At 71.7% G+C, this 57,671-nt stretch carries 48 protein-coding genes and 1 pseudogene (2 of these 49 running past the window's edge); 45 read left to right on the top strand and 4 right to left on the bottom strand.

The annotated features are described in order from the left end of the window. From atpE to DEJ18_RS08480, 18 genes and pseudogenes are all read left to right on the top strand, one after another. Nucleotides 1-216 carry the 3' portion of an ATP synthase F0 subunit C gene (atpE, locus tag DEJ18_RS08560; RefSeq protein ID WP_027465781.1) on the top strand. The gene continues 21 nt to the left of window position 1, outside the view, so 216 of the gene's 237 nt are visible here — the last part of the coding sequence; its start codon lies beyond the left edge, outside the window; it ends in the stop codon at nucleotides 214-216. Nucleotides 217-225: 9 nt separating this feature from the next. Then, on the top strand, nucleotides 226-789 hold the full coding sequence (locus DEJ18_RS08555) for a F0F1 ATP synthase subunit B (RefSeq protein WP_111210762.1): 564 nt from the start codon (nucleotides 226-228) through the stop codon (nucleotides 787-789). 2 nt (nucleotides 790-791) lie between these two features. Continuing rightward, on the top strand, nucleotides 792-1,586 hold the full coding sequence (locus tag DEJ18_RS08550; RefSeq protein ID WP_111081657.1) for a F0F1 ATP synthase subunit delta: 795 nt from the start codon (nucleotides 792-794) through the stop codon (nucleotides 1,584-1,586). 107 nt (nucleotides 1,587-1,693) lie between these two features. Then, nucleotides 1,694-3,322 carry a F0F1 ATP synthase subunit alpha gene (gene atpA, locus DEJ18_RS08545; protein WP_111081658.1) on the top strand — a complete coding sequence of 543 codons (1,629 nt, stop codon included), beginning with the start codon at nucleotides 1,694-1,696 and terminating at the stop codon, nucleotides 3,320-3,322. Next, nucleotides 3,323-4,225 (top strand): F0F1 ATP synthase subunit gamma, encoded by a 903-nt coding sequence (locus DEJ18_RS08540; RefSeq protein ID WP_110825110.1) that lies wholly within the window; start codon nucleotides 3,323-3,325, stop codon nucleotides 4,223-4,225. It abuts the gene before it with no gap. Nucleotides 4,226-4,274: 49 nt separating this feature from the next. Further along, nucleotides 4,275-5,729 carry a F0F1 ATP synthase subunit beta gene (atpD, locus tag DEJ18_RS08535; RefSeq protein WP_111081659.1) on the top strand — a complete coding sequence of 485 codons (1,455 nt, stop codon included), beginning with the start codon at nucleotides 4,275-4,277 and terminating at the stop codon, nucleotides 5,727-5,729. A 1-nt stretch (nucleotide 5,730) separates the two neighbouring features. Further along, on the top strand, nucleotides 5,731-5,994 hold the full coding sequence (locus DEJ18_RS08530; RefSeq protein ID WP_110825108.1) for a F0F1 ATP synthase subunit epsilon: 264 nt from the start codon (nucleotides 5,731-5,733) through the stop codon (nucleotides 5,992-5,994). Next, complete coding sequence (locus DEJ18_RS08525; protein WP_349775060.1) at nucleotides 5,991-6,761, top strand: YaaA family protein; 771 nt, start codon at nucleotides 5,991-5,993, stop codon at nucleotides 6,759-6,761. The genes DEJ18_RS08530 and DEJ18_RS08525 overlap by 4 nt, the downstream gene beginning before the upstream one ends. A 99-nt stretch (nucleotides 6,762-6,860) precedes the next feature. After that, entirely contained in the window at nucleotides 6,861-7,406 is a 546-nt protein-coding gene (locus tag DEJ18_RS08520; RefSeq protein ID WP_111210760.1) for a hypothetical protein, read from the top strand. A 53-nt stretch (nucleotides 7,407-7,459) separates the two neighbouring features. Further along, entirely contained in the window at nucleotides 7,460-8,221 is a 762-nt protein-coding gene (locus DEJ18_RS08515) for a hypothetical protein (RefSeq protein ID WP_111081662.1), read from the top strand. Between the two features lie 3 nt (nucleotides 8,222-8,224). Beyond that, nucleotides 8,225-9,052 (top strand): PP2C family protein-serine/threonine phosphatase, encoded by an 828-nt coding sequence (locus tag DEJ18_RS08510; RefSeq protein ID WP_111081663.1) that lies wholly within the window; start codon nucleotides 8,225-8,227, stop codon nucleotides 9,050-9,052. A gap of 138 nt (nucleotides 9,053-9,190) precedes the next feature. Continuing rightward, nucleotides 9,191-10,603, top strand: a complete 1,413-nt coding sequence (locus DEJ18_RS08505) for a serine/threonine-protein kinase (RefSeq protein ID WP_111210759.1) — start codon at nucleotides 9,191-9,193, stop codon at nucleotides 10,601-10,603. A 35-nt stretch (nucleotides 10,604-10,638) separates the two neighbouring features. Continuing rightward, nucleotides 10,639-16,497 (top strand): Ig-like domain-containing protein, encoded by a 5,859-nt coding sequence (locus DEJ18_RS08500; protein ID WP_146241584.1) that lies wholly within the window; start codon nucleotides 10,639-10,641, stop codon nucleotides 16,495-16,497. A 67-nt stretch (nucleotides 16,498-16,564) separates the two neighbouring features. Next, entirely contained in the window at nucleotides 16,565-17,536 is a 972-nt protein-coding gene (locus DEJ18_RS08495; protein ID WP_111081666.1) for an AAA family ATPase, read from the top strand. Next, a complete protein-coding gene (locus DEJ18_RS08490; RefSeq protein WP_111210757.1) occupies nucleotides 17,533-18,942 on the top strand; it encodes a DUF58 domain-containing protein in 1,410 nt (469 codons plus the stop codon). The genes DEJ18_RS08495 and DEJ18_RS08490 overlap by 4 nt, the downstream gene beginning before the upstream one ends. Continuing rightward, on the top strand, nucleotides 18,939-21,353 hold the full coding sequence (locus tag DEJ18_RS08485; protein ID WP_111210756.1) for a transglutaminase TgpA family protein: 2,415 nt from the start codon (nucleotides 18,939-18,941) through the stop codon (nucleotides 21,351-21,353). Before DEJ18_RS08490 ends, DEJ18_RS08485 begins: the two co-directional genes overlap by 4 nt. Nucleotides 21,354-21,413: 60 nt before the next feature. Next, nucleotides 21,414-21,482: pseudogene (locus tag DEJ18_RS16000) on the top strand (zinc-ribbon domain-containing protein); the annotation flags it as partial. A gap of 69 nt (nucleotides 21,483-21,551) precedes the next feature. Next, nucleotides 21,552-23,426, top strand: a complete 1,875-nt coding sequence (locus tag DEJ18_RS08480; RefSeq protein ID WP_220034332.1) for an FHA domain-containing protein — start codon at nucleotides 21,552-21,554, stop codon at nucleotides 23,424-23,426. 1,103 nt (nucleotides 23,427-24,529) lie between these two features. On the opposite strand, the gene DEJ18_RS08475 is transcribed toward DEJ18_RS08480, so the two are convergent. Next, nucleotides 24,530-25,516: an asparaginase gene (locus tag DEJ18_RS08475; RefSeq protein ID WP_111210754.1), complete on the bottom strand. Its 987-nt coding sequence runs from the start codon at nucleotides 25,514-25,516 to the stop codon at nucleotides 24,530-24,532. A 41-nt stretch (nucleotides 25,517-25,557) separates the two neighbouring features. Here DEJ18_RS08475 and DEJ18_RS08470 point away from each other — a divergent pair, with 41 nt between their 5' ends. The 12 genes from DEJ18_RS08470 (at nucleotide 25,558) to rbfA (ending at nucleotide 39,833) form a co-directional block, all read left to right on the top strand. After that, nucleotides 25,558-26,055 carry an OsmC family protein gene (locus DEJ18_RS08470; protein ID WP_111210753.1) on the top strand — a complete coding sequence of 166 codons (498 nt, stop codon included), beginning with the start codon at nucleotides 25,558-25,560 and terminating at the stop codon, nucleotides 26,053-26,055. Nucleotides 26,056-26,060: 5 nt separating this feature from the next. After that, entirely contained in the window at nucleotides 26,061-27,029 is a 969-nt protein-coding gene (locus DEJ18_RS08465; protein WP_111081673.1) for an FKBP-type peptidyl-prolyl cis-trans isomerase, read from the top strand. A gap of 5 nt (nucleotides 27,030-27,034) precedes the next feature. Then, the gene (dxr, locus tag DEJ18_RS08460) at nucleotides 27,035-28,120 is read left to right on the top strand and encodes a 1-deoxy-D-xylulose-5-phosphate reductoisomerase (RefSeq protein WP_111210752.1); all 1,086 of its coding nucleotides are present in this window, start codon (nucleotides 27,035-27,037) and stop codon (nucleotides 28,118-28,120) included. A gap of 103 nt (nucleotides 28,121-28,223) precedes the next feature. After that, a complete protein-coding gene (locus tag DEJ18_RS08455) occupies nucleotides 28,224-29,552 on the top strand; it encodes a M50 family metallopeptidase (RefSeq protein ID WP_181434213.1) in 1,329 nt (442 codons plus the stop codon). Between the two features lie 39 nt (nucleotides 29,553-29,591). Further along, on the top strand, nucleotides 29,592-31,130 hold the full coding sequence (locus DEJ18_RS08450) for a purine-cytosine permease family protein (protein WP_111210750.1): 1,539 nt from the start codon (nucleotides 29,592-29,594) through the stop codon (nucleotides 31,128-31,130). Further along, a complete protein-coding gene (locus DEJ18_RS08445; RefSeq protein WP_258376942.1) occupies nucleotides 31,127-31,696 on the top strand; it encodes a cysteine hydrolase family protein in 570 nt (189 codons plus the stop codon). Before DEJ18_RS08450 ends, DEJ18_RS08445 begins: the two co-directional genes overlap by 4 nt. 66 nt (nucleotides 31,697-31,762) lie before the next feature. Further along, the gene (ispG, locus tag DEJ18_RS08440; protein ID WP_111210749.1) at nucleotides 31,763-32,893 is read left to right on the top strand and encodes a flavodoxin-dependent (E)-4-hydroxy-3-methylbut-2-enyl-diphosphate synthase; all 1,131 of its coding nucleotides are present in this window, start codon (nucleotides 31,763-31,765) and stop codon (nucleotides 32,891-32,893) included. 150 nt (nucleotides 32,894-33,043) lie between these two features. Beyond that, on the top strand, nucleotides 33,044-34,795 hold the full coding sequence (locus DEJ18_RS08435) for a proline--tRNA ligase (RefSeq protein WP_111081678.1): 1,752 nt from the start codon (nucleotides 33,044-33,046) through the stop codon (nucleotides 34,793-34,795). A 151-nt stretch (nucleotides 34,796-34,946) separates the two neighbouring features. Further along, complete coding sequence (gene nusA, locus DEJ18_RS08430) at nucleotides 34,947-35,942, top strand: transcription termination factor NusA (RefSeq protein WP_111210748.1); 996 nt, start codon at nucleotides 34,947-34,949, stop codon at nucleotides 35,940-35,942. A 27-nt stretch (nucleotides 35,943-35,969) separates the two neighbouring features. Then, nucleotides 35,970-36,344: a YlxR family protein gene (locus DEJ18_RS08425; protein WP_349775046.1), complete on the top strand. Its 375-nt coding sequence runs from the start codon at nucleotides 35,970-35,972 to the stop codon at nucleotides 36,342-36,344. Nucleotides 36,345-36,418: 74 nt separating this feature from the next. Continuing rightward, nucleotides 36,419-39,280, top strand: a complete 2,862-nt coding sequence (gene infB, locus DEJ18_RS08420) for a translation initiation factor IF-2 (protein ID WP_111210746.1) — start codon at nucleotides 36,419-36,421, stop codon at nucleotides 39,278-39,280. Between the two features lie 76 nt (nucleotides 39,281-39,356). Next, nucleotides 39,357-39,833, top strand: coding sequence for a 30S ribosome-binding factor RbfA (gene rbfA, locus DEJ18_RS08415; RefSeq protein WP_111210745.1), 477 nt, complete (start codon nucleotides 39,357-39,359; stop codon nucleotides 39,831-39,833). A gap of 75 nt (nucleotides 39,834-39,908) precedes the next feature. On the opposite strand, the gene DEJ18_RS08410 is transcribed toward rbfA, so the two are convergent. Next, the gene (locus DEJ18_RS08410; RefSeq protein WP_502866238.1) at nucleotides 39,909-40,808 is read right to left on the bottom strand and encodes an iron-sulfur binding domain-containing protein; all 900 of its coding nucleotides are present in this window, start codon (nucleotides 40,806-40,808) and stop codon (nucleotides 39,909-39,911) included. 52 nt (nucleotides 40,809-40,860) lie between these two features. On the opposite strand from DEJ18_RS08410, the gene DEJ18_RS08405 reads away from it, so the two are divergent. The 5 genes from DEJ18_RS08405 to DEJ18_RS08385 all read left to right on the top strand — a co-directional run bounded on the left by DEJ18_RS08405 (nucleotide 40,861) and on the right by DEJ18_RS08385 (nucleotide 44,236). Continuing rightward, nucleotides 40,861-41,307 carry a hypothetical protein gene (locus DEJ18_RS08405; RefSeq protein WP_111081682.1) on the top strand — a complete coding sequence of 149 codons (447 nt, stop codon included), beginning with the start codon at nucleotides 40,861-40,863 and terminating at the stop codon, nucleotides 41,305-41,307. Between the two features lie 52 nt (nucleotides 41,308-41,359). Then, a complete protein-coding gene (gene truB, locus DEJ18_RS08400) occupies nucleotides 41,360-42,301 on the top strand; it encodes a tRNA pseudouridine(55) synthase TruB (protein ID WP_111210744.1) in 942 nt (313 codons plus the stop codon). After that, the gene (locus tag DEJ18_RS08395) at nucleotides 42,298-42,663 is read left to right on the top strand and encodes a hypothetical protein (protein WP_111081684.1); all 366 of its coding nucleotides are present in this window, start codon (nucleotides 42,298-42,300) and stop codon (nucleotides 42,661-42,663) included. Before truB ends, DEJ18_RS08395 begins: the two co-directional genes overlap by 4 nt. A gap of 140 nt (nucleotides 42,664-42,803) precedes the next feature. Beyond that, on the top strand, nucleotides 42,804-43,256 hold the full coding sequence (locus DEJ18_RS08390) for a hypothetical protein (RefSeq protein WP_111210850.1): 453 nt from the start codon (nucleotides 42,804-42,806) through the stop codon (nucleotides 43,254-43,256). 17 nt (nucleotides 43,257-43,273) lie between these two features. Next, on the top strand, nucleotides 43,274-44,236 hold the full coding sequence (locus tag DEJ18_RS08385) for a bifunctional riboflavin kinase/FAD synthetase (protein WP_111210849.1): 963 nt from the start codon (nucleotides 43,274-43,276) through the stop codon (nucleotides 44,234-44,236). A 225-nt stretch (nucleotides 44,237-44,461) separates the two neighbouring features. Here DEJ18_RS08385 and DEJ18_RS08380 read toward each other — a convergent pair whose 3' ends face one another. Further along, nucleotides 44,462-45,694, bottom strand: a complete 1,233-nt coding sequence (locus tag DEJ18_RS08380) for a DUF349 domain-containing protein (RefSeq protein ID WP_111081685.1) — start codon at nucleotides 45,692-45,694, stop codon at nucleotides 44,462-44,464. 113 nt (nucleotides 45,695-45,807) lie between these two features. Then, nucleotides 45,808-46,617 (bottom strand): peptidylprolyl isomerase, encoded by an 810-nt coding sequence (locus DEJ18_RS08375; protein ID WP_111210743.1) that lies wholly within the window; start codon nucleotides 46,615-46,617, stop codon nucleotides 45,808-45,810. A 117-nt stretch (nucleotides 46,618-46,734) separates the two neighbouring features. Here DEJ18_RS08375 and DEJ18_RS08370 point away from each other — a divergent pair, with 117 nt between their 5' ends. The 10 genes from DEJ18_RS08370 to DEJ18_RS08325 all read left to right on the top strand — a co-directional run. Further along, complete coding sequence (locus DEJ18_RS08370; RefSeq protein ID WP_502866237.1) at nucleotides 46,735-48,117, top strand: replication-associated recombination protein A; 1,383 nt, start codon at nucleotides 46,735-46,737, stop codon at nucleotides 48,115-48,117. Between the two features lie 279 nt (nucleotides 48,118-48,396). Then, a complete protein-coding gene (rpsD, locus tag DEJ18_RS08365; RefSeq protein ID WP_110825077.1) occupies nucleotides 48,397-49,026 on the top strand; it encodes a 30S ribosomal protein S4 in 630 nt (209 codons plus the stop codon). Between the two features lie 189 nt (nucleotides 49,027-49,215). Continuing rightward, nucleotides 49,216-49,413, top strand: coding sequence for a hypothetical protein (locus tag DEJ18_RS08360; RefSeq protein WP_111081688.1), 198 nt, complete (start codon nucleotides 49,216-49,218; stop codon nucleotides 49,411-49,413). Between the two features lie 108 nt (nucleotides 49,414-49,521). Continuing rightward, complete coding sequence (alaS, locus tag DEJ18_RS08355; RefSeq protein WP_111210741.1) at nucleotides 49,522-52,179, top strand: alanine--tRNA ligase; 2,658 nt, start codon at nucleotides 49,522-49,524, stop codon at nucleotides 52,177-52,179. After that, nucleotides 52,179-52,631 (top strand): Holliday junction resolvase RuvX, encoded by a 453-nt coding sequence (gene ruvX, locus DEJ18_RS08350; RefSeq protein WP_111080709.1) that lies wholly within the window; start codon nucleotides 52,179-52,181, stop codon nucleotides 52,629-52,631. Before alaS ends, ruvX begins: the two co-directional genes overlap by 1 nt. 72 nt (nucleotides 52,632-52,703) lie before the next feature. After that, the gene (gene mltG, locus DEJ18_RS08345; RefSeq protein ID WP_111210740.1) at nucleotides 52,704-54,392 is read left to right on the top strand and encodes an endolytic transglycosylase MltG; all 1,689 of its coding nucleotides are present in this window, start codon (nucleotides 52,704-52,706) and stop codon (nucleotides 54,390-54,392) included. 97 nt (nucleotides 54,393-54,489) lie between these two features. Further along, complete coding sequence (gene aroC / locus DEJ18_RS08340; protein WP_111210848.1) at nucleotides 54,490-55,710, top strand: chorismate synthase; 1,221 nt, start codon at nucleotides 54,490-54,492, stop codon at nucleotides 55,708-55,710. 38 nt (nucleotides 55,711-55,748) lie between these two features. Then, on the top strand, nucleotides 55,749-56,270 hold the full coding sequence (locus tag DEJ18_RS08335) for a shikimate kinase (protein WP_111080869.1): 522 nt from the start codon (nucleotides 55,749-55,751) through the stop codon (nucleotides 56,268-56,270). Further along, nucleotides 56,267-57,364 (top strand): 3-dehydroquinate synthase, encoded by a 1,098-nt coding sequence (gene aroB, locus DEJ18_RS08330; RefSeq protein ID WP_502866236.1) that lies wholly within the window; start codon nucleotides 56,267-56,269, stop codon nucleotides 57,362-57,364. The genes DEJ18_RS08335 and aroB overlap by 4 nt, the downstream gene beginning before the upstream one ends. A gap of 60 nt (nucleotides 57,365-57,424) precedes the next feature. Next, on the top strand, nucleotides 57,425-57,671 hold the start of the coding sequence (locus DEJ18_RS08325) for an ABC1 kinase family protein (protein WP_111210739.1). Its footprint extends 1,454 nt past the window's final position; only the first 247 of its 1,701 coding nucleotides appear in the window; it begins with the start codon at nucleotides 57,425-57,427; the stop codon falls past the right edge of the window.

Below are 57,671 nucleotides of genomic sequence, written 5' to 3'. Positions count from 1 at the left end.
GCGGAGATCAACGGCAACATCGCGACGGTTGGCTACGGCCTCGCTGCGATCGGCCCGGCCATCGGCGTCGGCATCGTCGTCGGCAAGACGATCGAGTCCGTCGCTCGCCAGCCCGAGCTCCAGGGCCGCCTGACGACCCTCATGTACATCGGTATCGCCTTCACGGAGGCCCTGGCCTTCATCGGCATCGCCACGTACTTCATCTTCACCAACTAAGGTCCCTCGATGCAGAACGCACTCATCATCGCGGCGGAGGAGACCCACAATCCGCTGATCCCACCGGTGTACGACATCGTGTGGTCCGCGGTCGCCTTCGTCATCATCTTCATCGTGATGTGGCGTGTCGTCACGCCGCGGATCACGAAGATGCTCGATGAGCGCACCGAGGCCATCGAGGGCGGCATCAAGAAGGCCGAAGCCGCCCAGCAACAGGCCGCTGCTGCGCTCGACGAGTACAACAAGCAGCTGGCTGATGCGCGTGCCGAGGCGTCGCGCATCCGTGAGCAGGCCCGTGCCGACGCGACCGCGATCGGCAACGAGGTCCGTGAGCAGGCCGCAGCCGACGCCGCACGCATCACCGGGAACGCCCAGGCGCAGATCGAGGCCGAGCGCCAGAGCGCGCTCCAGTCGCTCCGCACCGAGGTCGGAACGCTCGCACTCGACCTCGCGTCGGGTGTCATCGGCGAGTCCCTCCAGGACGACGCCAAGGCGACCGCCGTCGTCGACCGCTTCCTCGCCGACCTGGAGTCGTCGAAGGGCGCCCAGACGGCTGCCGGAACGGAGCACTGAGCATGCGTAGCGCCACCCGCGAAGCGATGTCGTCCACCCGGGCGGCCGTCGCAGACCTCGGCGGCGCCGTCGACCTCGCGGTCGGGACGGAGATCTTCGCCGCAGGGCGTGCGATCGCCCGTGCGCCGCAGTTGCTCAACCTGCTCGCCGACCCGACCGCCGACACCGCCGGCAAGAAGGTCCTCATCGACCGTGTCTTCGCCGGTCAGAGCGACGCCTCGCGCGCCGTCCTGAGCGCGGTGGCCGGTTCGCGCTGGTCCTCCCAGGGGGACCTGCTCGCCGGCATCGAGGACGCGGCCGTCCGGGCCGTGGCAGCGACGGCGGACCAGTCGACCTCGATCGAGGCCGAGCTGTTCGCCTTCGAGACCGCGGTCCGCTCGGATGCCGCACTCGAGCTCGCGCTCGGGACCAAGCTCGGCAGCCCCGACCAGAAGGGCTCGCTCGCCGAGCGTCTCCTGGGCGGCAAGGTCTCGGTGCAGACGATCACGATCGTGTCGAACCTCGTGCAGCAGCCCCGCGGCCGCCGCATCGGTGAGATCGTCCGTGACGCCTCGCGGATCGTCGCCGACCAGGCGGACAAGCTCGTCGCCACGGTCATCACGGCGGCCCCGCTGTCCGACGAGCAGGCGGCTCGCGTCGCCCGCGGCATCGGCGAGCGGTACGGCCGGGACATCAGCGTCAACCAGGTCGTCGACCCCACCGTCCTCGGCGGGGTCCGGGTGCAGGTCGGCGGCGACGTCATCGACGGCACCGTCTCGTCCCGGCTCGCCGACCTCCGTCTCCAGCTCGCGCGCTGAGCGTACGGTCGAAGACGCCCCACCCAAGTCCACAACGGGAACTGTCGCTCGCGGCAGCATCACCCTCTCGGAGCCGAAGGGCCCCGGAAAACCACAAGGAAAATCCCATGGCAGACATCACCATCAGCCCCGATGAGATCCGTGATGCCCTGAAGGACTTCGTCTCGAACTACGAGCCGACGAAGGCCTCCACGGCCGAGGTCGGGCACGTCACCGACGCCGGTGACGGAATCGCCCACGTCGAAGGCCTCCCCGGCGTCATGGCCAACGAGCTCATCCGCTTCGCGGACGGCACGCTCGGCCTGGCGCAGAACCTGGACGAGGACGAGATCGGCGCCATCGTGCTCGGCGAGTTCGGCGGCGTCGAGGAGGGCATGGAGGTCACCCGCACCGGCGAGGTCCTCTCGGCTCCGGTCGGCGACGCCTTCCTCGGTCGCGTGGTCGACCCGCTCGGCGCCCCGATCGACGGTCTCGGCGAGATCGCCGCGGAAGGCCGTCGCGCCCTCGAACTGCAGGCTCCCGGCGTCATGTCCCGCAAGTCGGTGCACGAGCCGCTCCAGACCGGCATCAAGGCCATCGACGCGATGATCCCCGTCGGCCGCGGTCAGCGTCAGCTGATCATCGGCGACCGCCAGACCGGCAAGACGGCCATCGCGATCGACACGATCATCAACCAGAAGGCCAACTGGGAGTCGGGCGACGTCGACAAGCAGGTCCGCTGCATCTACGTCGCGATCGGCCAGAAGGGCTCGACGATCGCGTCCGTCAAGGGTGCGCTCGAGGACGCCGGCGCGATGGAGTACACGACCATCGTCGCCGCGCCGGCCTCCGACCCGGCCGGCTTCAAGTACCTCGCCCCGTACACCGGTTCGGCCATCGGCCAGCACTGGATGTACCAGGGCAAGCACGTCCTCATCATCTTCGATGACCTGTCCAAGCAGGCCGAGGCGTACCGAGCCGTGTCCCTCCTCCTCCGCCGTCCGCCGGGACGCGAGGCCTACCCGGGTGACGTCTTCTACCTGCACTCCCGTCTGCTGGAGCGTTGCGCGAAGCTGTCCGACGAGCTCGGCGCCGGTTCGATGACGGGCCTCCCGATCATCGAGACGAAGGCGAACGACGTCTCGGCGTACATCCCGACCAACGTCATCTCGATCACCGACGGCCAGATCTTCCTGCAGTCGGACCTGTTCAACGCGAACCAGCGTCCGGCCGTCGACGTGGGCATCTCGGTGTCCCGCGTCGGTGGTGACGCCCAGGTGAAGTCGATCAAGAAGGTGTCCGGCACGCTGAAGCTCGAGCTGGCGCAGTACCGCTCGCTCGAGGCGTTCGCGATGTTCGCGTCCGACCTCGACCAGGCGTCGCGTCGTCAGCTCGACCGCGGTGCGCGCCTGACCGAGCTGCTCAAGCAGCCGCAGTACTCGCCGTACCCGGTGGAGGAGCAGGTCGTGTCGATCTGGGCCGGGACCAACGGCAAGCTCGACGAGGTTCCCGTCTCCGACGTGCTGCGCTTCGAGGGCGAGCTGCTCGAGCACCTGCGCCGCAACTCGGACGTGCTCACCACCCTGCGTGAGACGAACCAGCTCAGCGACGAGACCGTCGCCGCCATGGAGCGCGAGATCGACGCCTTCACCAAGGGCTTCCAGACCAGCGACGGCAAGACCCTGGGCTCCGAGCAGGTCGAGTCCGCTTCGGCCGACGACGTCGACCAGGAGCAGATCGTCAAGGGTCGTCGCTAGATGGCGGCACAGGTCCGGGTCTACCGACAGCGAATCAAGTCGGCGAAGACCACCAAGAAGGTCACCCGCGCGATGGAGTTGATCTCGGCGTCGCGGATCCAGAAGGCACAGGCCCGCATGGCCGCGTCCGGCCCGTACTCACGGGCCGTGACGCGGGCGGTGTCGGCCGTGGCGACGTTCTCGAACGTCGACCACGTCCTGACCACCGAGCCGGCGACCTCGACCCGCGCAGCCGTGGTGCTGTTCACGTCGGACCGGGGCCTGAACGGCGCGTTCAGCACGAACGTCCTCAAGCAGGGCGAGGAGCTCGCCTCCCTGCTCCGCAGTGAGGGCAAGGACGTCGTCTTCTACCTGGTCGGGCGTAAGTCCGTCGGGTACTTCGCGTTCCGTGAGCGTCCGTCCGAGCGCCAGTGGGTCGGGAACACCGACCAGCCGGAGTTCTCGACGGCCAAGGAGATCGGCGACGCGGTCGTGTCGAAGTTCCTCCAGGACACGGCCGAGGGCGGCGTGGACGAGATCCACATCGTGTTCAACCGCTTCCTCAGCCTCGCCACGCAGGAGCCGCAGGTCGTCCGGTTGCTCCCGCTGGAGGTCGTCGACGGGGTCGAGGCCCCGTCGAACGACGAGCCCCTCCCGCTGTACGAGTTCGAGCCGGACGCCGACGCAGTCCTCGACGCCCTGCTCCCGGTCTACATCGAGAGCCGCATCTTCAACGCCATGCTGCAGTCGGCTGCCTCCGAGCACGCCGCCCGCCAGAAGGCGATGAAGTCGGCGAGCGACAACGCCGATTCGCTGATCCGCGACTTCACCCGACTCGCCAACAACGCGCGTCAGGCCGAGATCACGCAGCAGATCTCCGAGATCGTCGGCGGCGCCGACGCACTCTCGTCGAAGAAGAAGTAGTGGTCCGCGCAGCTCGCGGACAGAACCCACCCTCAGGAAGGCACCAGCCATGACCGACACCGCCACCACCGCGGTCGAGACGTCGTCGGCGCCCGGTGTCGGCCGGATCGCCCGTGTCACGGGTCCCGTCGTCGACATCGAGTTCCCGCACGACGCCATCCCCGAGATGTACAACCTCCTGTTCACGACGATCACCATCGGTGACTCGTCGCAGGAGATCGGTCTCGAGGTCGCGCAGCACCTCGGCGACGACCTCGTCCGTGCGATCTCGCTGAAGCCGACCGACGGTCTCGTCCGCGGCCAGGAAGTCCGCGACTCCGGCGCCCCGATCTCGGTGCCCGTCGGTGACGTCACCAAGGGCAAGGTCTTCGACGTCCTCGGCAACGTGCTCAACACGGACGAGAAGCTCGAGATCACCGAGCGCTGGCCGATCCACCGCAACGCCCCGGCCTTCGACCAGCTCGAGTCCAAGACCACGATGTTCGAGACCGGCATCAAGTCGATCGACCTCCTCACCCCCTACGTGCAGGGTGGCAAGATCGGCCTCTTCGGTGGTGCGGGCGTCGGCAAGACCGTCCTCATCCAGGAGATGATCCAGCGCGTGGCGCAGGACCACGGTGGTGTCTCGGTGTTCGCCGGCGTCGGTGAGCGCACCCGTGAGGGCAACGACCTCATCGGTGAGATGGAAGAGGCGGGGGTCTTCGACAAGACGGCCCTCGTGTTCGGCCAGATGGACGAGCCGCCGGGAACGCGCCTCCGCGTGGCCCTGTCGGCGCTGACGATGGCGGAGTACTTCCGCGACGTGCAGAAGCAGGACGTCCTGCTCTTCATCGACAACATCTTCCGCTTCACGCAGGCCGGTTCCGAGGTCTCGACGCTGCTCGGTCGCATGCCGTCCGCGGTGGGTTACCAGCCGAACCTCGCCGATGAGATGGGTGTGCTCCAGGAGCGCATCACCTCGACGCGTGGTCACTCGATCACCTCGCTGCAGGCGATCTACGTGCCGGCCGACGACTACACCGACCCGGCACCGGCGACGACGTTCGCGCACCTCGACGCCACGACCGAGCTGTCGCGTGAGATCGCGTCGCAGGGTCTGTACCCGGCGATCGACCCGCTGACGTCGACCTCGCGGATCATGGACCCCCGGTACCTGGGTGCCGACCACTACGAGACCGCCACCCGCGTCAAGGCGATCCTGCAGAAGAACAAGGAACTGCAGGAGATCATCGCGATCCTCGGTGTGGACGAGCTCTCCGAAGAGGACAAGATCACCGTCGAGCGTGCTCGCCGGATCCAGCAGTTCCTCTCGCAGAACACGTACATGGCGAAGAAGTTCACGGGCGTCGAGGGTTCGACCGTCCCGCTGAAGGACACCATCGAGTCCTTCCGCGCCATCGCCGACGGCCAGTTCGACCACGTTGCGACGCAGGCGTTCTTCAACGTCGGTGGCATCAACGACGTCGAAGAGAAGTGGGCACAGATCCAGAAGGAGAACCGCTGAGATGGCGGGTCTCACCGTGAGTGTCGTCTCGGCCGACCGCGAGGTCTGGTCGGGCGACACCACCATGGTCGTCGCACGCACGACGGAGGGCCAGATCGGTATCCTCGCGGGGCACGAGCCGATGCTCGCGACCCTCGCGCAGGGTCAGGTCCGCATCACGCGGGCGGATGGCTCGACCGTCGCGGTCGACGCGGAGGACGGCTTCCTCTCCGTCGAGCACGACACGGTCACGATCGTGGCGCGGCAGGCCGCGCTCGCGTCCTGACCGGACTGACCGTCCTCCTCCCGCCGTCGGAGACGAAGCGGGAGGGCGGGGACACGGAGCGCCCCCTCGACCTCGGGGCGCTCTCCTTCCCGGAACTGGCCACAGAGCGGGCCGCGGTGATCACCGCGGCCCGCTCCGTCAGTTCCGAGGAGTCCTCTGCCCGGACGGCGTTGAAGCTCGGACCGAAGTCCGTCACCGAGCGGTTGCGGAACCTGGTGCTCGACACCAGCCCGTCGATGCCAGCGATCGAGCGGTACACGGGTGTGCTCTACGACCCGTTGGACGCGCTCGGTGCGGATGCGGCGACGCGGGCATGGTGGGACCGACACGTCGTCGTCCAGTCGGCGATGTTCGGCCCGATCGGTGCCGGTGACATGGTGCCGGCGTACCGGCTGTCGCACGATTCGCGGCTTCCCGGCCTCCGTCTGGCGTCGCACTGGCCCGTCCCGGCGGCAGCAGCGCTGTCGGCGCGGGCCGACGGGCTGGTCCTCGACCTCCGGTCCGAGGGGTACCGCGCGCTCGGGCCCGTTCCCGGCGCAGTCCCGCTGCGGGTGGTCAGCATCGCCGGTGACGGTCGGCGGAAGGCGTTGAACCACTGGAACAAGACGGCGAAGGGGCGCCTGGTTTCCCTGCTCGGCAGGACGGGTGCGTCGGTGTCGTCGATGCCGGAGCTGGCCGACTGGGTCGCAGGCAGCGGGGTCGTCGTCGAGCGCGTCGGGGACTCGTGGGACCTCGTCGCCGAGAGCCTGGAGCCGGTCGCGGTCTGACGGTCGGCCCTCCTCCACAGGGGCTCGCACTGACGGCGGTTGTCCACGGCGTGTCGGTGGGAGCGGATCACTGGTCCCGTCGTCGCCAGGCTCGTCGACATGGACACCACCACTCCGACCTCCGCAGCGCCCTTCCTCCGCCACAGCCACGAGATCGCGGCTGCGATCACGCTCCGGGCCGGCGCCCGTGCGCTCGTCGGCCCCGCGCCGCTCTCCGCCGCCGCGGCTGTCGTCGTGACGACGACCTGCGGTGCGCTCGCGACCCGGATCGCGCTCCTCCGGTTCCTCGCGGATCCGTCGCCAGCCGATGCGTCCGGCCTGACCGGCGTCGATCCCTTCACCGAGCCGATGCCTGCGGCGCTCCTGGGACGCGGCCCTGCTCCGGACCCGGACCGCGTGCGTCGCGCGGGGGACCGGTGCGTGGAGGCCTGGCGCGCCTGGAGCCGGACGGGCGGTTCCGGACAGACGGTCGTGGGCGTCGCCGGAGCCCTGGCTCTCGGCGCCTGGTGCTCCTGGGCACTCGGCTCGGAACTCCGTGCTGCGACACGCGCCCGGTACGCCCTCGACCTCCGCGCCGACGACCCCCTCGCGACGCTCGTCGACCGGATGTGCCGGACCCGCCGGCCCCCGGCGTGGCGGAGGTGAGAGCGGGTGCACCGCATCGTCTACGGTGGTGGTGCCGACGGAAGGAGCCGCACGTGCACGACGACGACCTGGTCGAGGACACCGTGCTCCGTCCTCGCGGCCGCCACGCGCTGGGGAACGATCCGGACGACGGGCCCTCGGTGGCGGCCACCGCCGCTGCCGTCCGGCCGTCGGTCGACGGGTCCGCGGCTGACCCGTCGACGGCGATCGAGGACACCGTCGTGCGGCCTGTTCACCGTCCCGCCACACCGTCGGTCCAGCCGGGTGTCCCCGCTGTCCCGGCTCCGTCCGGCGCCTCCGCACCGAGCGGAGCCCCGGCTCCGGACCGTGCCCCGCCGCGCGACCCGCGGCACGGCAGCGACGAGTCGGCACCGACCCGCACGGTCCCGTCCGTCCGGATCGCTGGCCGGGTCCTCCGTCTCGACCGCCCGGTGCTCGTCGGCCGTCACCCGTCGCCACCGCGGGTCGCCCTCGGTCCGGTCCCGGAACTGGTCATGGTGCCGTCGCCGACCGGCCTGGTGTCCTCCTCACACCTCCTGGTCCACGCGGCCGGTGCCACCGCGGTCGTCGACGACCTCCACTCGACGAACGGAACCGTCGTGCGCTCGCCCGGCGCTCCGCCGCACCGAATGCCCGCGGGTGCCTCGATGGTCGTGCTGACCGGTACGGTTGTCGACATCGGCGACGGCAACACGATCGAGGTGCTGTCGCCGTTCGTGCGGTCCGTCCCTCCCGGCGGCCGTGACTCGTCCGGACCGTGGCCGTCCCCACCGTCTTCCACCGGTCCGTCCCACACCCCCAGAGAGCGATCCTGAACCGTGACCGAACTCGGCCGTGCAACCTCCTCCCACGCGATCGCCCTGCCCGACGCCGGAGGTGCGACCCTCACGCTCTCGTGGGGAGCAGCGACGGACGTCGGACGACGCCGTGACCACAACGAGGACAGCTACGTCGTCGACGCCCCCTACTTCGTCGTCGCGGACGGCATGGGCGGGCACCTGGCGGGCGACCGTGCCTCGGACGCCGTCGTCCGTCGACTCGCCGACTCGACCCGGGAGCCGTTCGCCTCGCGCCAGACCATCCAGCGCGCGCTGCTCCTCGCGACGGCGGACATCGAGCGCGCGGCCGGCGGCAACGCGATCGGTGCAGGGACGACCGTCACCGGCGTCGCGCTCGTCGCCGGGCAGGGCCAGCCCGCCGCACTCGTGTTCAACGTCGGGGACTCACGCACCTACCGCAGCGAAGCCGGGGGACCGCTCAAGCGCCTGACGATCGACCACTCGGTCGTCCAGGAGATGGTCGACGCCGGTGTCCTCCGCGCCGAGGACGCCGAGTCGCACCCGGACAGCAACGTCATCACCCGAGCCGTCGGGTTCGGGGAACCCCCGGAGCCGGACTGGTGGACGATCCCGCTGCGCACGGGGGACCGCTACGTCGTGTGCTCCGACGGCCTCACCAAGGAGATCGGCGACGTCGGCATCTCGCGGATCGCCGCCAAGGTGGACGACCCGCAGGAGCTGGCAGAACGGCTGGTCGGCGATGCGGTCATCGCCGGCGGCCGGGACAACGTGACCGTCGTGGTGCTGCAGGTCGACGAGGCCCCCGAGTCGACCGACGACGTCGAGGACACGCTTCCGAGACGATGACCGCCGTGTCGGCGTCCTGTCCCGCTCACGGGACCGGACGCCGACCCCGTGACCGGAGCACCGGACACCTCCGGGCCACCAGCACTGGAATACCACTGCGGTATCGTGTCCACGCCACTCTGACGGGAAGGAGCGACCATGGCGCGCAGGCTGCCGTCGACCCCTCCGGTCCTCCCGGGGTTCAGCCCGGTGCACGTCCTCGGGTCCGGGGGCTTCGCGGACGTGTTCCTCTACGAGCAGGACATGCCACGGCGCCAGGTCGCCGTCAAGGTCCTGCTCGACGAGGTCGTCGACGACCGGGTCCGGCAGATGTTCCAGGCCGAGGCCAACCTCATGGCCCGCCTCAGCACCCACCCCTCGATCCTCACGGTCTTCCAGGCCAGTGTCGCCGCCGACGGTCGCCCGTACCTGGTGATGGAGTTGTGCTCCGCGTCCCTCAGTGAGCGGTACCGGCGTGAGCCCGTGCCCGTGTCGCAGGTGCTCTCAGTGGGGGTGCGCATCGGTTCCGCGCTCGAGACCGCCCACCGTGAGGGCGTCCTGCACCGTGACGTCAAGCCCTCGAACATCCTGCTCACGGCGTACGGCAACCCGGTCCTGTCCGACTTCGGCATCGCCGCCACCCTCGGCGAGGCAGACCCGGACGAGCCCATCGGCATGTCGATCCCGTGGTCGGCGCCGGAGGTCCTCGCCGACGAGTCCCGCGGGACGATCCAGTCCGAGGTCTACTCGCTCGCGGCGACCGTGTCCTCGCTCCTCGCCGGACGCAGCCCGTTCGAGGTGTCCGGTGGCGACAACAGCGCTGCGGCGCTGATGGCGCGGATCGACAAGGGCGGCCCCCGCGCCACCGGCAGGCCGGACGTCCCGCCGACGCTGGAGCGCCTGCTCGCGGCGGCCATGTCACGGCGCCCGCAGCACCGCCCGACGACGGTCATGGACCTCGTCCGGGGGTTCCAGCAGGTCGAGGCCGAACTCAGCCTCCCGCAGACCCCGGCCGAGGTCGCCGTCGAGGCATGGGCGGTCTCGAGCCCGGCGCGCGAGGGCGAGCGGACCGTCGTCGGCGGCATCGGCAGCCCGACCCGCACCGGACGTCGTCGGCGCACCCCGGCGACGCTCCGGGGCGGGGCGGCAGCGACCGCTCCGAGCGGCGTCGGGACGGTGCACCGCAGCGCGTCGGCCGTCCGCGGTCGCCGCGGCCCCCGCAGCGCCGTCCTCTGGGCCTCCGTCGCCTCGGCCGTCGTCATCGCCGCCCTGGCCGTCACGACCCTGGTCGTGGTCACCCGTGGTGGTGCCGACGCCGTGCCCGTCGTGACCGACCTCCGCGCGACGGCGGGCGGCTCGTCCGTCACCTTCCGGTGGACCGACCCCGGCCTCCGGCCCGGCGACACGTTCGTCGTGACCGCCGACGGGACGACCAGTCAACAGTCCGGCACGACCTTCGTGGTCACCGGACGCCCAGGGGCCGAACAGTGCATCAGCGTCGCGGTGAACCGTGACGGTCGGACCGGCGACAGCAGTGACGAGCGCTGTGCGACGATCGGCGCGGCGTCGTGATCCGACGGCTCCTCCGTGGGCGACGCTCGGCGACCGTGACGACTGCGGTCGCGGTCGTCGTGGGCGCGGTCGTCGCCGGTACCGCGCTCCTCTCCGACGGCTACCACGCCCAGCGCGTCGACCTCGGCGACGGCACGGTCTGGGTCCCGTCCGCGGAGTACGGCGCCATCGGCCGCGCGAACCCGGGCATCCTCGAGCTGAACACGGCGGTCGAGACCTCGTCGGACGCCGTGTCGGTCCTCCAACGGGGTTCGACCGTCTACAGCGTGGACGAGACGAAGGGCACCGTCGCCCGGGTCGACGTCACCGACGCGACCCTCGGGGACGCGGTCACACTGCCTCCCGGGAGCCCCCGCGTGCTCTTCGCCGGTGCGACCGCAGTCGTGGGCAACGGCGAGACCGGCGGGCTCTGGACGACCCCCGCAGCCGACCTCGACGAGTTCGACGCATCGACGGAACCGGACCTGACGCTCGGCGCGGACGCGGTGTTCGACGCGTCCGAGGAGCGCGTGGGCGTGTACTCGCCACGGACCGGGACGGCCTCGCTCGTGTCCCTCGGCGACTCGCCCTCGGTGCGGCAGCGGTGGACGGTCCGGATGGACCGGGATCACGACTTCCAGGTCGCGGCGATCGGCGACCACGTCGCCGTCCTCGACCGGACGGACCGCGTGCTCTCGGTCGACGGGCGGGACGTCGAGCTCGGTGACCGGGTCGGTCAGGCGCCGGCGCTGCAGCACTCGAGCGCCGACGGTGACACGGTCGTGGTCGCGGGATCGGCGGGACTCGTCCGCGTCTCCACGTCCGGGGCCGTGACGGGGACGACGCTCGACGTGTCCGGCCGCGCCGCCCGGCCGTGGCTCGACGGGCGGTGCACCTTCGGAGCCTGGAACGGCGGTCAGGCCGTCGACACGTGCAGCGGCCGCGCCCTCCAGCGACTCGACCGCATGCCCGGCGGCGCTGCGCTGCAGATCGTCCACAACGGCGAGGCCGTCGTCGCGAACGACCCCGAGACGGGTCGGTCCTGGGCGGTCGACCGCAGCGGCCAGCTCATCGACAACTGGGCCGACCTCGTCGACCGCGAAGCCGACCAGCAGCAGGAGCGGACCTCCGACGACGAGGCCGAGGTCGAGGAGGACCAGGCGCCGCCCGTCGCCGTCGACGACGACCTCGGAGCCCGCCCGGGGCGGACGACCACGCTGCCGGTGCTGCTGAACGACCACGACCCGAACGGCGACCCGCTCGTCATCGACGAGCTCGGCCCGGTCGACGAGTCCGTGGCGCGGGTGGCCGTGGTGTCGAACGGCCAGCAGCTGCAGATCGCCCTGCCGGCGACCGCTACCGGTGTCGTGTCCTTCCCGTACACGATCACGGACGGGAACGGTGGGTCGGCCACCGCCACGGTCCGGGTGACGGTCCGGCCGGAGTCCGAGAACGACCCGCCGCGTCAGGCCCGCGACACCACGGCGGACGTCGTGCAGGGCGGACACGTCTCGACCAACGTGCTCGGCGACTGGATCGACCCGGACGGCGACCCCGTGTACCTCGCGTCGGCAGCCCCGTCCGACGGCGACCACACCTCGACGACACCGGACGGGCTGCTCGACTACCGCAACGACAGCGGGAAGACGGGCGACCGCGTCCAGCAGATCACGGTGAGCGACGGTCGCGAGCCTGGTCGGGGCTCGGTGACCGTGGCCGTCGCCGCCCAGGGGGACGTCCCGCTGCGGGCGGACGCCTTCCCCGTGGATGGCTACGCCGACGAGGCCTTCACGGTGGAGCCGCTCGAGCACGTCCGCGGTGGCAACGGTGCGGTCACCCTGACGAGCGTCTCCTCGGCCCCTGGACTCACGGTGACCCCGAGCTACGACGCCGGCACGGTCCGGGTCGAGGCCCGGTCCGCAGGGGACTGGCAGCTGGAGTACACCGTCTCGGACGGGACGAAGACCGCGAGCGGCGTCATCCGTGTCACCGTGCAGGCCCCACCGGACGCCTCCGCTGCCCCGGTCACCACCCCGAAGACGGTGTTCGTCACCACGCTCTCCTCGAAGGACACCGACGTCACGGCGACGGACTCCGACCCCGCCGGCGGGGTGCTGCTCGTCACCGGGCTGGACGGGCCGCCGTCAGCATCCGGTGTCCGGGCGAGTGTGCTCGACCAGCACGTCGTCCGGGTGGCGCTCACCGCCCCGCTCGACGGGCCGGTCTCCTTCGGGTACACGGTGTCGAACGGGCTCGCCACCGCGACCGGCACCGTCACCGTGGTCGAGATCCCGAGACCGGACCGCATCCAGCCACCGGTGGCCCAACCGGACACGGCGACCGTCCGTGTGGGGGCCGTGACGGACATCGACGTCCTCGACAACGACAGCCAGCCCGAGGGTGAGGCGTTGTCGCTGCTGCCGGACCTCGTGCAGGGCGTCCCGCGGGGCGGCGGACTGCTCTTCGTCTCGGGCGACCACCTGCGCTACCTCGCGCCGACCACGCCGGGAACGTACACCGCCGCCTACCGCATCGCCGGTCCCGACGGGCAGACCGCGGATGCGACCGTGTCCGTCTCGGTGCGCGAGCGCGACCGTGTGACGAACGCCGCGCCGGTGCCCCCGACCGTGACCGCGCGGGTCGTCGCCGGACAGTCCGTCCGCGTGGCGGTACCCCTCACCGGGACCGACCCGGACGGTGACTCGGTACAGGTCGTGGGCGTCGCGTCGAACCCCGCCAAGGGTTCCGTCGCCGACGTGACGAGTGACTCCCTCACCTACGAGGCAGGCGACTACGCGGCCGGGACCGACGAGTTCACCTACACGGTCGTCGACGCGCTCGGCGCCCGTGCCGCCGGGACCGTCCGGGTCGGGATCGCCCCACGCGCCGACCAGGCCGGCAGCCCGGTGGCCGAACCGGACGCCGTCACGATCCGTCCCGGTGGCACGGTCACGGTGCGCGTGCTCGAGAACGACTCCGACCCGGAGGGCGGTGACCTCACCGTCACGTCGGCCGAACCGACCTCGTCCGACGTCCGGGCGGAGGTCCTCGGCGGGGAGACCGTCCGGGTCACGCCGCCGGCGTCGGCGTCCCGTGGGGACTTCGCCGTGTCGTACACCGTCACCGACGAGCAGGGAGCGACGAGCACCGCCTTCCTCACGGTGACCGTCGACGAGGACGCGCTGCCCCTGCGTCCCGAGGTCGACGACACGGTGCTCGACCTGCAGGACGTCCTCGGGCGGCAGACCGTCACGGTCGACGTGCTGCGCAACGTGTTCTTCGCCGAGGGCACCGATGCCGACCTCCGCGTCGGGTTGCTGTCGGGCTACGGTGACGGTCCCTCGGTGACCCGCGACGACCGCATCGTCGTCCGTGTGACCGAGTCCTCGCAGGTGATCCCGTTCTCGGTGACCCGTCGCGACCACCCGGACGTGGTGTCGTACGGCTTCGTCCACGTGCCGGGCTCCGACGACGCGCTGCCGCAGATCGACCGGACCGCTCCGGCGATCACGGTGCGGAGCGAGTCGACGGTCCGGATCCCGCTCTCGCGCTACGTCGTGACGGCGAACGGGGGGACCGCTGCGGTGACGGACCCCGGGGCGGTGAAGGCGACGCACGCGGACGGGAGCCCGCTCGTCGTCGACGACTCCACGCTGCAGTTCACCTCGTCGAAGCTGTTCTTCGGCAAGGCCTCGATCTCGTTCGAGGTCACCGACGGTTCCGATGCGAACGGAGGCGCCGGCCGGGTCGCGACCCTCGTGCTGCCGATCACGGTGACCCCGCGCTCGAACCAGCCGCCGGCGCTGACCGGGACGACGATCGAGATGGAGCCGGGCAGCCGTCGGGTCCTCGACCTCACGAAGCTCACGGACTACCCCTACCCGGCGGACCTGTCCGAACTCCGGTGGACGGTCATCGAACAGCCCGGCGACGGCACCCGGGCGTCGGTGTCGGGCCGTCGTCTGACGATCGACGTCGGTGACTCCGCCAGGACGGGCAGCCGCGCCGTCATCGGCGTCGGCGTGGCGGACTCGACGGACCAGGGGCGGTCGGGGCGCATCGCCGTCGACGTCGTCGGCTCGACGCGCCCGCTGGTCCAGCCGGGAGCGGACGCTGCCGTCGTCCGCCGTGGCGAGTCCACCACGGTCGACGTGCTGGCGAACGACCGTCAGACGAACCCGTTCCCCGGTCGGCCCCTGCGGGTCACCGACATCCGTGGTCTCTCCGGTGGTCTCCCGGCAGGCGTCTCGGTGAGCCCGAGCGCCGACAAGAGCCGCCTGCGCGTCGCCGTCGCCGCTGGCGCGTCGACGACCGACACGCACCTGCAGTACCGCGTCACGGACGCCACGGGCGACGACGCGCGTGCCGTCTGGGGCGACGTCACGATCTCGGTGCAGGACGTCCCCGACGCCCCGGGCACCCCCACACGGACCGGTGCCGAGACCGGCGGGCAGATCACCCTCACGTGGGCGACGCCGCGGTCGAACAACGCGCCGGTCACGGGCTACCGCGTGACCGGCACGAACGGGATCACGCAGGACTGCGGGACCGCGACGGTCTGCACCGTCACCGGCCTGGACGCGACGGCCTCCTACCGGTTCCGCGTGGTCGCCGAGAACGCGGTCGGCCGGTCCGACCCGTCCCCGCAGTCCGCGGTGATGAGCGCGGACTTCGTCCCGGCGGCACCGGTCGGCCTCACCGTGGTCCCGGACCCGACGAACCCCGACCAGGTCGACGTGTCGTGGCAGGCCGTCCCGCGCCCCTCGCGTGGCAGCGCGGTCGACGACCACCTCGTGACCATCACGGGACCGGGCCTGTCCGCGACGACACGGACCGGGACGGCGACCTCGACGTCGTTCTCCGGAGCGACGAGCGGTGCCTCCTACGTGGTCACGGTGTCGGCCCGTAACGACGCCGGTCGTGACGGCACCGTCGTGCAGTGGAACAGCGCGACGGCGACCGGGACCGCCGTCGGCCGGCCCGGCGCGCCGCAGGACATCCGTGCCGTCACGGGGGACGTGCCCGACAGCCGGGGGAAGTCGATCGTCACGGTCACCTGGGCCGCGGCGGACGGTGCCGGTGGTTCGGGTCCGACCTACCGCGTGTACCGGGTCGGCGTCGGAGCGACCCCGAGTTGCGCGGCCCTCGCCGGTCAGACGCCGGTCGGTACCCAGTCCGGCACCACGGACGCCGGTGTCGGCGGCGGGGGCACCCGGTACGCGGTGGTGTCCGACAACGGTCTCTTCTGCAACGTGGGCTACGCCGACGCCGTGACCTACGAGACCCCCGCCGGCACACCCGACCCGACGCTCGAGATCGTCGCCGGGAGCAGCGCGACGCAGTCCGACCTCCGGGTCACGGCCCCTGGTGGCGAGGTCGACCACTACCGCCTGCAGACCGGGGGGACCGACGTCGACCTGCGACCGGGCCAACGGTGGACCGGCGTCCCGGGGACCGGGGCCCGGAACGCGCCGGCCGAACTCACGCTCCAGGCGTGCGGCGCGCCCGGTGACGCCTTCTGCACCGCGGACGCCTGGCGCGGGACGGGCGTCGCGTTCGACACCTCGAGCACCGTGACCGCGGCTCGCGAGGGGCACCCCCTCCCGGTGGACGGTCCCACGGTCTCGGACGGGGTCCGCGTCGTCTCGTACACCGTGCGCTGGTACACCGACGGTGTCGGCAGTGCTCCGCTCGCGGGGAACGAGACGAGCACCTGGCAGGCGGGGGAAGCCCCACCGAGTGCTCCCGTCGGGGTCAGGTCGGTCCGGGTCGGGGTCACGCTCACGGCCACCGGCGGAGTGCCGTACACGGCGACGACGGGGGACGCCTCGCCGGTGTCGCCCGTCGCCCCGCTGGCGCCGCCGCCCGCCGAGGGGCAGACGCCGAGCCCTGACCCCACCGAGCCGGCCCCGTGACCGCCGCTGCGCGCGGCACGGGCACGCCCCGCCACGCCGTCCCCACCACCGAAGGAACGACTCCCGCATGAGCATGACCCCGGAGCAGGCCGCCTGGTTCGCCGACGTCGCCGGCCGCATCGTCACCAACGTCGAGCAGGTGCTCCTCGGCAAGACGTTCGTCATCCGCCTGGCGGTCACGGCGATGCTCAGCGAGGGACACCTGCTGCTCGAGGACGTCCCCGGCACCGGCAAGACGAGTCTCGCGCGGGCCCTCGCGCAGAGCGTGCAGGGGGCGACCAGCCGGATCCAGTTCACCCCGGACCTGCTGCCCGGTGACATCAGCGGCATCAGCGTCTACGACCAGCGGGCGCAGGAGTTCGAGTTCCACCGGGGGCCGGTCTTCGCGAACATCGTCCTCGCCGACGAGATCAACCGGGCCAGCCCGAAGACCCAGTCCGCGCTGCTCGAGGCGATGGAGGAGTCCGCCGTCACGGTCGACGGCGTCACGCACCGGCTCGCGCAGCCCTTCATGGTGGTCGCCACCCAGAACCCGATCGAGCAGGCCGGGACCTACCGGCTGCCCGAGGCACAGCTCGACCGCTTCCTCATGAAGACCTCGATCGGTTACCCGGACCACGCCGCGACGGTGAGGATCCTCGAGGCCGCCTCGGCGCCGTCCGTGTCCGTGCCGCTCGCGAGCGTCGTCCCCGCCGCGACCGTCACCGAGATGGCCGCCCTGGCGCGCACCGTCCACGTCGACGCGGTCATCGCGGACTACGTCGCCCGCCTGGTGGACGGTACCCGAGCCGCCAGCGAGGTCCGGCTGGGTGTCAGCGTCCGCGGCGCGATGGGCCTGATCCGTGCGAGCCGTGTCCACGCGGCCGTCAACGGACGCCACTACGTCACGCCGGACGACGTGAAGGCCCTCGCGCAACCGGTCCTCGCGCACCGCCTGGTCCTCGACGCCGAAGCCGAGTTCGACGGGGTCGACGCGTCGAGCGTCATCGCCCAGCTCCTCGTCGAGACGCCCCCACCCGCCGACCGGGTCCCACGGTGACCGATCGCCGGCCCGTCGACACGCGCTCCCGTCGTCCCGTCGCGACGCGGTCGCGTCGTGGCGCGGCGCAGGAACGCACCGGGACGGTCGCCGGCCTGACGAACGTCCGCACGCGTCTCGTCGGGGACCGTGACGACGTCGCCGCCGACGCGGTCGTGGGGGTCGTCCGTCTCTGGCGTACGGCCTGGAGGCTCGCCCGCCGTTCCTGGGACGAGGTGTCGTCGGTGGTCACCGGCCTGGGGTGGACCGTCCTGGCCCTCACGGTCGTCGCGTTCGTCACCGGGTACCGCTTCGGTCTGCGCGAGGTCGTCGTCGTCGGGTGGGCCGGGGCGGTCCTCGTCGTCATCGCGGCGATCGCGCTGCTCGGCCGGTCACGACTCGTGATCCGGATGTCGCTCCCGCAGGCCCGGGTGGTGGTCGGTGGCGAGGCCGGGGTGACCGTCACGGCCGAGAACCCGACGCGCCTGCCCTCGGTCCCGACCACGGTCGAACTCCCCGTCGGCACCGGCCTGGTCGACGTGGTCGTCCCGGCGGTCGCTCCGAACGGGAGCCATGAGCAGCACGTCCCGGTGCCGACGACGCGTCGGGGTGTGCTCGACGTCGGGCCGCTGACGGGGGTCCGGGCGGACCCGGTCGGGCTCGTCCGGCGCGAGGTCGTCTGGACCGCGCGCGAGCAGGTCGTCGTGCACCCGCGGACGATCGCGATCCCCTCGACGAGCACCGGGCTCGTCCGTGACCTCGAGGGCCAGGCGACCACCGACCTCTCCCCGGCCGACATCGCGTTCCACGCAATCCGGGAGTACGTGCCCGGCGACCACCCACGGACCATCCACTGGAAGTCGACCGCCAAGACGGGCGCGTTCATGGTGCGGCAGTTCGAGGACACCAGGAGGTCGCACCTGGTCGTCGGCCTCGGGGTGTCCCGCTCCGAGTTCGACGACGACGAGGAGTTCGAGCTCGCGGTCAGCGTCGCCGCCTCGCTCGGTGCGCGAGCGGTCCGGGACGGCCGCGAGGTGACCGTCGTCGTGTCGGAGCGGACCCCGGAGTTCGCGAAGCGGCCGGTCCGTGCCGTGCAGACACTGCCGACGGTGACCCCGACGCGGCTGCTGGACGCGTTCGCCAGCGTGGGGCTCGCCGACGCGTGCCTGCCGGTGGCCGAGGTCGCGGGCATCGTCGGACGTGACACGGTGGGGATCTCGGTCGCGTTCCTCGTCGTGGGCTCGACCGTGGGCGTCGCGGCGCTGCGGCTCGCGGCCAGCCGGTTCCCGGTCGGTGTCGAGGTGGTCGCCGTCGTCTGTGAGCCGGAGGCGGTGCCGCGTTCGGTGCGGGTGGCCGGGTTGACGGTCATGACGATCGGGTACCTCGAGGACCTCCGGCACGCCCTGCACCGGTCGGTGAGCGCATGAGTGTCGACTCCGGCCAGCGGCGTCCACGCGGAGCAGCGCGTCGGGACCGCCCGTCGCCGGTGCGCCTCGTCGGCGGGACGCTCGCGGTCTGGCTCCTCCTCGCGGTCGCGAGCGTCGCCTGGTGGCCCGTGTACCAGGACACGTCGATGGTCGCCGCGGGCGTCACGGCGCTCGTCGTCGGGTCACTGGTGGCGGTCCTCGGTGCCGTGTCGCGCCTCCCGGCCGCGGCCGTGGCGGTCGCCACGGTCGTGGGGTTCGCCGCGACGGGCGTGCCGACGGCGGTACCGGACGAGGCCGCCGGCCTCCTCCCGACCGGTCGCGGTCTCGTCGACCTGTTCGCCGGTGTCGCCCTCGCCTGGCGGCAGCTCCTCACCGTCGACCTGCCGGTCGGGTCCTACGAGGCGCTCCTGGTGCCGTACGCCGTGTCCGTGCTGCTCGCTGCAGTGACCGGTGTGAGCGTCGCCACCAGGGCCTCCCGTCCGGAACTCGCCAGCCTGCCGGCGCTCGCGCTGTTCGTCGCCGGAGTGGTGGTCGGTCCGTCGCGACTCGAGACGTCCGTCGTGCTCGCGGTGGTCCTGGCGGGCATCGCGCTCGTGTGGGCACTGACCTCCCGGCACGTCCGGCGAGCGGTCGCCGTCGCCGGCACGACCGGCGCGCGCGTCCCGGTCGGCCGGGCGGTCGTCCGGCCGGCCCTCGTCGGCACGGCCACGATCGCCGTGGCAGCGGTGGTCGCGACCGGGCTCGGTCTCGTGGTGACGCCCTCCGCGGCGCGCACGGTCGCCCGGACGGACGTGGTCAAGCCGTTCGACCCGACCACGCAGGTCAGCCCCCTGAGCGGGTTCCGGGCCTACCAGCGGTCGGACGAGGCCGACCGGACCCAACTGACCGTGAGCGGCTTGCCGGCAGGGGGCTTCGTGCGGGTCGCCACGCTCGACACGTACGACGGCGTCGTCTACCGGGTCGGTGGACCGGACGGGGCGGCGGCGTCCGGGTCCTTCGAGCGGGTGCCGACGTCGGTCGACACCCGCGACGTCCGCGGCACCCGGGTCCGGGTCGACGTGCGCGTGAGCGGCTACCGGGGCGTGTGGCTGCCGACCGTCGGCGACCTCGAAGCGGTCACGTTCCGCGGCGCAGCAGCCGACGAGGAGCGCTCGGCGTTCTTCCTCAACCGCTCGACCGGCACGGCCGCCCTCGTCGACGGGGTCACGGGTCGGACGCGCTACTCGCTGTCCGCCGTCCTGCCCGACCAGCCGACGGAGGACGAGCTCGTCGACGCCCGACCCGGCGACGCGGCCGTGCCGACGCCCCGTTCCGTGCCGGATGCCGTGCGGGACGTCGTGCGGGCCGACACCGACGACGGCACGGCCCCGGGGGCGCAGCTGCTCGCGGTGCTGCGGGCGCTCGCGCGCGACGGGTACGTGAGCCACGGGGTCGGAGACGACCGCCCGAGTCGGAGCGGCCACGGCGCCGACCGAATCGAACAGCTGCTCACCGCGCAGCCGATGGTGGGGGACCAGGAGCAGTACGCGGTGGCCGCAGCGCTGATGGCGCGGGAGATCGGTTTCCCAGCGCGGGTCGTGCTCGGGTTCACCCCCGGTGGTGACTCCGGAGCACCGGCCGACACGACGGTCGACGACACCACGACGTTCCGCGGATCGGACGTCACGGCGCGCATCGAGGTCGACACCGCGCAGTGGGGGTGGGTCATGCTCGACCCCAACCCGGACGTGCGGGAGATCCCGGACGAGTCGGAGCAGACGCCGGAACCGGTGACCCGTCCTGAGACGGTCGTGCCCCCGCCACCCGCCGAGCCGCAGGAACAGGACCAGCAGACGCCGCCGGACGCCGACCGCGAGACCCCACCCACGCAGCCGCTCTGGTTGCAGGTCCTGCTCGCGGTGCTCCCGTGGGCACTCGGCGTGCTCGGTCTCTCGATGGTCCTGCTGCTCCCTGCCGCTGGCATCGTGCTCGTGAAGCGGCTCCGCCGGAGGCGACGGCGCCGTGCTCCGGATCCCAGAGCGCGTGTGGTCGGAGCGTGGGACGAGTACCGGGACGCCCTCCTCGACGGTGGTCACGACGTCGTTCCGACCGCCACCCGTCAGGAGGTCGCGTCGACCGCGCCGGGCTCGGACGGGGCCGCCCTCGCCGCGGGTGCCGACGCCGCGGTCTTCGGTCCGGCCGACGTCGACGACCAGACCGCCGAGCGGACCTGGGCGATCGCCGACACCGCGATCGTCGCGCTCGGGTCGGGGCGTGATCGTCGTGCCCGGTTCCGGGCGGCGACCTCGCTCCGCTCACTGCGGTCACGGCGTCCGGCGTGGTCCGTGCCGTCGAGGCATGCGGCGGAACCGGCGGAGTCAGCGTCGGCGGGGCCTCCGGCGGCCGTGGGAGGTCGCTCCGAGCGGCGGTGACTACGATGTCCGGAGGCCGGAAGCACCTGGCGAACGGTCGGACGAGGACAGAGGCACCCTGTGATCAGATGCGAACACTGCGGATCGACGCTCCCGGACGGAGCGATCTTCTGCGGTGAGTGCGGACGAGCCGTCACGACCTCGGCAGCGCGTCGCACTGCACCCGTCGAACCCGTCGACCGCGGGACCCCGCCGCCCTTGCAGCAGCCGGGCGCGCACGGGCGGAGTACGGACCAGGCTGCCGACGCCTGGTTGCCGGAGTCGACCCTCGACCCCGCGACCCGTGCCTGGTTGACCGGCATCGACCGCGGTGCGTCCCCCGCCGGGCAGACCGAGGGGACGGACGGCGCGCTCGCTGATCACGAGGCTCCGCCGACCGACGAGACCGCGGTCGACCCCGCCCTGTCGGCGGACGCCGACCACCACGACCTCGCGCCGCGCAGCGCCCCGACGCACGTCCACGGCTCCGGCACCGGCCTCGGGGACTGGACCGGACGCTCGGCCGCTGCGACGGACGACGTGTCCGCCGAACCGACGCTGGATCCCGATGCCTTCACGGCCGAGGTGGTCGCTCCGCAGGACGACCCCGAGGTCCAGCGCGCCGACGCCTGGGACGCCGGAGCCGGCACGCCCGAGGCGGGCAGCACGCCGGCGTGGGAACCGCCCGCCGCCGCTGCCGCGCCCACGTCCGGTCCCTCGTGGTGGATCGGCCGTGCGCCGTCCGTCGACGCCACCGGTGGTCCGGCGAGCGATCGCCGCGTCACCGACGACACCGCGTCCGGCACCCCGTCCGATGATGCGCCCCGCCCCGGTGACACCGCCGCCTTCCAGCCGCTGGCCGAACGTCGGACCCCCCGCCCGGCACCGCTCGTCGCGCCCGGCAGCCAGAGCACGACCTGTCACGTGTGTGGCCACATGCTCGAGCCCGACGACATCTTCTGCGAGGAGTGCGGGTCGGTCCGTCCCGCCGTCACGGCCGCCTTCACCGGTCCGGTGATGCCGTTGCCGCTCACCCGTCCGGACTGGGCCGCCGACGAGGAAGCCCTGCGCAGCGCGGTCTCGGACGCCCACGAGTTGACCGAGGAGAAGGACGGGCTGCCCGCCGAGGGGTCCGACGTGCACGACGCCGGTGACCAGGACGACGCGGTGCGCGTCGGAGCCGACGGCACGGACGGTGCTGCCGGGTCCGAGGATCCTGCCGACGACGGAGTGCGGGACGGTTCCGGCGGTACTGGTGCGGGCGACCACGCCGACCGACTCCCGGCCCCTGGCACCGCCTCGGACGGTGCTCCTTCCCCCGACCCGGAGATCTCCAGCGAGGCGGCGGAGGGTGGCGCCGCCTCGGATGGTCCCCGTGACCCGGCGGGTTCCGACGATGCCGGCGAAGGTGACGTCACCGGCGAAGGCGACGTCACCGGCGAAGGCGACGTCACCGGCGAAGGCGACGTCACCGGCGAGGCGACGGACTCGTCGCTCGACGTTCCGGACCACGACCAGGCCACGGAGACCGGAGCGGAGGCCCGTTCCGAGACCGACGTGCACCTCCGGCCCGCCGCCGCGCCGCTTCCCCCCGTCGCCGCGCCGCTTCCCCCGGTCGCCGCGCCGCTCCCGCCGGTCACCCCTGCGTCACCGACGGGTGCAGCGGAGCGCACCGAGGCCGTGACGGACGAGGACGCCAGCGCGGACGAGGACACGAGCGCGGACGACGACGTCGAAGCGACACGGATCGTCTCCCGGGCACCTGCGCAGGCACCGTTCCTGCTCCACTTCAGCACCGGCGAGCGTCTCGGTGTGCACGGATCCGCGCTGCTCGGCCGACTGCCTCGGCCCGAGGCCGACGAACAGTTCGACGGTCTGCTGACGATCCGCGACCCCGGCAAGTCGGTGTCGAAGACGCATCTGGAACTCGGACGGGACGGCGACGACCTCTGGGTCTCCGACCGGTACTCGGGCAACGGCACGATGATCCGACACATCGACGGCTCGATCCGCCGGTGCGAGCCAGGACGTCGGTACCGCGTCGAACGTGGTGCCCGCGTCGACATCGGGGAGCAGTTCTTCCTCGTCCAGTGACGCTGGTCGGTCGATCGACGCCTGGTCGTCCGGTCCTCCACGGAGGGTCGACGACCGAAGGGGCTCCCCACTCCACAGGGCTCGGCGACCGTCCGCACCATCCACAGTCGCTCGCCGGGAGCGACGACGTGGTCCCTCGTGGCCTGAGATCGGTGCATGAGCCCACGTGTCACGCGTCGCATCGTCTTCGTCGTCGCGTTCGTCGTCGCGGTCGGTGCGACGGCCGCCACCGGAGCGAGTCGTCCGGTGCTGCTCGTCGCGGCAGTACTGAGCGCGATGATCGGCCTCGCCGTACCCTCGACCGGCGGAGCGGACGACGTGCGGACCGTCGTCGTGCCGGCCCCACAGGAGCAGCCGGGCGGGGGAGCCGGAGACGCCGACGCACCATGCGCCCGGACCGGGCCCGAGGCGGGCAGGCTCGAGGGAGACCCGCCACAGAACGGGCGTCTCCTGGTGCTCGGGCGGGACCCGGCAGGACGGGCGATGACGGCCGACCCTGCTGCAGGAGTGCTCGTCCGAGGCCGGGGCGCACTGGCACGTGCCGTCTTCACCGCACTCGTCGACCAGCTCGACGGCCTCCACCCCACCGGTGCTCCCGCACCCGCGGGTCCTCGTGCATCCCTGCGCATCGCGGCTGACGTCGGCGTCCTCGGCGATCGGGTCGTCCGGCACACGATGCCGGAGGGGAGCGCCGCCGCCTCGCTGCTGACCGACCACGGTGCCCGGCTCGGGACCGTCGTCCTGGTCCCGGGCCTGGGATCCATGCCCAGACGCTGGGCGACCGTGGTGGAGGTCACGCGCTACGGATGCCGCCTCCGGACCGCCGAGACGGACATCGGCGCGGGCTCCGCGCGGAGCGGTGGCAGCACGGAGTCGAGCACCACGCCAGCGGTGGACGCGGACACCGAGCGTGACGAGGGTGTCGCGGTGGGAGCGGGGCCGGACCAGGGCCCGTCCCGCGACGGCGACGGGGTCGTGCTCGCACCGACGCTGCCGCTGCTCGTCGTGCCGACCGGAGCGAGCAGTCCCCTCGCGACCGCATCATCGGCGGGACCCGGGCCGGTCGAGCTCGTTCGCCACGAGCCCGATCAGCGCACCGCAGGTCAGCGCAGGCCTGCGCCGACCCGGATGGCCCCGACGGGCGAGCCGCTACCGAGGACGCGCTCCCCGGTCACCTCGAGCACGCCGGCGGCGGCGTCCGCATCGACCAGGCCGTTGCGCACGAGCAGCGTCAGGGCCGCGAGCGTCCCGGCGCGCAGGGCACCGTCGAGGACCTTGACGGCGACGGCCGGGCCGCCCGGCACGCCCATGACCATGACGCCCTCGGCGCCGAGCTTCGCCAGCAGGCCGAGCCGCTCGATGGTGACGGTGTTCGCACGCCCGACGCCGTCGATCGCCCAGGGGTCGGCCAGGACGGCATCGGTCAGGGCAGCGGTGTCCTCGTCCGCACGGGAGACGACCCCGGCGATGCCCCGGGCCAGCCCGGTGAGTGTGAGCGGGAAGACCGGTGCTCCGCAACCGTCCGTCCCGACGAGGTCGACGACCTCACCGGTGGCGTCCTCGACCGTGCTCCGGACCGCCTGCTGCAGCGGGTGCCGGATGTCCAGGTAGGTCGACTCGTCCCAGCCGTGGACACGGCACGCGGCGAGCATCCCCGCGTGCTTCCCGGAGCAGTTCATCGCCAGACGACGGGGGCCGCTCGTGTTCCGCGCGGTGTCCCGGTCGAACGGCAGGTCCGGCGGGCACCCCAGGTCCTCCTCGACGTGGTCGAACCGCTCGAGCATCCGGAGTGCGAGTGACTGGTGGGACGGCGTCCCGGCGTGGCTCGCGGTCGTCATGACCAGCTCGTCACCCGCGAACAAGGCGCCTGCGCGGCGGATCGCGAGCGCCTGGAGGGGCTTCATCGTCGAGCGCGGGTAGATGCTCGCGCCGGCGTCACCCACGGAGTCGAGCACCGTACCGTCCGGACCGACGACGACCCCCGCTCCGACGTGGCGACTCTCCTCGAAGCCGGAGCGGTCGAGGACGGCCAACTCGACCGACCCGTCGGCGGTGAGAGGATGACGGTCGGTGCTGGTGGCCGTGCTCATGGCGCGATCCTACCGACCACCTCCACGACGAAGGGACCGCGATGAACGACCACTCCTACGAGGTCTCCGTGCACTGGACGGGCGACCGGGGGACCGGCACGAGCGGGTACCGCGACTACGGCCGTGACCACCTCGTCAGTGCCGACGGCAAGCCCGACGTCCTCGGCAGCGCCGACCCGACCTTCCGCGGCGACCGGGACCGCTGGAACCCGGAGGAGCTGGTCCTCGCTGCCCTCACCCAGTGCCACATGCTGAGCTACCTGCACGTCGCCGTCACCCGTGGCTTCACCGTCGTGCAGTACGACGACCGTGCCACGGCGAGCCTCGACCTCCACCGCGACGGTTCGGGCGAGCTCACCGGGGCCGTCCTCCGTCCCGTCGTCACCATCCGGGAAGCCGATCGTGTCGAGGACGCCGTGTCCGCACACGCCGAAGCGAACCGCCTCTGCTTCATCGCACGATCGGTGGCGTTCCCCGTCCACCACGAGCCCGAGATCGTCGTCCTCGGAGCCGACACATCGGTGGGTACGGCAGGATGACCCGTGTGAAGCGTCTCCGTCTGCTCCCGATCGCCCTCGTGCCCGCCGTGGTCCTCGGCCTCGCGGCCTGTTCCGGCTCCGGCTCCTCGGACGCCTCGGCGTCCGCCACGTCGACCCCCGGCGCGACGGCGACGCCGATCTCGTCGTGCCCGAAGCCGGGGAAGGCGTCGGACTCGATCACCGCCACGGGTGCAGTCGGCGGGTCGACCGCGCCCGAGGTGACGTTCGACGACGGCCTCTCCGCCGCCCCGCCGCAGGCGACCCGGACCGTGGAGGGCAAGGGCGACGCACTGGCCGACGGCGACTTCGTCCAGGTCGCGTACACGGCGTACGACGCGAAGGACGCGAAGAACCTCGTCACCGTCGGCTTCGACCAGGGCAACCCGCAGGTCCTCTCCGTCGGCGGCACCGGCTTCGGCGCGCTCCTCGCCTGTGCACACGTCGGTGACCGTGTCGCCGTCGTCGGGCAAGCAGCCGCACTCGGCTTCAACACGAGCGGGTCGATCGTCGTCGTCGCGGACGTCGTCGAGCAGACCCCGACCAAGTCGACCGGCACGCCGCAGGACCAGGACCCGGCGCTCCCCACGGTGGAGGACAAGGCGGACGGCGAGCCGGAGATCACCATCCCGGACACCGACGCTCCGACGAAGACCACGGCCGAGGTCATCAAGCAGGGCGACGGTGACGTCATCGAGGACGGCGACACCGCGCTCGTGCAGTACAAGGGCGTCGCGTACGAGGGCGGCAAGGAGTTCGACTCCTCGTGGTCGAAGGGCTCGCCGACGACGTTCACGATCTCGAACAGCGGGCTGATCCCCGGGTTCGTGAAGGGCCTGGTCGGTCAGAAGATCGGCTCGCAGGTGATGATCGTCGTCACCCCGGAGGACGGCTACGGCGCCAACCCACCGGAAGGCTCGGGCATCCCGGCCGACGCGACCCTGGTCTTCGTGGTCGACCTGCTGGCCAAGGGCTGATCCCGGTGTCGAGCCGCCGCCGCGTCGTCCTCCTCGGGAGCACGGGGTCGATCGGCACCCAGGCGCTCGACGTCATCGCGCGCAACCCCGACCGGTTCGAGGTGGTCGGCCTGACCGCCGGCAGCAACGCCGGAGCCCTCGCTCAGCAGGCCGATCGCCTCGGCGTCCGGGACACGGCGCTCGGTGCCGCCGACGCGGAACGCCTGGTGCGCAGCGTCGAAGCGGACGTCGTCCTCAACGGCATCACCGGCTCCGTCGGCCTCGGCCCCACCCTCGCCGCCCTCGAGACCGGGGCGACGCTGGCCCTGGCCAACAAGGAGAGCCTCATCGTCGGCGGTGCGCTCGTACGGGCCGCCGCCGCGCCCGGACAGATCGTCCCGGTCGACAGCGAGCACTCCGCGATCGCGCAGGCCCTCCGCTCGGGGAGGGACGCGGAGGTCCGGCGACTCGTCCTCACCGCGAGCGGCGGCCCGTTCCGTGGTCGGAGCCGCGAGGAACTCTGTGACGTCACGCCGGCGCAGGCGCTGGCCCATCCGACCTGGGACATGGGTCTCGTCGTCACGACGAACTCCGCGACGCTCGTCAACAAGGGCCTCGAGGTCATCGAGGCCCACCTGCTCTTCGACGTGCCGTACGACCGCATCGACGTCACGGTGCACGCGCAGTCGGTCGTCCACTCGATGGTCGAGTTCGTCGACGGCTCCACGATCGCGCAGGCGTCCCCGCCGGACATGCGTCTGCCGATCGCCCTCGGGATGGCCTGGCCGGACCGCGTGCCGGACGTCGGCGTGCCGCTGGACTGGACGACCGCGAGCACCTGGACCTTCGAACCGCTCGACTCCCGTGCCTTCGGCGCCGTCGACCTCGCCAAGCGTGTCGGCGTGCTCGGCGGGACGTTCCCCGCCGTGTTCAACGCGGCGAACGAGCAGGCCGTCGCCGCCTTCCACGCCGGTGCCATCGGCTTCCTCGACATCGTCGACACGGTGGCGCGGGTCATGGACGGGCACCGCGCGGGGGAACCGTCCCTCGAGGGCGTCCTCGCCGCCGAGCGGTGGGCGCGGCAGCAGGCCGACCGCATCCTGACCCGCTGAGTCGACGCGCGCCTCCCGGCCGGTCCGTCCTGCTCTGGAGGCTCGCACCACCACCCAGCCCGCGTACGGCTGGGTCATGGTGAGCGTCCCGTACCCTTTCCCGGTGACCGTCGGAACCGTCCTGCTCTTCGTCCTCGGCGTCGTCGTCTTCATCATCGGTCTGCTGGTGTCGATCGGCCTCCACGAGCTCGGCCACCTGGCCTTCGCCAAGCTCTTCAACGTCAAGGTGACCCAGTACTCGCTCGGGTTCGGCAAGGCCGTCTGGTCCTTCCGGCGCGGCGAGACCGAGTACGGCATCCGGCCGATCCTGCTCGGCGGCTACATCTCGATGGTCGGCATGCTGAAGCCGCGCGCGTCCGGGCGTGAGATCACGAACACCGGCATGTACTCGGCGTTCGTGCAGGACGCCAGGGCCGCCAGCGCCGAGCAGATCGCGGAGTCCGGTGGCGACGACTCGCGCGCCTTCTACCGACTCACGCCGTGGAAGCGGATCATCGTGATGGTCGCGGGGCCGGCGATGAACCTGGTGATCGGGGTCCTGCTGTTCGGGGTGCTCCTCGTGGGGTTCGGTGCCCCGACCACGACGTTCACGACCAGGGTCGACTGCGTGCTGCCGACGAGTGCCCGGACGACGTGCACGGACGGCGATGCGGTCTCGCCGGCGAAGGAGGCCGGGATCCGGTCGGGCGACGTGGTCGTGTCGGTCGACGGGCGGCGCAACCCGACGATCACCGAGGTCTCCGAGCTGTTCCAGCGCTCCGCGGGGGAACAGGTCACCGTGGTCGTCGAGCGCGACGGAGCCGAGCGCACGTTGCAGGTGACCCCGCAGCTGGCCACCCGGGACGTGTACACCGAGGACGGTGCGGTCGCGGAGAACAGCGACGGGACGACGAAGACGCAGCGGGTCGGGGTCGTCGGGGTGAGCATCGGCCAGACGCTCGTCCGCCAGTCGCCGGCGGCGGTGCTGCCCGCGGCCGGTGCCCAGATCGCCGCGTCCGCCCACCTCATCATCGACCTGCCGCAGCGCCTCGTCGCCGTCTGGAACGCGGCGTTCGGCGCACAGGAGCGGGCGCAGGACAGCCCGGTGTCGGTCGTCGGCGTCGGACGGGCGATCGGCACGGTGTCGTCGATGAGCGGCGTCCCCGTCGTGGACAAGGTGTACACGATCCTCGGTCTGTTGGCCTCGCTCAACATCGGGCTGTTCGTGCTGAACATGGTGCCGCTGCTCCCGCTCGACGGCGGCCACATCGCCGGCGCCCTGTGGGAAGCGGTGAAGCGACGCACCTTCCGGCTGTTCGGCAAGGCGGATCCGGGGCCCATCGACCTCGCGAAGACGATGCCGCTGACCATGGTCGTGGTCGTGCTCCTCGCGGGCATGAGTGCGCTGCTCATCTACGCCGACCTCGTGCGACCGGTGGACCTGTTCGGCTAGTCGCCGTCACGGGCCCGGACGAGCACTACGCTGGCGCGCATGAGCGCAGAGCCAGCGGCCCGTCCCCGGTCGTCGACCGTCGAGCAGCCGTCCGCCACGGGGACCCGGGCCATCGAACACCAGGGGATCGACGTCATCGGCGAGGGTGAACGCAAGGGACGCCCTCGCGGACTCTTCTGGCCGTGGTTCGCCGCGAACATCTCGGTGCTCGGGCTGGCCTACGGCTCGTTCGTCCTCGGTTTCGGGATCTCACTCGCACAGGCGCTGGTGGTGTCGGTCGTGGGCGTGGTGTTCTCGTTCCTGCTCTGCGGCATCGTCGCCGTCGCCGGCAAACGCGGCTCCGCACCGACCATGGTGCTGAGTCGTGCCGCGTTCGGTGTCCGCGGCAACCGGCTCCCCTCGTTCCTCAGCTGGGTGTTGACGGTCGGGTGGGAGACCGCCCTCGCCGCACTGGCGGTGCTCGCCACCTCGACCGTGTTCCGCGAGCTCGGGTGGGACGACGGCGTGCTCACGAAGCTCGTCGCACTGCTCGTCGTCGCCGCACTCGTGGTCGGCGCCGGGATCGCGGGCTTCGACGTCATCATGCGGTTGCAGACGTGGATCACCGTGGTGACCGGCCTCCTGACCGTCGTCTACGTGGTGCTCGCCCTGCCCTCGATCGACCTGGGACGGCTCGGGGCGCTGCCGGCGGGGAGCGCGCAGCAGGTCGTCGGCGCGCTCGTCCTGGTGATGACCGGCTTCGGGCTCGGGTGGGTGAACGCCGCCGCGGACTACTCCCGCTACCTGCCGCGGTCGTCGTCGACCGGGGGTGTGGTGGGCTGGACGACGTTCGGCGGTGCGCTCGCGCCCGTGGTCCTCGTGGTCGTCGGCGTCATGCTCGCGGGCTCGTCCGACGACCTCGGTGCGGCGATCTCCGTCGACCCGATCGGCGCCCTCGTGACGGTGATGCCGACCTGGTTCCTCGTGCCGTTCGCCGTCGTCGCGATCCTCGGACTCGTCGGCGGTGCGGTGCTCGACATCTACTCGTCCGGACTCGCGCTCCTCAGCGCCGGGGTCCGGATCCCGCGTCCGGTCGCGGCCGGTGTCGACGGTGTCCTCATGGTGGCGGGGGCGGTCTTCGTGGTGTTCTTCGCGACGGACTTCATCGGCCCGTTCCAGGCCTTCCTCATCACCCTCGGCGTGCCGATCGCCGCCTGGTGCGGTGTGTTCGTCGCGGACGTCCTGCTCCGCCGTCGCGCGTACGCCGAGGGAGAGCTCGACACGCCGCGAGGTCGGTACGGGGACGTGCGGTGGTCCGCGATCGGGCTGGTCGTCGTCGGGTCGGTCCTCGGCTGGGGGCTCGTCACGAACACGACGGCGGGCGCGGAGCTCGTGCACTGGCAGGGCTTCCTGCTCGGGCCGTTCGGCCTCGGCGGCGTGACGGGGCCGTGGGCGTACGCGAACCTCGGCGTGCTCGTGGCGCTGCTCGTCGGGTTCCTCGGCACCCTGCTGCTCGGTCGGGGCGCGGTCCGTCGGCAGGAGTCGCTCCCGGTCACCGAGCCGGTGTCCCGTGTCCCCGAGGGGGAGCTGCACCCGTGATCGACGCATCCGACCCCACCGACGCGTCCGACCCCGCCGACGGGTGGCTCGTCGTCATCGACATGCAGCGGGTCTTCACCGGTGCCAGCCCGTGGGCGGCACCGCGCTACGCCGACGCCGCCGCGGCGATCGAGGAGCTGCTCCCGCGGTTCCCCGGACGGACCGTGTTCACGCGCTTCGTCGCGCCCGAACGGCCGACGGGTGCCTGGCGGCCGTACTACCGCGACTGGCCCTTCGCCCTCGTTCCCGACACCGACCCGCTGTACGCGCTCACCGAGCCGTTCGCCGGGCGGGCCGAGCGTGGCGACCCCGTCGTCACCGAGACGACCTTCGGGAAGTGGGGGACGAGCCTCCGACGGGTCACGGGGGAGCAGCCGCACCTCGTCCTCGCCGGTGTCTCGACCGACTGCTGTGTCCTCTCGACCGCCCTCGCGGCCGCTGACGCCGGTGTCCGTGTGACGGTCGTCGCCTCCGCGTGCGCCGGCGCGAGCGACGCCGACCACGCACGCGCCCTCGACGCGATGCGCCTGTACGCCCCGTTGGTCACGGTCGTCGACTCCCTGTGAGCGGCCCGCACCGCGTCCCGCGGACGAGCGCGTAGAGTTCCCACCGTGCCCGCAGTGAACCTCGGAATGCCGAAGGCCCCCGAAACCCTGGCCCCTCGTCGCAAGTCCCGGCAGATCCGGGTCGGCAAGGTCCTCGTCGGTGGTGACGCCCCCGTGTCGGTGCAGTCGATGACCACGACGCCGACCACGAACATCAACGCGACCCTGCAGCAGATCGCCGAGCTCACCGCCTCCGGTTGCGACATCGTCCGGGTCGCCGTGCCGAGCCAGGACGACGCGGACGCGCTGCCGATCATCGCGAAGAAGTCGCAGATCCCGGTGATCGCCGACATCCACTTCCAGCCGAAGTACGTGTTCCAGGCCATCGACGCCGGGTGCGCCGCGGTGCGCGTGAACCCGGGCAACATCCGGAAGTTCGACGACCAGGTCGGGGCGATCGCCAAGGCCGCGAAGGACGCCGGTGTGAGCCTGCGCATCGGGGTGAACGCCGGCTCGCTCGAGCCGAGCCTGCTGCAGAAGTACGGCAAGGCCACGCCCGAAGCGCTCGTCGAGTCCGCCGTGTGGGAGGCGAGCCTGTTCGAGGAGCACGACTTCCACGACTTCAAGATCTCGGTGAAGCACAACGACCCGATCATCATGGTGAAGGCGTACCGGCAGCTGGCCGAGCGCGGCGACTGGCCGCTGCACCTCGGCGTCACCGAGGCGGGCCCGGAGTTCCAGGGCACCATCAAGAGCGCCACGGCGTTCGGCATCCTGCTCGGCGAGGGCATCGGCGACACGATCCGTGTCTCGCTCTCCGCCCCGCCCGCACAAGAGGTGAAGGTGGGTCTGCAGATCCTGCAGTCGCTCAACCTCCGCGAACGCAAGCTCGAGATCGTCTCCTGCCCGAGCTGTGGCCGTGCGCAGGTCGACGTCTACCAGCTCGCCAACGACGTCACCTCGGGGCTCGAGGGCATGACCGTGCCCTTGCGCGTCGCCGTCATGGGCTGCGTCGTGAACGGACCGGGCGAGGCGCGTGAGGCAGACCTCGGCGTCGCCTCGGGCAACGGCAAGGGGCAGATCTTCGTGAAGGGGCAGGTCATCAAGACCGTCCCCGAGGCCGAGATCGTCGGGACCCTGATCGACGAGGCGAACCGCCTCGCCGACGAGATGGGCCCGGCGGCCGGCACCGGCAAGCCGCTGGTGGTCACCTCGTAGCTGCACTGGTCGCGACGGCGACCGACTCGGCCGGGAGGCTCCCGGCGGCGCCGCCACGGGCCTCCCGCGCCGATCCGCGTCGGCCCCGCAGCGCCGCCCCGCCGTCCACAGCCGCGTCGCGCCCTGACCGTGCGCCGCTAGGCTGACGGCGTGGTCACACGGCTCTCACATCTCTTCCTCCGCACGCTCCGCGACGACCCCTCCGACGCCGAGGTGACGAGTCACAAGCTGCTCGTCCGCGCCGGGTACGTCCGTCGCCAGTCGCCCGGCATCTTCGCCTGGCTGCCGCTCGGGCTCCGCGTCCGCTCGAAGATCGAGGGCATCATCCGCGACGAGATGGTCGCCGCCGGTGCGCAGGAGGTGCTCCTGCCCGCGCTCCTGCCGCGTGAGCCGTACGAGGCCACCAACCGCTGGACCGAGTACGGCGACGGCATGTTCCGGTTGCAGGACCGCAAGGGTTCCGACTACCTGCTCGCGCCCACCCACGAAGAGATGTTCGCGCTCCTCGTGAAGGACCTGTACTCCTCGTACAAGGACCTGCCGGTCACGCTGTTCCAGATCCAGGACAAGTACCGCGACGAGGCCCGCCCGCGTGCCGGCCTGCTGCGGGGTCGCGAGTTCACGATGAAGGACGCGTACTCGTTCGACCTCGACGACGCCGGGCTCGAGCGCAGCTACCAGGTCATGCGTGACGCGTACGAGCGGATCTTCGCGCGCCTGGGTCTCGACTACGTCATCGTCAAGGCCGACGCCGGTGCGATGGGCGGGTCGAAGTCCGAGGAGTTCCTGCACCCGATCGCGGTCGGCGAGGACACCTTCGTCCGCAGCGCCGGCGGTTACGCGGCCAACGTCGAGGCGTACGTCACCCCGGTACCCGAGGCGAAGTCGATCGACGGGCTGCCCGCGCCCGTGCTGCTCCCCGCGGCGGACACCCCGACGATCGAGTCGCTCGTCGCGCACGCCAACGCCGTCGCCCCGCGCGACGGCGCCCCCTGGACGGCAGCGGACACGCTGAAGAACGTCGTCCTCGCGCTGACCCACCTCGACGGCACGCGTGAGGTCGTCGTCGTCGGTCTGCCCGGCGACCGTGACGTCGACCTGAAGCGTGCCGAAGTCGCGTTCGCCCCGGCCGAGGTCGAAGCGGCCGGCGACGACGACTTCCGCAAGCACCGCGGTCTGGTCAAGGGCTACATCGGACCGCAGGTGCTCGGTGCCGAGAGCGCGACCGGCCTGCGGTACTTCGTCGACCCCCGGGTCGTCGACGGCACCACCTGGGTCACCGGCGCCAACGAGCGCGGGGTGCACGTCTCCGGCCTGGTCGCCGGGCGGGACTTCACCGCCGACGGTGTCGCCGAGGTGTCCGACGTCCGTGCCGGCGACCCCGCGCCCGACGGTTCCGGCCCGCTCGAGACCGCCCGTGGCATGGAGATCGGCCACGTCTTCCAGCTCGGCCGGAAGTACGCCGAGGCCCTGGGGCTCAAGGTGCAGGACGAGAACGGCAAGCTGGCGACCGTCACGATGGGCTCGTACGGCATCGGTGTCACCCGCATCCTGGCGATCCTGGCCGAGGCGCACAACGACGAGAAGGGCCTGGCCTGGCCCAAGCACGTCGCGCCGTTCGACGTGCACGTCGTCGCCACGGGCAAGGACGCCACCGCGTTCGACCTCGCCGAGTCGATCGTCGCCCAGCTCGAGGGCGAGCGCTTCGAGGTGGTCTACGACGACCGACCGAAGGTGTCGCCCGGTGTCAAGCTCCGCGACGCCGAACTGCTCGGCATGCCGATCGTGGTGGTGGCGGGCCGCAACGCGGCCGACGGCGTGGTCGAACTCTGGGATCGAGCGACCGGCGAGCGTCGTGACGTGCCCGTGGCCGAGCTGGTGGACGCCGTCCGGGCGATCTGACCGAGAGTGACCGCAGCAGGCGTGCGGACCGGGAGGCCCGAGGCGGGATCGCCACGGGCCTCCCGGTCTGCGGCAGCTGCGGTAGGATCGACGACGGCTTCCGCGTGGTCCCATCCGCGGGAGTGACTCATCTGAATACGGAGGCACCTCGGTGAAGATCGACCTCGCAGTCCTGCGACTCATGGAGCGTGAACGGGAGATCCCGTTCGACGAGCTCGTCCAGATCATCGAATCTGCCATCCTGACCGCCTACCAGAAGCACCGTGCTGAGAACGACGAGCCCGTCGACGCCCAGGCGCGCGTGGAGCTCGACCGCAAGTCCGGCGAGGTCTCGGTCTTCGTCCCCGAGCGCGACGACGACGACAACGTCATCGGCGAGTCGGTCGACCAGCCGAGCGACTTCGGCCGGATCGCGGCGTTCGCGGCCAAGCAGGTCATCAACCAGCGTCTCCGGGACATCGGCGACGACAAGATCCTCGGCGAGTTCCGCGGCAAGGAAGGCGACATCGTCGCCGGCATCGTGCAGCAGGGACCGAACCCGAAGATGGTCATGGTCGACCTCGGCACCGTCGAGGCGATCCTGCCGCCGGAAGAGCAGGTGCCGGGGGAGACCTACACGCACGGCATGCGACTCCGCGTCTACGTGACGAGTGTCGGCCGTGGCAACAAGGGCCCGCAGATCACCGTGTCCCGGACCCACCCGGGCCTGGTCCGCAAGCTCTTCGCACTCGAGGTTCCGGAGATCGCGTCCGGCGTCGTGGAGATCACCTCCCTGGCGCGCGAGGCCGGCCACCGCACCAAGATGGCGGTCAAGGCGAACGAGCCCGGCGTGAACGCGAAGGGTGCCTGCATCGGCGAACTCGGGGCCCGCGTCCGGTCCGTCACGAACGAACTCGGTGCCGAGAAGATCGACATCGTGGACTGGTCGTCCGACCTGTCCACGTTCGTCGCCAGCGCCCTGTCGCCGGCCAAGGTGACGAGTGCGTTCGTGCTCGACGCCTCGACGAAGGCGGTCCGTGCACTGGTGCCCGACTACCAGCTGTCGCTCGCGATCGGCAAGGAAGGGCAGAACGCCCGACTCGCTGCCAAGCTGACCGGTGCACGCATCGACATCCAGCCGGACTCGATCCTCGACGGGGACGACTGACCAGCAGGCGGCGGGACCGGTTCGCTCGTGGCGTGGGGCCGCGGGCGCGCCGGATCGCGGTCGTCGGAGTCAAGGAGTAGAGTGGACGCCGTCAGAACGTGCATCGGCAGTCGTCGCCGTGCACCCCGATCCTCCCTCCTCCGTGTCGTCGCCCTCAGCGACGGTTCCGTCGTGGCGGATCCGAAGGCAGTCATGCCGGGCCGGGGGGCATGGCTCACACCGACCGTCGAAGCGTACGAACTGGCCGTCAAGCGCAGGGCATTCCGCCGTGCGCTCCGGCTGGAGCGTGATCCCGACACGTCCGCGGTGCACGAGTACCTCGCAGGGCTGCAGAGCCCGAACGGCACGGAACCCGAGCGCCCGGACATGACAGAACAGGCTGAACGGCTTATGGACAACTGATGAGCGGCTCGAAATGAGACCCGTCATCCAGTGAGTCCTGCCCCTTGACGGGGTGGGACCCGTGAAGGAGAACAGTGGCTAAACCACGCGTACACGAGATCGCAAGCGAGCTCGGCGTCGACAGCAAGACCGCACTCGAGAAGCTCAAGGAGCTCGGCGAGTTCGTCAAGGGCCCGAGCTCGAGCATCGAGCCCCCCGTCGCACGGAAGCTCCGTGCAGCCCTGCAGGCCGGGGGCGCATCCGCGTCGTCGACGCCTGCAGCCCCCGCCGCCAAGGCCCCCGCAGCACCGCGGAGCGGTGCTCCGAAGCCCGGTGGCCCCAAGCCCGGGCCGAAGCGCCCGGCACCCGCACCGGCACCCGAGCCGGTCGTCGAGGCGGCACCCGCTGCCCCCGCGGTCGACGGTGCCCCGGTACCGGCCGCGCCGAAGTCGGTCGCGCAGCGCCAGGCCGAGGCCGAGGCGGCTCGCAAGGCCGCCGCCGAGCAGAAGGCCGCCGAGCAGAAGGCCCAGCAGAGCGGTGACCAGCCGAAGGACTCCGGTCCGAGTGACGCGGTGAAGCCCGGTGGAACCAAGCCGTCCGGCGCTGCGCCGAAGCCCGGTGGCCCGAAGCCCGGCGCCCGTCCCGGCAACAACCCCTACGCGTCGAGCCAGGGCATGGGCGCACGTCCGCCGCGCCCGGGCAACAACCCGTTCGCGTCCAACCAGGGCATGGGTCAGCGCCCCGCCGCCGGTGCCGGTGGCGGGAACGGCATCCCGCGTCCGCAGCCGCCGCGTCCCGGTGCTCCCCGCCCGGGTGCCCCGCGTCCCGGCGGTCCCGGTCAGAACAACCGTCCGAACGGCTTCGGGCAGCGCCCGGGCCAGGGCGGCGGCCGTGGTGGCCCCGGTGGTGGCTTCAACCGTCCCGGTGGTGCCGGTGCCGGTGCCGGCGGCGGGTTCGCCCGTCCGGCGTTCACCGGTCCGCGTCCGGCCGGTGGTGGCGGTCGTGGCCGCGGCCCCGGCGGCGGTACCGCTGGTGCGTTCGGTCGCGGTGGCGGCAAGAGCCGTGCCCGCAAGTCGAAGCGGACGAAGCGCGCCGAGTACGAGATGCGGCAGGCACCGTCGCTCGGCGGTGTGCAGGTCCCGCGTGGTGACGGCAACACGGTCGTCCGACTCCGTCGCGGTGCGAGCATCTCGGACTTCGCGGACAAGATCGACGCGAGCCCGGGCAACCTGGTGACGGTGCTGTTCCACCTCGGTGAGATGGCGACCGCGACCGAGTCCCTGGACGAGGCCACCTTCGAGGTGCTCGGCGAGGAGCTCGGCTACAAGATCCAGGTCGTGTCGCCCGAGGACGAGGACAAGGAGCTCCTCGAGGGCTTCGACATCGACATCGAGGCCGAGTACGCCGACGAGGACGACTCCGTCCTGCAGCAGCGTCCCCCGGTCGTCACCGTCATGGGTCACGTCGACCACGGTAAGACCCGACTGCTCGACGCGATCCGCAACTCCAAGGTCGTCGAGGGCGAAGCCGGCGGCATCACGCAGCACATCGGTGCGTACCAGATCGTCACCGAGCACGAGGGCATCGAGCGCCCGATCACCTTCATCGACACCCCGGGTCACGAGGCCTTCACGGCCATGCGTGCTCGTGGTGCGCAGGTGACGGACATCGCGATCCTCGTGGTCGCGGCGGACGACGGCATCATGCCGCAGACCGTCGAGGCCTTGAACCACGCCCAGTCGGCCGGTGTGCCGATCGTGGTCGCGGTGAACAAGATCGACAAGGAGGGGGCGAACCCCGCCAAGGTCCGGCAGCAGCTCACCGAGTACAACCTGGTGGCCGAGGAGTACGGCGGCGACGTCATGTTCGTCGACGTGTCGGCGCGGCAGAACATCGGCATCCAGGAACTCCTGGACGCCGTGCTGCTCACCGCTGACGCCGGTCTCGACCTGCGTGCGAACCCCGACAAGGACGCCCGAGGCGTCGCGATCGAAGCACGACTCGACAAGGGCCGTGGTGCGGTGGCGACCGTCCTCATCCAGTCCGGCACGCTGCACGTCGGCGACGCGATCGTGGCGGGCACGGCGTACGGCCGCGTCCGTGCGATGGTCGACGAGAACGGCACGCCGGTCGACGCGGCGACGCCGAGCCGTCCGGTCCAGGTGCAGGGTCTGTCGTCGGTGCCGCGCGCCGGTGACACGTTCCTCGTCACCGAGGACGACCGCACCGCGCGTCAGATCGCCGAGAAGCGTGAGGCCGCCCAGCGGAACGCGCAGCTGGCCAAGGCCCGCAAGCGCATCTCGCTCGAGGACTTCACCCGTGCACTCGAAGAGGGCAAGGTCGAGTCGCTCAACCTCATCATCAAGGGTGACGTCTCCGGTGCCGTCGAGGCACTCGAGCAGTCGCTCCTCGACATCGAGGTGGACGACAGCGTCCAGCTGCGCATCCTGCACCGTGGTGTGGGTGCGATCACGGAGTCGGACATCGACCTCGCCACGATCGACAACGCGATCGTCATCGGCTTCAACGTCCGTCCGGACGTCAAGGCCCGTGAGCGTGCCGCGCGTGAGGGCATCGACGTCCGCTTCTACTCGGTCATCTACAACGCACTCGAGGACATCGAGAACTCGCTCAAGGGCATGCTCAAGCCCGAGTACGAAGAGGTCCAGTCGGGTGTCGCCGAGATCCGCGAGGTGTTCCGCTCCTCGAAGTTCGGCAACATCGCCGGTGTCATCGTCCGCTCCGGCACGATCACGCGCAACGCCAAGGCGCGCGTCATCCGTGACGGTGTGGTGCTGGCGGACGGACTCGCCATCGAGTCCCTGCGTCGCTTCAAGGACGACGTCACCGAGGTCCGCACGGACTTCGAAGCCGGTATCGGTCTGGGCAAGTTCAACGACATCCAGATCGGCGACGAGATCGAGACCACCGAGCTCGTCGAGAAGCCGCGCGACTGATCGCACTGAGTACCCCTGGGCCCCGCCCCTCCGAACGGAGGGGCGGGGCCTCACCCCGTTCCGCAAGGAGGAACCCATGGCTGACCCGCAGCGCGCCCGCAAGATGGCGGACCGCATCAAGGAAGTCGTCGCTCGTCGGCTCGACAAGGGCCTGCGGGACCCGCGTCTCGGCTTCGTCACGATCACCGACGTCCGCGTGACCGGCGACCTGCAGCACGCGTCGATCTTCTACACCGTCTACGGCACCGACGAGGAGCGAGCGGACTCCGCCGCGGCGCTCAAGGCCGCGACCGGCATGCTCCGCAGCGAGGTCGGGAAGAACATCACAGCCCGGTTGACGCCGTCGCTCGAGTTCATCGCCGATGCCCTGCCCGAGACCTCGGCGCACATGGAGGACCTGCTCGTGCAGGCCCAGATGCGGGACGAGCAGGTGCGGGCGGCGTCGGCTGGTGCCACCTACGCCGGCGACGCCAATCCGTACAAGCACGACGAGGACGAGGACGAGGACGAGGAAGACGACGACGACGCGGGGGCAGACCCCGCGCGGAGCTGAGGCCGCGGACCCGCCGACGCGCGCCGGCGCCCTCGCCTGTGGTGACGGGCACCGGCGCGTCGTCGCGCGCCGGTCTCATCCGCGCGGGAGCCGGTACCCCTCGGCGTCGTCGCCCTCGGCCAGACCGTCGCGGAGCAGGGACGCGAGCGCGCGGTCGCGCTGCTCGGCGTCCGGCCACACCAGCGCGATCTCGTCCTGCGTGACCGGCACGTCACTCGCGCGCAGCTCAGCCATGATCAGCCCCCGCACCTGCCGGTCGCTACCGGCGAAGCGCGACTGTCTCGGTGCCCGCGGTCCGTCGTGATCGGGGTACCCCGCCAGGCGCCAGGCGCAGCGGTCCGCGATCGGGCACGCGTCGCACGCCGGGGCCCGGGCGACGCACACGAGCGCCCCGAGCTCCATCACCGCGGCGTTCGTGGCCGCGGCGTCGTCGCGGTCCTCGGGGAGCACGGACTCCATGAGCGGCAGGTCCTGCTTCGCCTTCGCCGGTCCGGGCTCGCCCTGCCCGAGCACGGCCCGCGCGAGCACGCGGCGGACGTTGACGTCGACGACCGGGTGCCGGTCGCCGTACGCGAAGACCGCGACGGCGCGTGCGGTGTAGTCCCCGACCCCGGGAAGGGCCAGGAGGTCGTCGACGTCGCGCGGCACGACGTTGCCGTGTCGCTCGGCGATGGCGGTCGCCGCCGCGTGCAGCGCGAGGGCACGACGTGGGTAGCCGAGCCGGTCCCAGGCCCGCACCGCGTCGGCCGGGGGTGAGGCCGCGAGGTCCGCCGGGGTGGGCCAGCGCGTGAGCCACGCCTGAAGTCGGGGCACGACCCGCGCGACCTGCGTCTGCTGCAGCATGATCTCGCTGACCAGCGTGCCCCAGGCCGGGAACCCCGGGCGTCGCCACGGCAGGTCGCGCGCCTCGTGTCGGAACCAGGTGAGCAGGGGGGACGCGATGTCGGACCGCCTGTGGAGATCAGCGTCGTCCACCGACGGACTGGAGGCTCGGCCCGCGTTCACCACGACAGCCTACGGTGGTCCCATGGCACGCTGGGCACCGCAGGAGACCGACACGATGGCCGCGATCGCGAGTGAGGTGATCGCACAGGTCGGGACGAACCGAACCGTCATCGCCGTCGACGGGCAGGACGGCATCGACCTCGAGCACGTCGCCGCCGCGCTCGTGGCCGGCTTCGAGCGACACGGCGTCCACGCGATGGCCGCAGCCGCACCCTCGACCGACGTCGACACGCTCCGCGCCGACCTCGTGACACCGTTCCGGACCACGGGGGCGGGGGACGGCGTACTCGTCGTGCACGGTGCCGGGCTGCTCGCAGCGGGGACACGGTCGCTGTGGCGTTGGTCCCTCTGGGTCGAGCAGGAAGCCGGGCGGCTCGAGCGTCGCGCGGACGTCAAGATCGCCGCGTCCGCGGTGCTCGACGTCACGGATCCGGAACACCCCCGCCGCGAGTGGAACGACGCCTGCTGACGCCTGGCGGTCCTCCGACCACGGCGTGCGGTCACGCTGCTACGCTGCTGCGGTGCTCGTGACCCCGCCCGACGGCATCCTCCTCGTCGACAAGCCGCAGGGCATCTCGAGTCACCGCGTGGTCTCGATCGCCCGGCGCCGACTCGGCCTCAAGAAGATCGGCCACGCCGGCACCCTCGACCCGATGGCGACGGGGCTGTTGATCCTGGGCGTCGGGCCGTCCACACGACTCCTGACGCACCTCGTCGGGCTCGGCAAGACCTACACGGCGACGGTCCGACTCGGCGTCGCGACCGACTCGGACGACGCCGACGGCGATCCGGTGTCGGCGCTCGGAGCACCCGCCGGAGCGGTCTCCGCCCAGGCGATCGAGGCAGCGGTGGCAGCGCTCCGCGGGCCGATCGACCAGGTCCCGTCGACCGTCAGCGCCATCAAGGTCGACGGGCGTCGCGCGTACGACCTCGCACGCAAGGGCGAAGCCGTCACGCTCCGGGCACGCCGGGTGACCGTCGACCGCTTCGAGGTCCGCGGTCGGGCCGACCGGGTGGTCTCGGTCGACGGTCGGGAGGTCCCCGTGGCCGACCTCGACGTCGTCGTGTCCTGCTCGTCCGGCACCTACGTCCGGGCACTGGCGCGCGACGTCGGCCTCGCCCTGGGGACCGGCGCGCACCTGACGGCCCTCCGCCGGACCGTGGTCGGTCCGTTCTCGGTTGACCACGCCGTCGACCTCGAGGACGAGTCCGTCGACGTCCGAGGCGCCCTCGCGCGACCGGTCGACGTCGCCCGACGCCTGTTCCCGGTCGTCCAACTCGACGGCGCCGAGGCGAAGGACCTCGGCGACGGCAAGCGGATCACCGTCGACCACCCGGACTCGGACGGGCCCGTCGCGGCGATCGCCACCGGTGCTGATCGTCTCGTCGGCCTCGTGGCGGTCCGGCGCGGTCAGCTCCGCGTCATCACGAACTTCCCCACGGCTGCAGGAGCGAACGCATGATCGAGTGGTTCATGTGGGTGCAGTTCACGATCGCCTGCGTCATCGGCGTCGCGGCCGTCGTCCTCGGTCTCGTCGGCCGGAAGCCGAACGACTACACCGTCGGGGGGCTCGCGCTCGTCGAACTCCTGCTCCTGGTCCAACTCGTCGTCTCCCTGGTCGCCCCTGCGGCCGGCAACCCGCCGCAGGGCAACGTCCTCGAGTTCTGGGTGTACGCCGTCTCGGTCGTCCTCGTGCCGCCGGCCACGATCGTCTGGGCCCTCGTCGACCGCAGCCGGTGGAGCACGGTCGTCCTCGGCGCGGGCGCGTTCACCGCCGCCGTCATGGTCTACCGGATGTACCAGATCTGGTTCGCCCTCAACTGACCCGCGTCACGAACGACCGCACGTCGTCCGTGCTCGGAAGCGGTGCGGTGATCGGTAGGATCGAGGCTGTGGCGACCAAGTCCTCTGCGGGTGACACCTCTTCGGCGAGCACCGCAGCCGAGCGCACCTCGGCGCCGAAGGTGTCCTCACTGGCCACGGGCGTCGGCCGGGTCCTGATCGCCGTCTACGGCATCCTCGCCCTGGCGGCGACCGGTCGGAGTGTCGTGCAGATCGCCGAGAAGTTCGCGTTCGCGCCGTTCTCGTACACGCTCAGCGCGGTCGCGGCCGTGGTGTACATCGTGGCGATGGTCGCCCTCATCGTCCCCGGGCGGTCCTGGTACCGCGTGGCGTGTGTGACGATCGTCTTCGAGATGACGGGCGTCCTCGTCGTCGGGACCCTGTCGCTGCTCGACCGACAGCTGTTCCCCGACCTGACGATCTGGTCGTACTACGGCATGGGCTACGCGTTCGCGCCGCTCGTGCTCCCGATCGCCGGCCTCTGGTGGCTCCGGAAACACCATCGCATCGCCGTCGGCGGGGCGGCTCCCGAGCGTGCCGCGCTGGACGACCAGCACGTGGGGCCCGCCGAGTGACCGGGAAGGGGTCGACCATGCAGTTCTACGACGACCTGGGCGACGTGCCGGACGACTTCGGGCCGAGCGCCGTCACGATCGGGAAGTTCGACGGTGTCCACGTCGGGCACCGGGCCGTGATCGCCCATCTCGAGAACGCCGCGCGTGAACGCGGACTCGTCTCCACCGTCGTCACGTTCGACCAGCACCCGCTCAACGTGATCGACCCGCAGCGTGTCCCACCCGCGTTGACGAGCGCCGCGCAGCGCCGCGAACTGCTCGAGGACGTGGGCGTCGACGCGACCCTCCTCCTCCGGTTCGACCCCGAGCTGCAGTCGAAGTCCGCCGAGTCCTTCGTGTCCGAGATCCTCGTCGGGGCGCTGCACGCCCAGCTGGTCTTCGTCGGGAGCGACTTCCGCTTCGGAGCCCGCGGGGCCGGTGACGTCACGCTGCTCCGCGAACTCGGCGAACGCCACGGTTTCCAGGTCGAGCTCATCGACGACGTGGACCTGGTCGACGACGTGCGGCCCGAGGGGGAGCGGCGTGTCTCCTCCACCTGGATCCGAGAGCTCCTCGGCGCGGGTCGCGTCGCCGAGGCCGCACGGTTGCTCGGTCGTGAGCACGCCGTGCGGAGCGTGGTCGTGCGCGGCAACCAGCGTGGTCGCGCCATGGGGTACCCCACCGCGAACCTCGACCCCGCCTGCGAGGGGTTCGTCCCCGCTGACGGTGTCTACGCCGCGCGGGTGCTGCACGACGGCGTGACGTACCCGGCTGCCGTCTCGGTCGGCAACAACCCGACGTTCGCCGGCGTGCCGGAGAAGCAGATCGAGGCGCACCTGCTGGATGTGGACCTCGACCTGTACGACGACACCATCTCAGTGCTGTTCGTGGCGTACGTGCGCGGCATGGTCGCCTTCGGTGGCATGGACGAGCTGGCCGCGCAGATGCGGCAGGACGACCTCGACATCCGCTCGCTGCTCGGGATGCCCGTCTCCGCCTGACCGGGGCCGCCACCAGGAGTGGCGTCGTGTGGTGACGCGGTACCAGTCAGGTCGATGCCGATCGCGAACCAGGCTCTGCCCGGTGCCCGGTGCCCGGTGCCCGGTGCCCGGTCCCCGGTGTGCGACGCTGGACGCCCTACGCCCGGTACACGACGCCCGGTGCCCGATGTGCGGATGCCCCCGCAGCCGATCGGCCGCGGGGGCATCCGCACATCCGCTGCTGCGTCAGCCGCCCAGGGCGTCGAGCCAGATCCGGCGAGCGTCCAGTGCTTCGCGGGCGTCCTTGATCCGGCGTGCGTCCCCGCTCGCCTCGGCGTCGGCGAGCTCGGCCTCGAGCTTCGCGATCGCACCCTCGAGCTGGCTGGCGAGCCCGGTCTGGCGTGCCTTGCGCTCCGGGTCGGACTGCTTCCAGTGCTGGTCCTCGAGCCCCCGGACGTGGTCCTCGACCGCGCGGATGCGGTCCTCGACGCGCCGGACGTCAGCACGCGGGACGCGGCCGATCTCGTCCCAGCGGCGCTGGACCTCGGTCAGCGCCTTGCGCGCCGCGGCGCGGTCCTGCATCTGCAGGATCGGCTCGGCCTCGGTGAGCAGCGCCAGCTTCGCCTCGAGGTTCGCGGAGTACTCCTCGTTCTCGGCGGACGCCTCGGCGTGCCGCTGTTCGAAGAGGACGTCGCCGGCGGCCTTGAAGCGGGCCCAGAGCGCGTCGTCGTGCCGCTTGCCGGCGCGCCCGGCACCCTTCCACTCGTCGAGCAGCTGGCGGTAGGCCGGGATCGCGTCCGAGCCGCGCGGTGCGAGCGCTTCGGCCTGCTGCACGAGTTCCTGCTTGCGGGCGCGGGCATCGCGGTGCTGTGCGTCGAGCTCGGAGTAGAAGGCGCGGCGGTGCTGGTCGACCGTGGACCGCGCGGTGCGGAAGCGCTTCCACAGGTCGTTCGCGTCGTTCTTCGGGATGCGCGGGCCGTCGTGCTGGTGCTGCTGCCACCGGGCGAAGACGTCGTCGAGCTGCGCGGTCACCTGCTTCCACTGCGCGCGGGCGGGGTCGACGGCGGCGAGTGCCTCGGCCTCCTCGACCAGCGCGGTGCGGTACGCGAGCGCTTCGGTCAGGGCCTGCTGCGCCTGCGCCGCCTGCTCCTTCGTGAGGGAGCCCACCTGGTCGGTGAGGGCGCCGATGCGGTCCTCGAGCGACTTGATGTCCCCGACCACCCGTGCGTCCGCCACCAGGCTCCGCAGGTGCTCGACGGTGCGGGCGACGTCGCCCGCGGACGCGCCGCCCTTGACGCGCTGCTCGGCGATCTTCACCTGGCCCTCGAGATCCGCGTACTTCCGGGCGAAGTAGGCGAGGGCTTCGTCGGCGGACGCGTCGGGGTACTCGCCGACGACCCGTTCCGAGTCCTCGTACCGGACGTACACCGTCCCGTTCTCGTCGACCCGGCCCCAGGTCGTTGCTTCGTCAGATGCCACAGGTCTCGCCTCGATCGTGGTCGTGCATCACCGACGTCGCCGTCGGCACGGTCAGGTCGTCAGCCTATTGCACGGGTGGCCCGTGCGACGGGCGTGTGCGCTTTCGCTGTGGACTACTTCTCCTGCGCGATGGTCGCGCTGGTGATCTCGGTCGCCACCTTCGGCGTCCCGGTGCCGTCGGAACCGGCGTCGTCGATGCCCTTCGAGGTGATCTCGGAGACCAGGTCGGACAGTCCGCTCGTGACCCGACCCACCACCGTGTACCCGCCGGTCGACGGGTCGAGCGTGGTGTCGTCGGTGACGATGAAGAACTGCGTGGTCTGGGACGAGGGCGACGAACCGCGTGCGATCGCGATCGTGCCCTTCGCGTACCGGCCGTCACTCGGCACGTTCTCGAGCGGGCCGTACTCGAACCCGGCGTCGCCCGTGCCGTCGCCGTTGGCGGAACCGCACTGCAGGAAGTTGAAGTCGTCGCTGTCGGCGAGGCGGTGGCAGGACGTGCCCTCGTAGAAGTGCTTGCGGATGAGGTCGATCTCGACGCTCGCCGCCTGCGGGGCCTCGGCCCCGTCGAGCTCGATGCCGAGTTCGACGTCGTCGTTGAGGGTGAGCGTGCCGGTCCAGGTGGCACCCGCCGCGATGTCCTCGCTCGGCACGTCGCCGGTGTTCGCGGCGGTCGCGCTGGCGGACGGCGTGGGAGCGGCGGAGGAGCTGGCGCTGGCCGGGGCTGAGGCCCGGTCGTCGCCGTCGGTCGACGCGTGCACGAGTTGGGAACCGGTCGCGAGGGCGGCGACGAGGACGAGGGCAGCTGCCCCGATGACGTTGTCCCGGACCCGACGTCGACGCTGACGCTCGTGGAGGCCCTGCCTGGCCTGGTAGAGACGGAGTCGCTCGCGGGCTTCACGGCTCTGGTTCTTCGGTGCCACGGTGCTCTTCTGACCTCTCGTCGCGGTGTCGCCTGCGAGCGTAGCGGGTCACCCCTCGACCTCCGACCGGTGCCGTCCGGTGGCGACCACGTCGGTGCGGACGCCTACCATCGAGGCATGGCACCAGACCGCTCGGGGATGAACGCGCCGACGACCGGCGGGCGGACCGGGCTCGCGCAGGGATCGGTGCCCCTGGCCGTCCGGATGCGTCCGACCAGCCTCGACGAGGTCGCCGGGCAGCAGCACCTGCTCGGTCGCGGGTCGCCGCTGGTCCAGCTGGCGACGGGCACGCGCGAGAGCCCGGGTGGCGTGTCGGTGATCCTCTGGGGCCCGCCCGGCACCGGCAAGACGACCCTGGCCCAGGCGATCGCACGACAGTCCGGCCGTGAGTTCGTCGAACTGTCCGCGGTCACCGCCGGCGTCAAGGACGTGCGCGAGGTGATGGAGAAGGCCCTCGCCCACCGCGACCTCTACGGGTCGACGACGGTCCTGTTCCTCGACGAGATCCACCGCTTCAGCAAGGCCCAGCAGGACGCCCTGTTGCCCGGCGTCGAGAACGGCTGGGTCATCCTCATCGCCGCGACGACCGAGAACCCGTCGTTCTCGGTCATCTCCCCGCTGCTGTCCCGCTCGCTCCTCCTGACGCTCAAGCCGCTCACCGACGCCGATCTCGGCATGCTCGTCGACCGCGCGGTGGAGGACGCCCGCGGTCTCGGGGGCGGGGTCGTCCTCGGCGACGAGGCCCGCGCCGCGATCGTCCGGCTCGCCTCGGGGGACGCCCGACGGGCCCTCACCGCCCTCGAGGCGGCCGCCGCGTCGGCCGTCGCCGCGCAGGACGACGACGAGCGCGAGGACGGGACCGTCCCGGTCGTCGACGCCGAGACCGTCGCCGCCGCGGTCGACCGTGCGCTGCTCCGGTACGACCGGGCAGGGGACGAGCACTACGACGTCATCAGCGCGTTCATCAAGTCCGTCCGGGGGAGTGACGTCGACGCGGCGCTGCACTACCTGGCGCGGATGATCGAGGCAGGGGAGGACCCGCGCTTCATCGCCCGCCGGATCATCATCTCGGCGTCCGAGGACATCGGCATGGCGGACCCGCAGGCACTGCCGATCGCGGTGGCCGCCGCCCAGGCCGTGCAGTTGATCGGGATGCCCGAGGGGCGGATCCCGCTCGCCGAGGCCGTGGTGTACCTGGCGACGGCACCGAAGTCGAACGCGGCGTACAACGGCGTGAACCGGGCGATCGCCGACGTCAAGGCGGGGCGGATGGGCGTCGTCCCGAACCACCTGCGTGACGCGCACTACGCGGGCGCGAAGCGGTTGGGGCACGGCAAGGGGTACGTCTACTCCCACGACGCCGAGCACGGGGTCGCGACCCAGCAGTACCTGCCGGACGCCATCGACGGCACCGAGTACTACACGCCGACCGGGAACGGGTTCGAGCGGGAGATCGGGCCGCGTCTCGACCGACTGCGCGGCATCATCCGCGGCGACTGAGCGGGCGACGCACCGGGCCGGGAGGCTCCACAACCGCCTCCGTTGCTGCTATCGTTGATCCGCCTACGTCCTGGTCCTCGCGTGCGGCTGCGTCGAGGACACAGTGCTGGACACGTCAGATCGCTCAGCGGTCCGTCGGTCCGGCACGGGGGCAGAGGTTCGGACTGTAGCCGTCCGATCCCACAGGCTCATCCCTCTGGATCCCGTCACGGGGTCCGTCGGTGCGTGCGCGCTCCGAGACCCGTGACATCTTCAGTTCAGTACAGAGAAAAGGACCCTGTGTCTACCAAGTCACGCACCCGCAGCAAGACCCGTCTGTCCCGCGCGCTCGGCATCCCGCTGACGCCGAAGGCGGCCCGCTACCTCGAGAAGCGCCCCTACGGGCCCGGTGAGCACGGCCGTACGCGCCGTCGTGCGGACAGCGACTACGCCGTCCGCCTCCGTGAGAAGCAGCGTCTGCGCGCCCAGTACGGCATCCGCGAGAAGCAGCTCCGCATCGTCTTCGAAGAGGCCCGCAAGTCGGCCGGTCTGACCGGTGAGAACCTCGTCGAGCTCCTCGAGACCCGCCTGGACGCCCTCGTGCTCCGTGCCGGCTTCGCCCGCACGACCGCGCAGGCTCGCCAGCTGATCGTGCACCGTCACATCCTCGTCGACGGCAAGCTCGTCGACCGCCCCTCCTTCCGCGTCAAGGAGGGCCAGCTGATCCACGTCAAGCAGCGCTCCGAGTCGCTCGAGCCGTTCCAGGTCGCTGCTGCCGGTGGTCACCAGGAAGTCCTCCCGAAGGTCCCGGGCTACCTGGACGTCGAGATCGACAAGCTCCAGGCCCGCCTGGTCCGTCGCCCGAAGCGCGCCGAGGTCCCCGTGACCTGTGAAGTGCAGCTCGTCGTCGAGTACTACGCAGCCCGCTGATCCCAGCGCCTGTGTGAACGGCGGGTCGTCCTCCTCGGAGGGCGGCCCGCCGTTCTGCTTCCCGGGAGCAGGCGGGAGCAGGCGGGAGCAGGCGGGAGCGGAGACCGGACGGTCCCGAGGCCGGGCCCGTCGGGGCGCCGCGCTACGCTTGTCGGACGCGCGCTCCGGCGTGCGCGAGAGGGAGGCATCGTGAAGCAGCTGTTCTTCGTCGTCGTCGGCGTGGTCATCGGGTTCGTCGCCGCGCAGCGCGTCAGCCGGACACCGTCCGCCGCGCACCTCCTCGCTCAGGTCGACGCCCGGGCGAAGGCCTTCACGGGCGCGGTGGCCGAGGGGTACCGCTCGCGTGAAGCCGAGCTGCGCCCGACCGGCCACACCGCCGACGACTGACACTGTCCGGCGTCGCCAGACGCCGTGCCGGCCTCCGACCCGCCGCACCGCCCCCACCTGACTCGCCCCGAGCCTCCCGTCCCCGCCACACGCCCTACAGGAAGCACCATGCAGACCGCAGAGATCCGCCGCCGTTGGCTCCAGTTCTTCGGTGACCGCGGCCACACCGTCGTCCCGTCCGCGTCGCTCGTCTCGGACGACCCGTCGCTGCTGTTCACGGTGGCCGGCATGGTGCCGTTCATCCCGTACCTGACCGGACTCATCCCGGCGCCGTACCCCCGCGCCACGAGCGTGCAGAAGTGCATCCGCACGAACGACATCGAAGAGGTCGGCAAGACCCCGCGGCACGGCACGTTCTTCCAGATGAACGGGAACTTCTCGTTCGGGGACTACTTCAAGGAGCAGGCGATCCAGTACGCCTGGGAGTTCCTGACGAACCCGGAGTCCGACGGCGGGCTCGGCTTCTCGGCGGACGACCTCTGGGTCACCGTCTACGAAGAGGATGACGAGGCGATCGCGTTCTGGAAGCGCCACTCCACGCTGCCCGACGACCGCATCCAGCGCCTCGGCAAGGACACGAACTACTGGTCGACCGGCCAGCCCGGTCCCGCCGGCCCCTGCTCCGAGATCTTCTTCGACCGCGGCCCCGAGTACGGCGTCGACGGCGGTCCTGCGACGGACGACGACCGCTACGTCGAGATCTGGAACCTCGTCTTCATGCAGTACCAGATCGCCGACGTGCGGTCCAAGTACGACTTCGAGATCACCGGCGAGCTGCCGAACAAGAACATCGACACCGGTATGGGGCTCGAGCGCGTCGCCTTCATCAAGCAGGGCGTCGACAACATGTACGAGATCGACCAGGTCCGTCCGGTGCTCGACATGGCCGCAGAGGTCTCCGGACGGCGCTACGGTGCCGACCACGAGGACGACGTCCGGATGCGCATCGTCGCCGACCACGTGCGCTCGGCGCTCATGCTCATCACCGACGGTGTCTCGCCGTCGAACGAAGGCCGCGGCTACATCCTCCGTCGGCTGCTCCGCCGCACGGTGCGTGCGATGCGCCTGCTCGGCGTCGAGGGTGCGACCTTCCCGCAGCTCTTCCCGGCGTCCCGCGACGCCATGCGCGACGCCTACCCGGAGGTCGGCGAGCAGTACGACCGCATCGCCCGCATCGCCTACGCGGAGGAGGAGACCTTCCTCCGCACGCTCGCGCAGGGCACGACGATCCTCGACGTCGCGGTCGACCGCGCCAAGCAGGACGGCCGCCCGGCGATCGGCGGGGACACCGCGTTCCTGCTCCACGACACCTTCGGGTTCCCCATCGACCTGACCATGGAGATGGCGGAGGAGGCCGGCGTCCACGTCGACCGCTCCGCCTTCGAGACGCTCATGTCGGAGCAGCGTGCCCGGGCGAAGGCGGACGCGAAGAGCAAGAAGACCGCGCTCGCGGACCTCAGCGTCTACAGTGCCTTCCGCGCTGCGGGTGAGACCGTGTTCCTCGGCTACGACGCCCTCCAGGCCGAGAGCCGCGTGCTCGGCCTCATCGTCGACGGGCGGAGCGTGGACCGCGCGGTCGTCGGCGACATCGCCGAGGTGATCCTGAGCGAGACCTCGCTGTACGCCGAGTCCGGTGGGCAGGACGCCGACCAGGGCTCGATCGTCGGCAACGGGTTCGACCTCGAGGTCCTCGACGTCCAGCGTCCGGTCTCCGGCCTGTGGAGTCACACCGTGCAGGTGCGTTCGGGCGAGGTCGGCGTGGGCGACCCCGCCACCACGGTCGTGGACGCCGAGTACCGCCGCGGCGCCACGCAGGCACACTCCGCGACGCACCTCGTAAACGCGGCGCTCCGGGACGTCCTCGGACCGGAGGCGCTCCAGGCCGGGTCGTACAACAAGGCCGGCTACATGCGCCTGGACTTCTCCTGGAGCCAGCCGGTGTCGCTCGAGACCCGCTCCGAGATCGAGGAGGTCGTGAACACGGCGATCCGTTCCGACCTCGAGGTGTCCACGCGCATCCTGCCGATCGACGAGGCGAAGGCGCTCGGCGCGCAGGCGCTGTTCGGCGAGAAGTACGGCGCCGAGGTCCGCATGGTCGACATCGGCGGTCCGTGGTCCCGTGAACTCTGCGGTGGCATCCACGTCGCCTCGAGCGCGCAGGTCGGCCTCGTCAACCTCGTCGGAGAGGCGAGCGTCGGATCGACGAACCGCCGCGTCGAGGCGCTCGTCGGACTCGAGGGGTTCCGGGAGCTCGCAGTGGAGCGGACGATCGTCTCGCAGTTGTCGAGCGCGCTCAAGGCACAGCGTGACGACCTCCCGGGACGCGTGCAGACCCTGCTCGAGGACCTCAAGACCGCCCAGAAGCGGATCGCCGAGTTCGAGTCCGCGAACCTGCAGCAGCGGGTCCCGTCGATCGCCCGCACCGCCGAGCGGGTCGGCACCGTCTCGGTCGTGGCGCAGGTGGTCGAGGGGCTGTCGTCCGGTGACGACCTCCGCTCCCTCGCGACCGGTGTCCGGGGCCAGCTCGGTTCCGACGCTGCCCTCGTGGTCCTCGGTGCCGTCGTCGGAGGCAAGCCCGTCGTCATCGTCGCCACGAACGACGCGGCTCGTGCCGCCGGCGTGCAGGCCGGTCCGCTCGCCAAGGAGGCCGCCGGCGTGCTCGGCGGTGGCGGTGGCGGCAAGCCGGACCTCGCGCAGGGTGGTGGGACGGATGCTTCGGCACTCCCGGCGGCCCTCCGTGCGGTGACCGACCGCATCGCGGCCTGATCGTGGCGATCCGGTCCGGGCGACGGCTCGGCGTCGACGTCGGTCGCGCCCGGATCGGCGTCGCGGTGTGTGACCGGGACGGTCTCCTCGCGACGCCGGTGGAGACGGTCCGGCGGGACGACTCGTCGGACCTCCGCCGGATCCTGGCGATCGCCGATGAGTACGACGTGCTCGAGGTCGTCGTCGGTCTGCCGCTGTCGATGTCCGGTGCCGAGACCGCATCGACCGCCGATGCGCGGGACTTCGCGGCCCGCATCGCGGCGCACCGACCGGTCCGGCTCGTGGACGAACGGCTCTCCACCGTCACCGCCCAGCGGGGCCTGCACCAGGCCGGCAAGAACACGAAGAAGTCCCGCGCCGTGATCGACCAAGCGGCCGCTGTTATCATTCTGCAACATGCGCTCGACCACGAGCGCTCATCCGGCGCCCCGCCTGGGGCCGAGCTCCCCTGACCGGCTGCCCTCCCGACGTCGCCACCGCGGCCCGGAGCCGCGTGGAGTTCCCGACCGAGAGACCGAGGACCGTTGGCAGACGATCTGGACTGGAACGCGATCATCGCGACCGGCAACGACGCCGAGCGCGCTGAGCGCGGCGGTACCCCGACGGACGGCACCGGCCAGGGCAGCGCGCAGGCGCCGCTCTCGCGCCGAGCCGCCCGAGCGGCACGAGAACGGCAGGCGGCCGCGGCGCCGGGGAGGGCCGACCTCCCGTCCGAGGACCGGGCAGACGGGCCCGGGAGGCCCGGTCCCCGACCGAGCGTCGGCACCGCTCCGGCAGCCGGTGACGTGGACCCCGACGTGCACGCCCTCCTCGGCGGCACGCTCCACAGCGGTCCCGTCCCCGCTCCCGGCGCCGGGCGTGGCGCCGATGACCACCCCGACCGCGGTGAGCGGGGCCGTGCAGAGGACGGCACCGCGCCGGTCCGCCGCCGCGGCACGTGGCAGGGCGTCGGAACGGCGGACGACGGCCGGACGACCGACCGGACCGGCGCGGACGTGGCCGGTGCCGCTGCCACCGCCGGTGGTGCCGGCGGACCCGGTGACGACGACGGTCCCGGCGGGCCGGACGGTGGCCGCGGCGGGGACGACGGTGGCCAACGCCGCGGACGTGGCGGAGCCTCCCGTCCGGCACGCGGCGAGCGACCGCCGCGCCGCAAGGGCCCGCTCATCGCGGGGATCGTCATCGTCGCGCTCGTCCTCGCCGCGGCCGGGGGTGCGTACGCGTTCGCCGCGCCCAAGGTGCAGGCGCTCGTCAGTGCGTTCTCCGGGTCGCAGGAGACCGACGACTACACCGGTGACGGCACCTCGAAGGTGACCATCACGATCAAGGACGGCGACATCGGCGAGGACGTCGCGGCGACGCTGAAGCGCAGCGGGGTCGTGAAGACCTCGAGCGCGTTCTACGAGCTGCTCCTGGCGTCCCCGGAGATCCAGTTCCAGCCCGGGTCCTACGCGCTGAAGAAGAAGATGAGCTCGAAGGCCGCGCTCTCGGCGTTGCAGGACAAGGCCAACCGCGTCGAGGACCCGTCCATCGTCATCCCGGAGGGCACGGCCCTGCAGGACATCGAGGCGGGCATGGTGTCGAAGGCCGGGTTGAGCAAGGACGAGGTCGCCGCGGCGGCGAAGGACGTCTCGGCGTACGGTCTGCCGCCCGGCGTCACGACCCTCGAGGGCTGGCTGTTCCCCGCCACGTACCCCATCAAGCCCGACTGGACGGCGAAGCAGTACTTCCAGGCCATGGTCGACACGATGAAGGAGCGGCTCGCCAGGGCGGGCGTCGCCGAGGCCGACCAGGAGCGCGTCGTCGTGTTCGCCTCGCTCGTCCAGAAGGAAGCCGGTCTCGCGGCCGACTACCCGAAGGTGGCGCGGGTGTTCCAGAACCGGCTCGACGACGGCATGCGGCTGCAGTCCGACGCCACGGTGGCCTACGGCACGGGGAACACCCACACCGTGACGACGACCGACGCCGAGCGGGCCGACGCGTCGAACGAGTACAACACCTACCAGCACGAGGGCCTGCCGCCGGCGCCGATCTCGAACCCCGGCGAGGTCGCGATCAACGCGGTCGTGAACCAGGCGTCGGGCAACTGGCTGTACTTCGTGACGGTCGACCTCGACAGCGGCGAGACGGTGTTCTCGGACACGTACGACCAGCACCTCGTCGCGGTCGAGCGGTTCCGGGCCTGGTTGCGGGCGCACCCGGAGTACCAGTAACGCAGACAGGACGACGGTCCGTGGCGACTGACGGCCGGGCACCCGCCCGGCCGTCATGCGCACGCCGCACGGCTCCACGCTGTGGGAGGATGACGTCATGCTTCGTTGGTTGACCGCTGGAGAGTCCCACGGACCCGAACTCATCGCCATGATGGAAGGCCTCCCGGCCGGCGTCCCGGTGTCGTACGAGTCCATCCGCGCCGACCTCGCGCGCCGCAAGCTCGGCTACGGCCGTGGTTCGCGCATGAAGTTCGAGCAGGACGAACTGCACCTCTCCGGTGGCGTTCGGCACGGGTTCTCGATGGGGAGCCCGATCGCGATCCGCATCGGCAACACCGAGTGGCCGAAGTGGGTCGAGGTGATGAACCCGGAGCCGGTCGAGCAGACCGATGCCTCGCGTGGCCGTGGCGCCCCGCTGACGCGTCCACGCCCCGGGCACGCCGACCTCGTCGGCATGCAGAAGTACGGTTTCGACGAGGCCCGACCGATCCTCGAGCGCGCCTCAGCCCGAGAGACCGCCGCCCGCGTCGCGCTCGGCGCCGTGGCGAAGTCCTTCCTCGCGGAACTCGGCATGACCTCGGTGGCGCACACCCTGCAGGTCGGTACGGTCCGGGTGCCCGAGGACGCCGCACTGCCGGTCCCGGCGGACGTCGACCGTCTCGACGACGACCAGCTCCGCTGCTTCGACGCCGACACCTCCGCCCGGATGGTGACCGAGGTGGAGGCCGCCAAGAAGGACGGCGACACGCTCGGCGGCGTCGTCGAGGTCCTGTTCTACGGCGTCCCGCCGGGCCTCGGCTCGCACGTGCAGTGGGACCGTCGACTCGACGCGCGACTCGCGGCGGCGATCATGGGCATCCAGGCGATCAAGGGCGTCGAGGTCGGCGACGGCTTCGCGACCGCTGCTCGTCGCGGGTCCGCCGCACACGACGAACTCCAGCGCGCCGACGGTGAGATCGTCCGCACCACCGACCGGGCCGGCGGCACCGAGGGCGGCATGTCCACCGGGACGGTGCTCCGTGTCCGGGCCGCGATGAAGCCGATCGCCACGGTCCCGCACGCGCTCCAGACCGTCGACGTCGCGACGGGTGAGGACGCCAGCGCGCACCACCAGCGATCTGACGTGTGCGCCGTGCCGGCCTCCGGCGTCGTCGCCGAGGCGATGGTCGCGCTGGTGTTGGCCGACGCCGTCCTCGAGAAGTTCGGCGGCGACAGCGTGGCCGAGACCAAGCGCAACCTCGAGGCCTACCTGGCGGCGATCCCGGAGACGCTCCGGACGCGGCGGACCGGGTCGGCCGCCCACGCGTCGGCCTGGTGACCGCGGCCGTCCTGGCACCCGTGGTCCTGATCGGACCGATGGGCGCGGGGAAGTCCAGTGTCGGCCGACGGGTCGCGAAGGCCCTCGGCGTGCCGTTCACCGACACCGACCGGGTGATCGCGCGTGAGCACGGCCCGATCCCGCAGCTGTTCGCCGAGCGGGGCGAGACCGTGTTCCGCGAGCTCGAGGCCGAGGCGGTCCGAGGCGCGGTCGAGGCTGGCGGTGTCGTCTCCCTCGGCGGGGGAGCGGTCATGCACGCGGCGACGCGCGCGGCGATCGCCGATGCGCGCGTCGTCCTGTTGACCGTCTCGGCCGAGGCGGTCGCACCGCGGATCCTCGGCAGCGACCGTCCGCTCATCGCCTCCGGCGGCATCGCGGCGTGGCAGTCGATCCTCGACGAGCGCGCGCCCACGTACGACCGGCTCGCCGACCTGGTGCTCGACACCTCCCGTCGTCCGATGTCCCGCGTGGCCGACGACGTCGTCGCGTGGGTCCGCCGCAGCGACCCGACCGACCGCCGGACCAGCAGCCCCACCACCTCCGACGAAGGAGCACCGTGACCGAGTCGACCCTGCCAGAGGGCACCACCGAGATCCGCGTCGGCGGCGAGGACGGCTACGTCGTCGCGGTCGGCAACGGCCTGCTCGGTGCCGTCCCCGCCGTCCTCGGACCGCGCGTCGCGAAGGTGCTCATCGTGCACGCCCCGACGCTCGGCGCCCGGGCTGAGGACCTGCGCCAGCTGCTCGTCGGTGCCGGGCTCGAGGCGCTCATCGCCGAGGTGCCCGACGCCGAGGCGGCGAAGCGGATCGAGGTCGCGTCGTTCTGCTGGCAGATCATGGGCCAGTCCGACTTCACCCGCACCGACGCGGTCATCGGCCTCGGCGGCGGTGCCGTCACCGACCTGGCGGGCTTCGTCGCCGCGACCTGGCTGCGGGGCGTGCCGTACGTGTCCATGCCGACGACCGTGCTCGGCATGGTCGATGCGAGCGTCGGTGGCAAGACCGGCATCAACACGAACGAGGGCAAGAACCTCGTCGGCGCGTTCTCGGCCCCGCGCGCCGTGGTCGCCGACCTCGACCTGCTCCGGACCCTGCCGCGGAACGAGGTCCTGGCCGGGTTCGCCGAGATCGTCAAGGCCGGCTTCATCGCCGTGCCCGAGATCCTCGACGTCATCGAGGCCGACGTCGACCGTGTGACCGACCCGACGACGCCGGAGTTCCGGCGCGTGGTGGAACTCGCGATCGAGCTCAAGGCACAGGTGGTGTCGGAGGACTTCACCGAGCAGGGCCGCCGCGCGGTCCTCAACTACGGGCACACGCTCGGCCACGCGATCGAGCACGCGGAGCGGTACCAGTGGCGGCACGGCGCGGCCGTCTCGGTCGGCATGGTGTTCGCCGCCGAGCTCGCGCGGTTGACCGGGCACCTGGACGACGCGACCGTCGACCGGCACCGCTCGATCCTGGACGCCCTGTCGCTCCCGACGACCTACCCGCTGGGACGATGGCAGAGCCTCCTCGCCACCATGCGCCGCGACAAGAAGGCGCGCGCCGGCATGCTCCGCTTCGTCATCCTCGACGGCGTCGGCAAGCCGGTGACGCTCGAGGGCCCCGAGGACCACCTGCTCTTCACCGCCTACCAGGAGGTCGGCGCCTGACGTCGGCGGGCAGCCCGGTGTACCCCGGTCGGCTCCAGGCCCACGGAGCAGACTGACGGGGTGCCGAACCCGCCCCGCCTCAGCGACTTCTCCAGCCAGCAGCGCCAGGGACCCGGGGGAGTCCGCAGTCGCGGGCGCCGCTTCGCCGAGGTGCTCGGGATCGCCCGACGTCACGGGCTGCTGCCGTTCCGCCGGCTCGACTTCACGCGGGACCCGGCGACCGCGGACCTCCGCCACGACCAGGCCGACCACCTGCGTCTGGCGCTCGAGGAGGCAGGCGGCGGATTCGTGAAGATGGGCCAGATCC

It is taken from the genome of Curtobacterium sp. MCSS17_015 (assembly GCF_003234265.2).
Classification (GTDB): Bacteria; Actinomycetota; Actinomycetes; order Actinomycetales; family Microbacteriaceae; genus Curtobacterium.
The sequence above is the reverse complement of the archived record's forward strand: the minus strand, read 5'-3'. Positions and strand labels throughout refer to the sequence as shown.

Excerpts from the sequence above, each read along its gene's own strand:
- DEJ18_RS08555 (WP_111210762.1), top strand. The coding sequence starts at position 226 with ATGCAGAACGCACTCATCATCGCGGCGGAGGAGACCCACAATCCGCTG.
- DEJ18_RS08550 (WP_111081657.1), top strand. The coding sequence starts at position 792 with ATGCGTAGCGCCACCCGCGAAGCGATGTCGTCCACCCGGGCGGCCGTC.
- atpA (WP_111081658.1), top strand. The coding sequence starts at position 1,694 with ATGGCAGACATCACCATCAGCCCCGATGAGATCCGTGATGCCCTGAAG.
- DEJ18_RS08540 (WP_110825110.1), top strand. The coding sequence starts at position 3,323 with ATGGCGGCACAGGTCCGGGTCTACCGACAGCGAATCAAGTCGGCGAAG.
- atpD (WP_111081659.1), top strand. The coding sequence starts at position 4,275 with ATGACCGACACCGCCACCACCGCGGTCGAGACGTCGTCGGCGCCCGGT.
- DEJ18_RS08530 (WP_110825108.1), top strand. The coding sequence starts at position 5,731 with ATGGCGGGTCTCACCGTGAGTGTCGTCTCGGCCGACCGCGAGGTCTGG.
- DEJ18_RS08520 (WP_111210760.1), top strand. The coding sequence starts at position 6,861 with ATGGACACCACCACTCCGACCTCCGCAGCGCCCTTCCTCCGCCACAGC.
- DEJ18_RS08505 (WP_111210759.1), top strand. The coding sequence starts at position 9,191 with ATGGCGCGCAGGCTGCCGTCGACCCCTCCGGTCCTCCCGGGGTTCAGC.
- DEJ18_RS08495 (WP_111081666.1), top strand. The coding sequence starts at position 16,565 with ATGAGCATGACCCCGGAGCAGGCCGCCTGGTTCGCCGACGTCGCCGGC.
- DEJ18_RS08485 (WP_111210756.1), top strand. The coding sequence starts at position 18,939 with ATGAGTGTCGACTCCGGCCAGCGGCGTCCACGCGGAGCAGCGCGTCGG.
- DEJ18_RS08475 (WP_111210754.1), bottom strand. The coding sequence starts at position 25,516 with ATGAGCACGGCCACCAGCACCGACCGTCATCCTCTCACCGCCGACGGG.
- DEJ18_RS08470 (WP_111210753.1), top strand. The coding sequence starts at position 25,558 with ATGAACGACCACTCCTACGAGGTCTCCGTGCACTGGACGGGCGACCGG.
- DEJ18_RS08450 (WP_111210750.1), top strand. The coding sequence starts at position 29,592 with ATGAGCGCAGAGCCAGCGGCCCGTCCCCGGTCGTCGACCGTCGAGCAG.
- ispG (WP_111210749.1), top strand. The coding sequence starts at position 31,763 with ATGCCGAAGGCCCCCGAAACCCTGGCCCCTCGTCGCAAGTCCCGGCAG.
- rbfA (WP_111210745.1), top strand. The coding sequence starts at position 39,357 with ATGGCTGACCCGCAGCGCGCCCGCAAGATGGCGGACCGCATCAAGGAA.
- DEJ18_RS08405 (WP_111081682.1), top strand. The coding sequence starts at position 40,861 with ATGGCACGCTGGGCACCGCAGGAGACCGACACGATGGCCGCGATCGCG.
- DEJ18_RS08395 (WP_111081684.1), top strand. The coding sequence starts at position 42,298 with ATGATCGAGTGGTTCATGTGGGTGCAGTTCACGATCGCCTGCGTCATC.
- DEJ18_RS08385 (WP_111210849.1), top strand. The coding sequence starts at position 43,274 with ATGCAGTTCTACGACGACCTGGGCGACGTGCCGGACGACTTCGGGCCG.
- DEJ18_RS08370 (WP_502866237.1), top strand. The coding sequence starts at position 46,735 with ATGGCACCAGACCGCTCGGGGATGAACGCGCCGACGACCGGCGGGCGG.
- alaS (WP_111210741.1), top strand. The coding sequence starts at position 49,522 with ATGCAGACCGCAGAGATCCGCCGCCGTTGGCTCCAGTTCTTCGGTGAC.
- aroC (WP_111210848.1), top strand. The coding sequence starts at position 54,490 with ATGCTTCGTTGGTTGACCGCTGGAGAGTCCCACGGACCCGAACTCATC.
- DEJ18_RS08335 (WP_111080869.1), top strand. The coding sequence starts at position 55,749 with ATGGGCGCGGGGAAGTCCAGTGTCGGCCGACGGGTCGCGAAGGCCCTC.